The organism is Chthonomonas sp. (genome assembly GCA_016788425.1).
In the GTDB taxonomy this organism is placed as follows: Bacteria; Armatimonadota; Fimbriimonadia; order Fimbriimonadales; family Fimbriimonadaceae; genus JAEURQ01.
The window spans coordinates 54,058-111,547 of record JAEURQ010000004.1 but is presented as its reverse complement, the minus strand read 5'-3'; the positions used below and the strand labels follow the sequence as shown (position 1 = coordinate 111,547).

Genomic DNA, 57,490 nt, shown 5'->3' with positions numbered 1-57,490 from the left:
TCGGGGTTGGTGTTGCCGCGGTGCAGCAAGGTCACCCTGTGACCGTTCGAAAGCAAGGTTTTGACGATGGTGCGACCCACAAACTGGGTTCCGCCGAGCACAAGAAAGTCCATGCTTACAGTCTACGAGTTTTCACCGGGCCCGGTGCCGGAGCCTACAATCCGCCAAGGCGCGCGGCGATCTCTCGTTGCAGCTTTTTGGTGATGGTTTCGTCGAATCCGATCTCGCCGACCCGCTCGATCCATGGTTGAGCCTTGGTGGTCACTCGGGCGAGCATGGCTTCGGTGGCTTTGGCCGGCACGTGGTATCGCTCGCCGAACTTCACGAAGTCCGCGGCGCGAAGCTTGTTGCTCTTGCCATCGAGGTGCATCGACATTTCGGGTGGCAACGCATACGGCAACGTGCTGAGCACATCGTACGCCGGGCTCAAGCGCACAACGCCGTCGCGCCACAAAAGGCTCACGTTTTTAGCGTGCTGGTCGGCGTTGCCGATGATGTAGTTGAACAGCACTTGCTCCAGCAGACGCAACACTTCCGCGCGCGGCGCGGAGGCGAACTCCACCAGCGCGTCGGCCATGTGGCGTACGCTCACCTGATACTTGTCGCGAGGCGGCAAGTCGAGAATTTGGCACCCATCTTCTTGGTGCAACTTGCGCAAGGTGCGGCCGTCCTTGACTCGGTCAAAACGCGTCACCAACAGGCCCGGCTCGCGCTCGCGGTCGTGCACCAACTGCGCGGCGGCCACCTCCAGCCCGCACCCCTTGGCCATGCGCAAGAAGAAGTGCTCGTTGTAGACCAGGCGCGGATATCGGCGGGGGTTGAGCTTGAGAATTGCGCTGAGCTGATCGCTCATGCGCACGCCAAACGAGATTGTCGCCGCGGAGAGTTTTTCCTGTACGCCAGGCACACTAGCGTCGGCGTGCTCGCCCGCTCCGGCCTCAAACAGCTTCCAAAAGCTCACGTCGCGAGCCATCTGTTCGGGCACCAAAGGCTGGCGTGGTCCGCTGGCATCGGGGTCGAGCACCGCCACGTCGCCAATGGTGTCCCACCCCACGCGCAGCAAGAGCTCAAGCGCATCATCTTTTGCGCGCAAGGCATCGAGCAGCATCTGCAGCCGTGCTCCTTCGGGCAGAAGGTTGATCAAGAAGTTGGGGAATTCAGCGAAGCTCCGCGGCCCCTCGAAGTAAGGCAACTGCGCCGCCAAGGGCGGACCGGGAGTGAGGTACTCCAGGATAAGGCCATTGTCGTCGCGAGTGATCTCGGCGCGGGCGTCATCGCCCTGGTAGATGATGGCGTCAGGCACTGCGTTTGCCTCGCGAGAGCTGCAGATCGAGGCCCAGAACATTGGCGATTTTCACCAGCGTCTCCAAACGCAGGTTGGGGCGGCCGCGCTCGGCGGCAATCACCGACGGCTTGGAGCATCCCGCCAACAGGGCCACCTCGGCCTGGGTTATTCCCAGCCGACGGCGCTCCTCAACGAGCATTTTGGCAATCGATTCAATAGTCATTTAGTCCACGATCTTTTACATTATGGCACTTTTTTCCTCCTGGATCACAAAAAATCGCCAAATTATCAACGATCCTTTACTCACCGCCAAATCAGAGGACGAGCGGGGAAGGGAGCGAGACGCCGGAAGTACGGAGCGAGTATCTTCGCCGTCTCGGCGATTTCCAGAACCGGCGAGACGCCGGAAGTACGGAACGTATCTTCGCCGTCTCGGCGATTTCCAGAACCGGCGAGACGCCGGGAGTACGGAACGAGTATCTTCGCCGTCTCGGCGATTTCCAGAACCGGCGAGACGCCGGAAATACGGAACGTATCTTCGCCGTCTAGGCGAATTCCAGAACCGGCGTTGGTCAAGTAACGTTTACTTTTTGGCGTTTTTTTGATGAAAATGAGAGAAAAGTGGGCTAAAAGTAAGGACTCATTGACTAAATGAGGGCGGAAAATATGGGGTTTTGGCGTGACAAACGGTTGTCACGCATCCGTAACGGACCGCCCTTGGCCTTGTCACGGCCATCCTCGAAAATGATGTTTGTCAGCCCGCAACGGGCACGAAACCGTGAACATCATGAAAACTCTGAACACATCGATCGCCGTCCTCAGCTTTGCTGCTCTCTTCGCCACCAGCGCCTCGGCAAACCTCGGTCGCTATCGCGTCATAGACCTGGGCCAAATGGGCGGCGTCCACAACAGCGCCGTCGGAATCAATAACAACGGCCTCGTGGTTGGCAACATGACCGACGCTACCGGTCTGGTTCGCGCCTGGCAGTACAACCTCAACACCAAGCAGCTCATCGTGCTGCCCCGCCCGTCCGATTTCACCAACACCCGAGTACGGGATATCAACGACTCGGGTCGCATGGTCGGTTACGGCACCAAGGTGATGTCCCCCAGCAGCCGCAGCCGCGGTCTGTATTGGAGCGACCCCAGCATGCCCGTGCAAATCACACCGTTCGATGGCACGACCAACGCCGACAGCTACCTGATGGGCATCAACAACAACGGCAATTGCGTGGGCGCCGCCTCGGGCCGAGTCTACAGCGGCACGGCCACTTCGGTGCTCCAGGGCATGTCGTACTACGCCCCCAACAACGCCAAGACGTTCCGCGGAACCCTCGGCAACATCAACGGCACCTCGGCAAACACGTCGTTCATCAACGCCATCAACAGCACCGAAGTGTGCGTTGGCTACACCCGCACCACCAGCAGCGACAACGCCGGAATGCGCGACAACGGCTCAGGTGGCATGTTCAGCGTGGCCAACCCGTACAGTTCCTCCTCGTCCACGAGCGTCGAAGACATTAACGACTTCAACCGCATGGTCGGGACCTTTTGGCCGGCCACCGGCCAATCGCGCGCCTTTTACAAGGATAACTACGGAACGACGACCCTGATTCCGCAACTGAGCTACACGCAAAGCGGCGACTCGTCGGCGGCCCGATCGGTGAACAACCTTGGCTACATCGCGGGCAACAACGAAACCGGGACCACGCTCCGCGGCACCCTGTTCGACGGCACGACGCTCACCGACCTGAACGTGATCTCCGATGGCCAGATGTTCAACTACATCGGCTCGGCCAACGACATCAACGAAAAGATGTGCATTGCCGGCGATCTCGGCCCCAGCGGTACGTCGCGAGCTTGCGTCCTGCTCCCGGTGCAAAACATCCAAGTGCCTTGTACGTTTGAGGACACTCAGCTCTCCGGCTACGTCGAGTGGGACATTCTCAGCACCGCCGGCGCAGTTGTCGATAGCGGCTCGGACATCCCCGTAGGTGGCGTGCTCAGGGTAAGCACCATCCACAGCGGCATCGGCACGCTCCGCATCAAGCCGAGCCACTGGCTGCAACGCAACGTCGTGTTCAACGCCACCACCGTGTTCCAAACCATCAATACGGCTCCTACCACGTTCAAGAATGGCGACGTGAACAACGACAACGTCGTGGACATCGCCGACTACACCGGTCTTGCGGCGGCGTTCGACAGCGTCTACGGCGGTCCGAACTGGAACTTCATGGCCGACCTGAACGCGGACCAAATCGTGGATATCGCCGACTACGTGATCCTCGCTCGCAACTTCGACATGTTCGGCGACTAAGCCAACCGTCGATTAGGGGGGCGAGTCTTCGGGCTCGTCCCTTTTTTGCCGCGACACTTTTCACGCTTTGCCGTGACAAGCAGCCCTAACCCACCAAGGAGATTCCAACATGCAATACCATAGACAAGTGAGTTCGCCGCCACTATTGGAACGATGGCCCAACGCCGACGAGCGAAGTCTGCTTCGATCGTCGTTCGCCCGCCTCATTCCGCAAAGCGACCAAGCGGTGGTCGAGTTCTACGACCAGCTGTTCGCCCACCATCCCGACGTTCGCCCGCTGTTTCCCGCCGATCTAACTGACCTTCACGAGAAGTTCATGATGATGCTTGCGTGGTTCATTGAGTATCTCGATCGGCCCGACGAAGCGGCCGTGGAAGCTCAGAAACTCGGTCAGCGGCATCGCCACTACGGAGCCGCGGCCGGTCACTACGGCCCGGTCGGCGGAGTCTTGCTCGGCGTGCTCACCCAACACGCTGGTCTGAACGAGGCCGAAGTCGCGGCCTGGGGGAACCTCTACGGATTGATTTGCGAGTTGATGCTCGCCGGCGCGACCGGCAACTCCTGAAACAGCGCCAGCGCGCTCGCCGCGGTTGCGGGTTCTTTTGGCAAGGCGAACTCTCCCACCTGAGCTCGGACGCCGTCGCGATGGGTGATCTCCGAATCCACCAGCCGCAACCCGAGTTCCTGCGCAAGAGCTTCTTGCACGCCCAGCGCGTGAGCCGCCTTGGCTTGCTCGTTCCGAGCCATCCAGCACCGGGCGAGGATTGTCAATGCGGCGTTGAGGCCGCCCACGTCGCCCGCCTTCATCCAAAGATTTGCGCTATGAACCACCCAAGTTTCCGCCTCGGCGAACCGGCCCATATCGGCAAAAGCCCGGCTGAGCGAGAGCGATTGATCAGCCATTTGGAACGTGTTGTCGAGCCGCTCCCACCCGCGATAGCTCTCGCGAAAACTCGCTTCGGCACCCGCGGGTTGACCAAGTCCAATGAAAGCCCGCCCGCGCAACTCGTGGGCAAAACTGATCGCACCCGGCTCACGCAAGCGCTCGGCCATTGGTAAGAGCCGCTCCAGCTCGGTCAACATCCCGGCGAAGTCGTGCTCGCCATGCAGCACGCTCATGTACCGCAAACCCGCGTTGACCACTTGCGCTTCGTCACCCGCCACAAGGCTCTTCTCCACCGCGGCGCGGATATGCCGGGCCGCCTCGTCACCTTGATTCGCGAAGATGAACAGGATCCCCAGCGTGAGTTCGCATTCAGCCTCGATCTGCGGTAAGCCGGACGCTTGCGCCAATTTTAGAGCCTGTTCGGCTCGGTTGAGCGCCGCCTCAATCGAAACCGTGCGCCGTTCCAAACTCGCCAGCCTTGCGTGAGCGATCGCCTGACCCGCCGCCGAACCCTGCAGCGCAAACCCCGAAATCGCGCGCTCTAGCCACTCCGCGCACTCGGCTTCCCGACCTAAGGCCAAGCGAGCAATTCCGCCCGCGAAAGCGAGTTCCGGCTGAGCTGAGTTGTCAAGCGCATCCACCTGAGCCAGCACATAGCGGTAGCGACCCCGGGCCAAGTCTTGCCGCCACCACACGCCCAGTAGCTCGGCGGCCAACGGCGGTTCCACCTCCGCGCCGAGCCGCAACGCCTCGTGAACGTTGCTCGTCTCGGCGTCGAGCATGTCCAGGGTTTCAGCGGACATGGGTCCCCAGAGGCTAGGAAGGTGCCGCCGGACGGTCGCGATCATGGCGCGGATAAAGCCGGTGCTGGCGTGGTGGCGGTCCGCCTCGGCGAGCGAGGCACGAATCGAGATCCGCACCAACTCCAAGGTGCGCAGGCGGACCTGCGCCCCCTCGTCGAGGGTCACCAGCGATTGATCCACCAGAAAATCGAGATCATCCAACAGTTCTGGCTCGGGCAACACATCTTGCAACTGCTCCACCGTGGCTCCCGACGGAAACATCGTCAGCGCGAGGAGCACCGCTTGACGGCTCGCCGAGAGCGACTCGACGCTCCCGCCGATGAGCGCCGAAAGGTCGCGGTGCCGCTCGGGCAAATCGTCCAGGGCGGCGGCAATCGGCGTGGAGCCCAGCTCGCGCAGCACCATCGCCGGGCTGCGTAGTTTCAGGCGAGGCGCGATGAGTCGCAGCGCGAGCGGATAACCATCGAGGCGCTGCATCAGTTCCGTCAGTTCGGATTCGGTGGCGGGAGTCATCGCCAGATTCGGGCGGAGTCCGCGCCACAGGTCGAGCAACAAGTCGCGTCCCGCCGAGGTCGGATCGAGCGGTCCGATGCGGATTTGCTGCTCGCCCGCCAGCCCAAGCGGCACCCGCGAGGTCACTAAGAGTCGTAAGCCGGGGAGGGATTCCAGCAACCGGCGTACGATGGCGGCGAGGTCGGGCATGAGGTGCTCGGCGTTGTCGAGCACCAGGACAGTTGGCCTCGAACCGACACTCCGCACGAAGACATCCAAGGCGTCCACGTTGTCCGGGGCGAAGAGTTGCGCTTGGTACAACAAGGCCGCCGGAACCTGGTCCGCCGCCCCCAACTCGGCCAGCGGCACCCAACCCACGGCCCCGTCTCCGTCTGCCGCGGCATCCAATGCGAGATGCGTTTTGCCGATGCCACCCGGCCCCAATAGCGTCACCAGGCGGTGTCCCTCCGCCCAACGCTGGGCGATGAGTTCTCGTTCGCTCGCTCGCCCGAAGGTGCGCGACAAGTTCACGGGTCGCGGACGCCAGTTTCCGGCGGTTTCGGCGGGCCGGGCCACCGTTCGCGAGCCGAGCCCGGCCATCACGGCCTCGCTTTCCTCGGCGAGCGCCCGGTTTTGGTCGCGCAGCGCCCGCTTGAGCTGCTGAAACTCGCTCATGGCCTGGGTCATCGAACCGGTTTCGGCGAACGCTTGGACAAGCAGCATCCGGATCGTTTCGTCAAGCGGGTCGAGCGCGGCGAGCGGAGTGCAAAGCGCGACGACATCTTGCGGGCGACCATCCAAAAGGTATTGCGTGGCACCCTTGAGCACCGCCTCGCGGCGCATCGCGTGAGCTTGCGTTCGCTCGGCGAAGACCCAGGGCTCGGACCACGTGGCCAAAAAGTCCCCGGCGAGCATGCCGATCAGTTGGTCCACCGCCCGACCATAGGTTGGCGAATCCGCGGGAACGCGCAACAGATTCGCCAAATCGTCGCGATCGGAGGTGACCTCGGCCAGGCTCACAAACTCGCCATCGGCGATCAGCAAGTCGGCGTGGGCACCCAGGGCCTTGCGGGCGCGGGCGAGTTCTTGCCGCAACCGCAACCGGGTCGCATCGGGAAAATCGTCGGGCCAGAGCAAGTCGGCGAGCTCGGCGCGAGAGAGACGCTTGGACCGCGAGAGGCCGACCAGCGCGACCAGTTTCGCCGCGCGCTGCGTATCGAATCGGGTGATGCGTTCACCTCCCGCCTCCACCGAAAACTCTCCGAAATATGTAAGGCGCGCCTCCGCCATAGCCCTCTCGCGGACTATACCGCTTTCATGCGAACTGCACCAACATTTCCCCATCCAGTTCCGTCCTTTCTGAGAACTTCCCAGAATTCTTGGTAATATGGGGAACTAGGCCGATCATACGGCCCAAATGAGGTGTAGGTAGACATGAGAAATTGGATGAAACGACTCGTGCTGTTGGCCGTAGTGGTCAGCGCCGCGGCAAGTCAAGCGTCGTCGCGACAAGATGGCTCAATCCGAGTGGACCATACGGTGAACAGCCCGACAATGTCGGTGAAGTACGCCGGGATGAAGGCAGCTCTGATTGAGATCAAGGTGAACGGTCGGAGCCGAGGCTCCAAGGTCGTCAGCCCCGACAACAATCGCGGTGAGCTTGAATTCGCCCTTGATCTAGAATCGCTGGATGATGGCGACAACGCGGTTGAAGTGACGATCTACGATCAAGACGGCAAGGTCATCGGTCTGCAAAAGACCACGATCAAGGTCGATCACCAAACCCAAGGCGTCGTTTACCTGCAAGGCCTCAAGAGCGGCATGACCGTCGAAGGCACCGTCGAGCTCAAGCTCGGCGTCAACCGCGACTTCCGCGACCTGTACGTGAGCTTCTTCATCGACGACGAATGGAAGTCGCTGAAGAACAGCCAACCCTACAACTATTTCTGGGACACGACTCGCCAAAACAACGGCTGGCACCTGGTGCAGGCCTGGGTTGTGGACGAGAGCAACAATACGTTCAAGACCAAGAAGGTTAAGGTCTACGTGAACAACCCGGGTGGCCGCACGGATCGCATCGCGAACCCCGCCACGCAGGTGACCACGCAACCGACCAAGCCGGTCAACTTCGACCCGGCCAGCGCCAACGGCATGGCGACCACCAAGGTCAACAAGCCGACCGCCAAGCCGATCATGGCCGTGACCACGATGCGCGACCTGAAGTCGAACGGCAGCACGCCGATTCTGACCGAAGCCTCGGGCATTCGCCGCGGTTCGCTGGTGCCGATGAGCACCGCCGCTGGTCAAAAGAATCTCACGCCGACCGGCAAGCGCACGGTTTCCGCTCCGGTGGCCGTGCAAACCAAGCCGACCGTCGCGACGAAGCCGGTGGTCAACACCAAGCCGATTCTTCCGAACCCGGCGCAAGCCAAGCCGGTCGTCAAGCCAGTGGTGAAGCCGGTGATCAAGCCGAGCGCTCCGGTCAAGGGCACGATGAAGATTTCGTACGGCGTGAAGCTTCCCGAAGTCGGTTCGTTCAACCTGCTGCTCGACGGCAAGCCGATCGCGTTTGGCGCGGTCAAGCCGCGAGTCGTCAATGGCGTGCCCATCACCCCGTTCCGCTTCCTCTTTGAGCAAGCCGGCGGCAAGGTCAAGTGGACGCACGCGACCAAGGAAGTCAACGCCAGCAAGCCTGGTCAAGCGGTTTACTTCCAAATTGGCAACGGCACGGCTAAGGTCAACAAGCTTCCCGTGAAGCTGGAACTCAAGCCGTTCCTCGAAGCCAGCCGAGCCTTGGTTCCGCTCAGCTTCATCACCGAAGCCCTGAAGGTGGATGTGGACTACGACCCGGCAACCGGGCACGTGCTCATCACCGCCCCCAAGAAGTAAGGCCACCCTTACCCGCTCCTCAAAAAGCCTCTGAGAATTATTCTCAGGGGCTTTAACTTTTGTGCCAAGTATGGAACAACCCAACGGGGGGAACAGAGGATAGGGGTCCGCACATGTTCCAAAACATTCTTTCAAGAGAGGCGCTCTACGATGCGCTCAGTCAATCTGAGGGCTTCGATTCGCCCGAGGTCGCCTGGGGCTTAGGCTCCGAGCAGAGTCCCGCCCGCGAGGTCGTCAAGCTTTGGGATCCCACCGTGCGTGTGCTGGTCAATGCCATTGAGGCGAAGTCGCCTTATACTCGCGGCCACAGCGAGCGCGTCATGATTCTCGCCACCATCATGGGCCGAGAACTGGGCATGGACGCCCAACAGCTGGAAACCCTGGCCCGCGGATCGCTTCTGCACGACATCGGCAAAATCGGCATCCCCGACGTGATTCTGGAAAAGCCGGGCACGCTCTCCGAAGCCGAGTACACGGTCATCAAAATGCACCCCGTCATCGGCGACGTGATGCTGGCCAACGTGCCCGAAATGGCGAGCATTCGCGATATTGTGCGGCACCACCACGAAAAGCTCGATGGTTCGGGCTACCCCGATCAGCTCGCCGGCGAAGAGGTATCACGCGAGGCCCGCATCGTGGCGGTCGCCGACATTTGCGACGCGCTCCTTAGCAATCGGTCGTATCGATCGAGCATGAATACTCAACAAGCCGCCGAGATATTGCGCTACGAAGCGGCGGTTGGCAAACTTGACCCTGAGGTTGTGGAAATTCTTGCCAATATCTTTGAAAGAGTAGGGAGATCCAAGGTCGAACCAGCCAAGGTCGCCTAGGAAAATCGGAATGAATAACCAAGACGCTTTGGAAATGCGAAAACATGCTCGCTTCGAGCTGTTTGAATACGCCATGATCTACACCCATGAAGGGGCCGATCCGATTCGATCCGTGATCATCGATATCAGCCTTGGTGGCGCTCAGGTTCGCTCACGCACCAGCGTGACTTCCGGAGCCACCGTCGTGATTGACGTCGCGCAACCGGACGCCGTTGAGCCGTTCCTGGTCAACGCCGAGATTCGGTACAGCAACGCGATTCCGAACACCGATCTCTTCGCGGTGGGCTTCCGCTTTACTCCGCAAACCGCGCAAGAGCGCGAAAAGATTGCGCGCTACGTTCACGAGTTCTTCCGCCTGCAAGGCGAGTACTTGCTCGAAGAACGCAACGCCTAACCGTACTCAGCGGCCCCAACACCGCCTGCCCCGAGCGATTTCGCTCGGGGCATTTTGCGTTAGGCCTGCGAAAGTAGAGTTCTATCTAGTTGTTCGCCTATTTTGCTGCTCAAGTTGGGAATATGAGCCTCAATGAAGCAACATCATTGTAGTCTAGCGCAAAGAGAAGGTGAGGTCATTCTGATAGTTTTCTAGTACGGACCTAGGAATCGTTCACCGTTAAAGTGTATGAGGTGTTCAGGGGTATCAGCGGCCCAAACCTCTGTCTCCCAGGCAATTTCCGACAGATACTTCTTCATTGCGTCGCGAGTCAAGAATGTTGTCACATAAACGAGGCCGATTTTGCACCCCTTAAAGAGTTCTTTGAGCTCTTCGAGTCTCTTGGGATTGATCGGACCGTGTGATGTGACGGCCTCAATCAAAACAAGCCAGTCTTGCCCAGTGTGGTGGATAATCACGTCTGGCATCTTGCCGTGGGACTCTATCTCAACTCCAAGGTGTGCAAGGGCATCCTTGTCGTAGAAGGCATTCTTATCATCAGTATCCCCCACGTAAATGGGCCTGCCGCCAGGCGTGAATATGGGGGCGAAGTCCTCTAGTATTCTTACTACGAGCTCATTCTGGCCTCCTGGAGAGAGGGTCAATGTGACGCCCTTGGGAAGCTCGATAGGGATTCGTTGCCTCTCACGAGCTTGCTGGTATTTGGTTTGGAGAGCGGGTACTGCTGTCAAATACTGCTTGGCAAGCTCTGGCCATTTCTCACTGCCGAATTGCTGCAACAGAGCGAGTGCGCTTGATTCGATCACGTAAACGGTTTTGGGGCTGTTGGTTGGCCTTGCCGGATCATCCGGGTTTTCTAGGATGAAGGCGGCCTGCACGAACTGGTGTACCGTATGGCGTCGAACCGTTTCACGAGTGTTTGGAGCATAGTCTTTGCCGTACGCAGTTTTCATGAAATCCATCATGGGGGTGATGCCTATCGGGGTGGACGCCGCCTCATCCCACGACTTGTCGGGAGTAAGGTTTACCAAAGCAAGAAGGGTCAATGCTGACCGTTCGTTGATCTGAGCCCTCGGCATTCCAAGGTCCGTCAGGATCTGGATCGCCTCATCGATCCGCCTCTTTGCGTCTTGTGGGTTTTGTTCTGTTTCGTCTGCCATGAGTTCCTCGTCGAAAATTCTGTCAATCTCAGCTTGGTCGGGCCAAGCTCCGTTCACATGGTTCCCTAATCGGCTAAGTTCTTCGCGGGTCGGATAACGAAGAGAGCGAAGGTCGGTCGCATTTACCTGCGTATGTCCATTGAACTGACGGAAATGATCGTCTACCTGAGAAGAGTTCAGGAACAGAGCCAAGCCTTTGGCAATCGTTTCGTCAAGGCCGTGTCCATTCTCGTGGAAGAAGTTGAGGTGGTTTTCAAACGCGATCCTTTCTGAATCCACTGATTCTGGGCTGACGATGGCAGCCGTTACGCGCCTCTTCTCTTCCTTTGATGAAAAACGCTTGACAAGAACATAGTGCCCCTTCTCAAGAGTCTGGGAACGGGTGTCGTCAGCCAGCACGACCGCCTGGGGTTTGCGGATGGCCTTCGGCCAAGTAACGCGCCCGTCACTTAGGTTCGCAGGATAGATCAGGGGGATGGCACCTTCTTCGGGCTCCGCCCTCAGGTGATCCTTCACGCGAAAGTCAACGACTCGCCCGGTCGAAACGCTGATTCCCAGTTCACCGAGACTGGATGTGAGTGTCGCTGCTCTGGAAGCCGTCCGGGCCTCCAGTTCGTCTGCAGCCAGGTGAAAGAAAGCCTGGCGATCTCCTGGTCGTACGACCTCGTTGAAGGGCGCAAATCTTCTTAGCACATCACCCTCCGCACATTCGCTTGATGCGATTTGGACTGCGTAGCAATTTGGTGAATCGGTTCTCACTGCGTGGGTGATAATCGTTTCTTGAAGCACCGAGTCTTCTTGGAACGCTTTATTCCTGGATCCAAATAGGTGGAATCGCTCAAGCCTCATTCGCTCAAGGAAGAAATGGCGGAATGGCTTAAAGTAAGGGCCATTGCAAAAGCTTCTGGGAGTTATCGATACGAGTTCACCGCCCTCCTTCAGTACTCGAACCGATGCGGCGAGGAACGCGGCATAAAGGTTCACGACTTCTGGCCCAAACGATGCGGCCAAGCGTCGTGCGTCCGAATTCGCGGCAATCTTTCGATAAGGGGGATTTTGAATCACAAGGTCGAAATTTGGCTTTTCCGCGCAGTCGAATAGCCCCCCTCTCAAGCGATCGGCGGTATCGGCGATGAAGTCGCAAGCGCGAACCTCGGCTTTGAAGTCAATTCCGCGTGAGGCACAGAAAGACTCACATAGGAATATCGTCCGCTTCAAAAAACTGAGGAGGTCAACGTCCACCTCATAGGCCACCACATGGATTGCTCGTGGCGGATCCGGCCTTAGCACAAGTTCTTCGACGGCTGAAGTAAAGAGAGTTCCAATACCTGAGCCAGGATCAAGAATTCTGATGCTCTCGCCCATCGGCCCGATCATCGAAGCCATGAGCCTGGCAGTCGGAAGCGGCGTTAGAAACTGTCCAAACGATGATCGCCCGTCCGGGTCAAGCTTCCCGCTGGCTTCGATTCTTGAAGCGTCCACCATGGCGAGCAGACTGATGATTGGTACTGGGACGGTTTGACTCAGGTTTCCCTCCCGTCGAGTGCGGATTCCGATTCGTCACGGTTTTGGCGAGGAATCTGCGCGCCCTGCAACAGTAAGGCAGGAATGGCAAGTAGTGTTATGGCTAAGCCAGTCTCACAAAAAAGCATTGGTTCCATTATGACTGAAACTGCACCGAAGGCTGAGCAGAAAACTTTCTGAAGTCACGCGTCTCGACCCCTATAACTGAATCATAGCTGATTTCTCAGAGTTTCTCTCCTGAACTCTTAGGGAGGCAACAGGAGTCGTTTCTTTTCGCAGACAGATACTGGCGCGATGCAAGGCCTCACCTACGCGCAGGCATTTGAAATATATTGCGTTCGCAACTAAATGGAAATGTGTACAGTCAAGTAAAGATTCGTGGCCAGATCGCGACAATCTATGCCACAATTTTCGTAGGACAAGACAATCATGGCAATTACCCTCACCGATCGCGCAGCATCTGAACTCAAGGCTCTCATGGAAGAGCAAGGCCAGCAAAATGCGGCCCTGCGAGTTTGGGTCGCCGGGGGCGGCTGTAGCGGTCTGCAGTACGGCATGGCGCTGGACGACAACACGCCCGAAGAGGGCGATCAAATTTTCGCCGAAGCCGGAGTCAAGGTCATCATTGATCCGGGCAGCCTTGGTTACATGACCGGCTCGATTGTGGACTTTGTGGACGACGAGCACGGTGGAGGCTTTAAGATCGAAAACCCCAACGCGGTTCGCGGCTGCGGTTGCGGCAACTCGTTTGCCACCGAAGACGGCCAAGCCGCCGGTTGCGGTAGCGGCGGATGCGGCTCGGGCGGCTGCGGCAGCCACTAAAAGAAAAGAGCCCGGCTTCCCCAAAGGAAGCCGGGCTTTTTTATGTCCGACGGGACTAGAACTTCAGAATGTAGGCGCCGCTCAGGGTGCTGCGATTCTTCGTGTTAGCGGCGTTCTCCTTGGTGAACACCGATTGGTTCGAGCGGTCGCCCCGCAGTTCCAAGCGGAAGTGCGAGTTCGGCGACAGCTTGTAGCCAGCGGTCAGGGTCACGCTGGTCAGGTTTTGGGCCGTGCCCGTGCGTTGACCATCGCTATCGTTGAAGCTCTCGATGCGGAGCGCGCCCGTCATCTTGTCGTTGAACTTCTTGCTCACCCAGCCGCTAACGCCGGTCCACTTGGCGCTCGGGTTGCCACCCTTGCCCAGCGCGTTGCCGTACAGACCTTCGAACGCGAGGTCGGTCGTGTCATCGAGCTTGTGGGTCAGAATCACGTCGTAGGTGTAGGTGTCGCGCTTGAGGCCATCGGCAAATGCGATGCCCGCGGTTTGACCGTTCTTGCCTTCGCCGCCGCCCATAAAGTTAGCGGTCACCGTGGTCTTGTCCGAAAGGTTCTTCTTGGCTTGCAGACCGTACGAAAGTTGGCCGTTCGAGTCTTCGACTTCGTTCCAACCGCGCACGATGGCGGCGGTCAGGTCCATGTCGTTGGCCTTGAAGCCTGCCCGCAGACCGAAGTGGTACGTCGGCACCCCGAGGTTCGAAAGGAAGCCGTGGCTGTAGTTGGCATTTTCCGAGGGCTCAAGGTTTTCGTAGCCCACCCAGGTGACGAACTTACCGAAGTCCACGTTGACGGCCTTGCCAGCGTAGCTCACGAACGCTTGTTGGAACACCTTATAGCGATCGGTTCCGCCGGGTTCAGACGCGTTGGTGAGGTCCTGCATCTTGCCGACGCCCAGGTCGACCGAGGCGCTAAACGGCGTCTTCTTCGGCGTGTAGCGAATCTTGGCCAGCGCGGTGTTGAGCGTCAGCTTGTTCTTGCGGGTGTCCAGAAAACGCAGGTTGGCATCGCCAGGACCTTCGTTAAAGTCGCGGAGGTAGTACACATCGACGGTTCCGGTCACCTTGATCGGGTTTTCGTCGGCGGCAAACACAAAGCTGGCGGCCCCTAAGAGCGAGGTGACGAGAAGTCCTCGAGTTGTCATCGATTTCATGCTTAATTATCCTTCCCGGCATAAATACCGTAACCACAATAATGGCAAATCTCAGACGGTTCTTTAGGTTTGTAGGGTGCAAAACCTCAAGTAGGTGGCTAGTGTACAATTCCATTGATGCCGTACGTCGTGACTGAAGCCTGCGTTGGAGTGAAGGACAAGTCCTGCATGACTGTCTGCCCTGTGGACTGCATTTACGAAGGCGACGACATGGTTTACATCAACCCGGACGAGTGCATTGACTGCGGTCTCTGCGAGCCGGAATGCCCGGTTTCCGCCATTTTCGTGGACACCGATGTGCCGCCGAACTGGAAGGATTACATCGAAAAGAACGGCAGCGAGTCGCGCCGAATTTCAGGCGGCTAGCTGGTTCGCAAACAGGCGCATCCACTTGGCCTGACCGATGCGGTCGGGAAAAGTCAGCCGCGCACCCGCGCGAAATTCGAACCCGTCGGGGTCCGTCGCCAGGCAGTAGCGCACGTCCGCTTGCACCTCAATCACGCCTTCGGGTGAGGTCACATAAATCTGTAGCTTGTCGCCCTTCTCCAGCTTGGCGCTGGTCAGAAAGCCGATGCCCTCAATGCTGATATCCACGGCCGAAGCCTCGCCGCGCATGTTGTCGAGGTGAATGTCGCACGGATAAAACGGCACCACCATGCGCACGGCCTCAGTCGCTGGGCTCACGCTGACGTTGCTGAGATCGAAAATCGTCCGGTTCTGGATGAGCTGACGGAAGTTACCGTCGGCCCTGAGGTCGTAACGGGCGCCGAAAATCTCGATCTTAAAGGGTTGACCGGCCTCCAATTCCGCCGCGGTGCCGAGGTCGGAAATCAGCTGCGACTTGGTGACATCCACGACCCAACCGCCGAGCACCAGCTCGCCGAACGTTGAAATCGCTTTCATCCGGGTGTTCCGGAAGATGCCTGTGCCCGCCATATGTTGCAATTATTGGTCACCGGAGGCAAAGTCTCAACGGTGACATTTGATAAAATTGGAGCAATGGAGCCAACTGGTCAGTATTCCCACTTCGAAAACCAATTCATCATGGAGTGGGGTCGCATGAGTTCGAGTTGGGGCATCAACCGCACGATGGCCCAGATTCATGCGCTGCTCCTGGTCACGGGTCGGCCGCACAGCATGGACGAGATCATCGACCGGTTGGGCATCAGTCGCGGCAATGCCAGCATGAGCCTCCGCGACCTGATGGATTGGGGCGTGGTCAACCGCTTTCGGCAACCCGGCGATCGAAAGGACACCTACCTTGCCGACAACGACATGTGGAGCATGTTCGCCAAGGTGATTCGCGAGCGCAAGCGCCGCGAGATTGACCCCACCCAGACCGCCATCCGCGAGATGCTGGCGCACCTCGGCGAAACCCCCGCCGGCGAAGAGCGCGACCTGGTCCGCTCGCGATTTGAGGGCCTGATTCAGATTTTCGAATTCATCGACATCATTTACGACAACGCGTTTCGCACCGACGAGCAACTGCAAGAAGCGATCAGCTTCATCCGCCAAAATGCCAAAGGCTGAGGTCTATTCGATTGGCTACGCCAACGACACGTTCGAGCCGTTTCTGGCGCGCGTGCTGGCGCTGCCAGAGATTTCGCACCTGGTGGATATCCGCACCAACCCCTATAGCCGGTATCAGGAGGATTTTCGCGGGGAGACCTTCGCTCACCGGGTGGATGCGACCGGGCTCAAATACATCTTCATGGGCGATCGGCTCGGCGGCAAACCGACCAACGAAACCGTGTTGACCGAGGGCGAAATGGACCCGCTCAAGCTCATGGAGTGGCCGTTTTTTCAGGCCGGAATTGAGCGCATCATCGCCGCTCAAGAATCGGGCAAGACCCTGTGCATGATGTGCGGTTGCGGAAACCCGATCCACTGTCATCGCGGCTCGGTGCTGAGCGAAGTCTTGCTAGAGCGCGGCGTGGATGTGTTGCACGCGATGGTGAGCGGCGACCTGGTGCCGCATTCAATCGCGCGCCGCGACCTGCCGCCGCGCCAAATGAACCTGTTTACGTAACATGCCACGCATCGTCATCGCCCTGGGAAGCAACCTCAACCATCCTGCCCAGCAGGTGCGTCGGGCGGCGGCGGCGTTGCGGCAACCCTTCCCTTCGCTGTGCCTGTCGCCGCTGGTTTCGAGCGCGCCGATGTACGTCGCTGACCAGCCGGCGTTCGTGAATGCGGTGGCCATCGCCGAAACCGACCTCGCCCCGCAAGAGGTGTTTGGCGTGCTGAAAACCGCCGAGCACTACCTGGGTCGCACCGAGACCTTCCGCAACGGGCCACGCCAAATTGACCTCGATTTGATCCTGTATGGCTGCCTGCGCTATCGCACCGAGTTTAGCGATGGGAGCGATCTCATCGTGCCGCATCCGCGCGTCGCGGAGCGTCTCTTTGTTATGCAACCATGGTTAAGCTTGGATCCGGCGGCGAACCTGCCCGGCGGAATCAGCGTCCTTGCATTGCATGACGCGTTGGGCGAACCGCCCCTGGCGGAGGTGGACCATGCAGGAATTTGAGTACGAGGGCAAAGATCAGCGCAGTCAGCGCCAGTTCGGCACTCAACTCGCGGTGAGCGCCAACGAGGCGATTCAGATTCTGCGCAAGCGCGGCATCAACGTCAACAGTATTCGCGTCGCCGGATCGCACGGCACTCCGCTACCGCGCCACCAGGCCGCGCCGCCAACGCCGGTCACCTTAGACCCGAGCCCCCTGGTGGTCCAGCCAACCAGTTGGCTCCCACGCACGCCGTGGTCCTCGAAGCGGCATTACTTTCTGTTCAACATGCTCGCGGTGAGCGCGAAGGCCGGCGTGAACATGCACCAGAGCCTGCAGACCGCAAGCAACACCACCGCGTTCAAACCGTGGGAAACCTCCATGGTTCGACGATGGGCGGAGGATACGGAGCAGGGCATGGCGCTGCATGAGACCATGGCCAAGGCCGTGCCGCCGATCAGCCGGGCGACGGTGGGAATGGTTCGCGTGGGCGAGGTGAGCGGCTCGGTTCCCGATGCCATGGCGGGGATCGCCGAGCATCACCACAACAACATCCGCTACGACCGGACGTTCTGGATTTTTCGGTTCTTTCTCTACTACGGTTCGCTCAGTATTCCCTTGGCGATTGTCTTGATGAAGGGGTTTACCGATGCGTACGCCGCTTACGAAAAAGCGGGCGAGGGCAACGTTGCGGCCATGATTTCCGGTGCCATAGTCAAGAACTTAGCTTGGCCGTTCGGCCCCATTATCCTCGCTTGGTGGCTACTCCTCTTCCTTGGTGCCCGGTTGCTGATGCGGCCCCAGTTTGAGAAGTTTCGCCACTGGTTTGGCTACTATCACCCGTACATGCGGGGGCGCGCGCAGCAAGAAGGGATCACGGCTTTCACCTGGGCCCTTGGCCGATTAAGCCGAGCCGGAATTGCGCCATTTAGTGCATGGAATCTGGCCGCCGAAGCCGTCCCCAATGCAATCGTCCGCGAGAAATTGCTCGATATGAGCCGAGCGAGTGGAGAGCGAACCAAGCTTTCTGATCTAGTCCGTTCCTCCGGACTGTTCGAACCTGAGTACGTCAGCGTGATTGAGAACGCCGAGTACACGGGCACCTTGCCCGATTCGCTCGAGTACCTTCGACAAGTGACGAACGATGAGCTTGGTCGTAGAACCATGCAGAGCAAAGGAATCTGGGCGGTAAGCACCATATTGTTTGGCACAATCATTTCGCTCCTCATCGTGGTCGTCATGGCCTACTACTGGTACCGTGTTTTTTACGGTCAAGTCCTTGCGGGGCTGGACGCCACGATCATTCTGCCGAGAATCTAACGTTGTCGCATGCCAATTTTTGAGTATCAAGCCACCGACGCCGCCGGAGCCCTGCAACGGGGCACCCAAGTTGGCGCATCCATGGATGCCGCCGCGAAAGAACTCGCCGGGCGCGGACTGCAGGTGACGAGCCTGAGCCTGACGGGGCAAGACCTCGATCTGACGCCGCGCCCACCGCAGCCCGAAGCCAGCAGTCACGTGATGGACGAGTACGTCACTCACGAAAACACGCCCCGCGCCGAGACCGAGCGCCTGATGGAGCGCCGCTCCTACTGGGCGACCGACGTGGTTGGCACCACCGTCGGCAAGGTCGCGCTCCCGGCCATCGCATTCTTCTTCCGCCAATTCGCGGTGATGATCAACGCCGGGGTGAGCCCCACGCAGGCGCTCAACACGCTCGCCGGGCAAACGCAAAGCCCCAAACTCGGCCGGATTCTGCGCGAGTTGAGCCAACACGCGCTCGAAGGACGCCCCATGAGCTTTGGCATGCAGCGCTACCCGGAGGTCTTTTCACCGCTCGTGCTCAGTTTGGTGCGGGTGGGCGAACGCTCGGGCACGATGGTCGAGGCGTGCAACCTCGTCGCCACGTACACCGAGCGCGAGATCGCGATCCGCAACCTCGTGCGGCGGGTGACCATCTATCCCAAGATCGTCATTGCGCTCAGCATCGTGATTCTTTCGGCGGCGAGCGCGATCATCAGTTCGCTCGGCAAAAAGAGCCAGCTCAGCGCGCCGCTCATGACCATGAGCACGTGGATTTGGTTGGGCCCGCTCCTCATTGGGCTGTTCTTGTTCTACCGAGTTGGTCTGGCGAACGCGCGGATTCGATACAACTACGAAGGTTTCCTGCTTGCCATCCCGTACATCGGAGGCACCGTGAAGCAGTTTGCGATGGCCAAGTTTGGCCGCGCGCTGGGCACTCTCTACGCGGCCGGCGTGCCGATTCACGAGGCGTTCCGTCTGAGCGCCGACGCGTGCGGCAACGAATATTTGCGCAGCCGGATGATGCCCGCGATTCGCGGAATTGAGGGCGGCGCGACGCTCCACAGCACGATGCTCGCTACCAATGCATTCAATCCGATCGTCTTGGATATGGTGGCCACCGGCGAACAAACCGGCAGCCTCAACCAAATGCTGGAGAAGGTCGCGGAGTACTACGAGGGCGAATCCGAAACGCGTTCGGTTAAGATGGGCTATATCCTTGGCGCGGTTGCCCTTCTTGGGGTGGGCGTGTACATAGGCTACATTTATATTCAAAACATGATGTCAATCGTTGGCGGCGGCTTGCAATCGGCCCTGAAGGAGACGGGTAACTGAACCACTATCAGGCACTCGGGCTTCAGGCGGGCGCGACCGAAGATGAGATTCGGTCGGCCTATCGCGCCATGGCCAAGCGACATCACCCGGACGTGGACAAAACGCCCGGCGCGACCGACCGCTTTGTGCGTATTCAAACCGCGTACGAGGTGCTGAGCGACACGACGCAGCGCTTGGCTTACGACCGCACGATTCCGATTCCGGCGGCCAAACCCGCCGCCCCGACCACCGATCGCGTACGCACGGCAAGCTACGGCGGTCGCACGGTCGAGGACCCCAACCAAGCGCCGCGGGTGGACGCCGGACGCTGGATCAACGACATCAAGCGGCTGCAGGAATACATGCGCCATGGGCGACTGCCCGAAGCCGAGCGCCTGGCCAAGTCGCTGATCGACGCCGAGCCGCGCCTGCCCGAGCCCAACGCGATCATGGGCGACATCATGCTCGCCCGCGGTAACCGTCCGCGCGCGGCCGAGTTTTACAGCTACGCCAGCCAAAACGACCCCGGCAATCGCGAGTACATGGACAAGTACGAGATGGCGCTCGCGGCGGTCAAAACGGTAGACGTGAGCACCGGTCGCCAGGGCGAAAAGGTCACCCGCACGGTGTACGTGGAGCAGGTGTTTGCGCCCGGTCCCATCGCCGTCGCCATCGGCTGCATCGCCGCCGCCGCGGCCTACGTTTGCCTGAGTTCGCACCCGGCTATGTTGCCCAAATTGCCGCTCATCAGCACCTGGAGCGCGGGCCTATTGGGCATGCTCGCCGTGATGGGCTTTGCGCTCGGCGCGGGACTCTCGATGTCGAAACTGGTGGATCAGTTTGCGCTGCACGCGGGCAGTGGCGCGGCCAAGTTTGCGCCGGGCGCGATTCTCGGGTTCATAGCACTCCTCAACTTTTGGGTCGCCGCGCTCATTTACAGCGTGGGCGGCTCCATCAACAAGGCGTTCCATCAATCCACGACGCGGTTTATTGTCGGCGTGGGCTTGTGTACGCTCCTTGCGACGGGCGCGGCATCGGTCACCAAGGATATTGATCCGCTGCAAACTTTTCTTTGGGGCGGAAACATCATCTACCTGGCCGGCCTCGGCGGATGGCTCATCGCCGATACGTTCCGGCAGGGCTAACCCCAGTACAATAAGGCGGTGAACAAAACCGTTTTGGGGGTCATCGTCGCCATCGCCGTGGTCTGCACGGGCGGCACCTGGATGATGTCCGTCGGCCTGCGCTCGGCCAAAAAGGTCAGCGACGAAGCTTTCAAGTTTGTCAACCAGGAGATTCCGCCGATTCTGCAAAGTTGGGACGCCAAGCGTGTGACGCCGATTGCACACCCGGAGCTCATACGGAACAACCCGGAACCCCAAACCCAAAAGGTGTTCAACGAGCTCAAGGCCAAGCTCGGCGACTTTAAGAGCATCGGTTCTTGGCGAACGCTCGGGTTCAATCCGAACTTTCAGGTGGATGGCAAGAAGACGATCGCCGCGAATCTTGAAGGCGAGGCAAGTTTTAGCAAAGGCACCGCCTATGTGGAAGTCACGCTGATTCGGCCCGGCAAAACCTGGCAACTCGCGAAGCTGTTCGTTCGCGATGTCGCGGGCATGCGTACCTCTGACAAGTGAGCGCCGAGTTCGCCCGCGAGTACTGGTCGCTCCGCTCGCCTGAGTGGGATGGCCGCACGCTGACTAGCGGCGCGTGGCAGGGCCACGTATGGCAGCACGACCTCACGTTCAACGGGCCGCGCTCCGATACCCTGATTCTGCACGTCACCGGCGGAGTGCCGAACGAGGTGGACGAATCGCTGGCCAATCAGTTGGCCGAGCGAAGCGGGCTCGGGGTGGCCACCCTGTACGGAATCCCCAACCAGCCGCTGTTTGATCGCACCGAGGACGATCTGATCGCGTACACCTTCGACCAGTTCCTCAGCAGCGGCGACCCGACTTGGCCCCTGCTTTTGCCCATGACCCGCGCCGCGCTCGCCGCTATGGACGTGCTGCCCGCTGAACGATTTATTGTCACCGGGAGCAGTAAGCGAGGTTGGACCACGTGGCTCGCAGGCGGCAGTGGCGACTCGCGCATTGTGGGGCTCGTTCCGCGGGTGTTCGACAACCTCAACCTTATCGCCCAGCTGCGCCATCAAATGGAGTTGTGGGGTGAGTACAGCCCGATGATCCAGCCGTACATCGACCACAACCTGCAAGATCGAGTCGGCTCGCCTCGCGGCCAAGAACTGGCCCGGATGGTGGACCCGCTCACCTACGCAGGCGCGATCACTTGCCCGGTGTACGCGATGCACGGCCTCAACGACCCCTATTGGACGGTGGACGCGCACACGCTTTATTGGGACCAGTTGGCGATGCCGCGCGCGATGTTCGGGGTGCCCAACACGCCGCACAATCACGGCGATAGCATTCTTGCTCACCCGAGCATCGCCGCCTTTTGCCGGCTCGTGGCCCAGGGCAAGTCCTTGCCGACCGAAAACCCCGACCGCCAGGAAATCTGGCGAGCGACGGGGCATCAGAATCGGTTCGCCGAGAGCGAGTGGACACTCAACGGCTCGACGCAAAACAACGTCGCCGAAGTAACGCTCAGTTACTTCGGCGACCTCATCACCACCTCGGCGGTACGGATTCTGGGTTAGCCCTTGTGGCCAACCGCGGCGACCGGCTTGGTCTTCGCCGTGTACTTGGCGGCATCCTTTTGCATCTTCGGCAGGCAGCCGGCGCAGCAGATGTAGTAGCGCACACCCTTCACGTCTACATAGGCAAACGCGTCCTTGGGGCTGGCCATCTTGTCACCGGCGACCGGGCAAGTCAGAACTTCCTTGGCCGGGAGAGCGGCAAACTTTTCGGGCTTGGCCTTGAACGTATCCAGGTTTGCCTTGCTATCGAACGAGTAGCGAATGCCCTTGTAGTCGGTCGTGAAGCCCGCGCCGGTATCCACCTTTTTGCCGGTCACCGGGTCGAAAAGGAAGCGGCCAAACGTGGCCGTGCCCTTCGCATTTTGGGCAACAAACTTGGCCGGGTTCTTGGCGAACTGACCGTCGCAACCTTCGCAGCAGAAGTGGAAGACAGCGCCCGCGTAGACCACCGACGGGCCTTCGAGGTTGGCGTTGCCCTTGGTCATGACGGAGCAGTGCAGCGGTTCAACGGTTTGTTGAGGAGTGGCGAAAGCGAGCGTTGCAATGAGAGTTGTAATCATGGTGTTTCCGAGAGATTACCGCCCCCAACTCCACATGAGCGCGGGTCGCTTGCCGCCGATGAGATAAACCCCCACCGACTGCGCGCCCAGGCCCACCGTAAAGAAGGGGTGGCGTTCGTGTCCATCGTCTTGAATGCCCAGCGTGTACCGCGAGTTCCAGGTCTTTTTGATCCCCCAGAGCCCGTGTCCGTGCGCTTCATTTGAGCGCAACCCGATGCCTACATAGGCATTGATGCTGTTGAAATTCTTCTCTGCCGTAACGAAGTAGCCCGGATTGCCGGTCGAGATGCCTTGCATGCCGACCCCGACTCGCAGCAGCGGCACCCGCGCGGTTTCGCGGTTGAGGGCATAGTTGCCGAGCGCGCGGAACGCGCCTTGTTGCCACAGGTACGCCACGCCCAAATGCAGGCGCGAGGAGGGCGAGTACCAAACAAAGGTCTCACCTTTGGTCGCAGTGAACGGCGCGTACACCGTGCTTGTACGCAACATCGGAATCTTTGTGGTCGCCGGACCGGCGCCAAAACCTCCGGCGGTTCACAACGGGCAGCCGCCACTGGATTGAGCAAATCCGGTGGCCGCCGCTACCCCAAGAGCAAGGAGAAGAGTGGTCTTCACGCGTCTAGCATAACCTATTTCGGGTAGCGTTTCGATTGTGCAGGAAGTCACCGGGTTTGCCGAATCGCTTGAATCTCAGTTAGGTCGCGTCATCGTGGGTCAACAGGCCGTCATTCGCCAGTTGCTCGTCGCGATTTTGTGCAACGGCCACGCGCTGCTGGAAGGCGTGCCGGGTGTCGCCAAAACGCTCATGGTGCGCTCGCTGGCGCACTGCCTTTCGCTCGAGTTTACGCGGGTTCAGTTTACGCCCGACCTCATGCCGAGCGACGTGGTGGGGACCACCGTGTTCAACCCGAAGACGGTTGACTTTGAACTCAAGAAAGGGCCGATTTTCACGAACATCTTGCTCGCCGACGAAATCAATCGGACTCCGCCGAAGACTCAGGCCGCGCTGTTGGAAGCGATGGAAGAACGCCAGGTGACGATTGACGGCGAGACGCACCCGCTGGGCGATCAGTTCCTGGTCTTCGCGACCCAAAACCCGATCGAGTTCGAGGGCACGTACCCGCTTCCCGAGGCGCAGCAAGACCGCTTCTTGCTCAAGATTCTGCTGAGCTACCCCGGCGCCGAGGCGGAGACGGAAGTCTTGCGCCGCGTACACGGCGGGTTCCGCGCTCAGAACTTGGATGAGGTTGGCCTGCAAGCCGTGGCGAACCCGGACAAGCTCCGCGAGCTTCGCGCCAAGGTGAACAGCGTGCGGGTTGAGGACAACATTTTTGGCTACATCTACGGTCTGGTCGCCGCGACCCGCAACTCGCCGGACATCGCCGTCGGTGCCTCGCCGCGCGCCGGCATCGCATTGTTGCTGTGCGCCAAAGCAGCGGCGGCGTTGCAGGGCCGCGACTACGTGATTCCGGATGACGTGAAATCGTTCGCGCCGCCCGTGTTGCGTCACCGCATTTTGGTGCGGCCTGAGGTGGAGATCGAAGGCATCACGCCCGATCGCGTCTTGCAGGGGATTATTGACGGTCAGGCCGTTCCCCGGTAGTTTCGCCGTCTCGGCGGTCTCGTAGTCGTCCCGACCGTATCTCCGCCGTCCCGGCGGTCACGTAGTCGTCCGGACCGTATCTCCGCCGTCTCGGCGGTCACGTGGTCGTCTCGGCGGTCACGTAGTCGTCCGGACCGTATCTCCGCCGTCTCCGCGGTCCCGTAGTCGTCCGGACCGTATCTCCGCCGTCTCGGCGGTCTCGTAGTCGTCCGGATCCTATCTCCGCCGTCTCGGCGGTCCCGTAGTCGTCTGGACCGTATCTCCGCCGTCCCGACCGTATCTCCGCCGTCCCGACCGTATCTCCGCCGTCTCGGAGGTCACTTGGTCGTCTGGACCGTATCTCCGCCGTCCCGGCGGTCTCGTAGTCAAGCCGCAGGGAACCGCCGAGACGGCGAAGATACTCAAGCGCGACGCGAAAGCAGGTGGCCGAAAGCCGCAGGGAATCGCCGAAACGACGAAGATACTCAAGCGCGACGCGAAAGCAGGTGGCCAAACGCCGCAGGGAATCGCCGAGACGGCGAAGATACTCAAGCGCGACGTGAGAGCAGGTGGCCGAACGCCGCAGGGAAATCGCCGAGACGGCGAAGATACTCAAGCCCGACGCGAAAGCAGGTGACCGAAAGCCGCAGGGGAATCGCCGAGACGGCGATGATACTCAAGCGCGACGCGAAAGCAGGTGGCCGAAAGCCGCAGGGGAATCGCCGAGACGGCGAAGATACTCAAGCACCTACCTCGCTTGGTCGTGGAGGCGTCGAGGCGACTCATGCCACTTCTTGCCCTTGAGTCGTTGGCGCGGTGCCGCGCGGCACGCCTCGCTGCAACAGCGCCCGGTTGATTCCTCACACTCCGGGCAAAGGATCATGCGCAGGTTGCACTCGACGTTCGCGCAGTTGACGTAGTTGGCGCTCGCCGCGCCGCATTGGCGACAGGCGGTGAGCGGCTGCGAGCGCTCGCCCGCCGACACCTGCACGCGCTCGTCGAACACCACGTTCACCCCGACGAACCCCTCGCCGGCGGTAGCCGGGTCTTGGCCGTACTTTACGATCCCGCCGTCGAGTTGAAACACGTTCTCAAATCCGTTGGCGAGCATCCATGCGGTGAGCTTTTCGCACCGGATACCGCCCGTGCAATAGGTGAGAATCTGCTTCCCCGCGAACTCGTCGCGATGCGCCTGAAGCCACTCGGGCAGCTCGCGAAAGTTCTGAATCGGCGGACAGATCGCGTTCGCGAAATGGCCGAGTTCGCTTTCGTAGGCGTTGCGACCGTCGAGAATCACGGCGTCTTCGCGGGCCATCATGTCGCGCCAAGTCTCGGCGTCGAGGTGGAGGGCGGTCGGGCCCGAAGCGTCGGCACCCAACGTGATGATTTCGGGCCGGACCCGCACGTGCATCGCTTTAAACGCGTGCCCCTCGGCCGGATCGACCTTGAACTCCATGTCGCCGAACCCGGGTTCCGCGCGGAGCGCGGTTTGGTAAGCCTCGCAATCGGCCACCAACCCGCTGACCGTGCCGTTGATGCCTTCCGGCGCGATGAGGATGCGGCCGCGCAAATTAAGCTTCTCGCACAACTCCCGGTGCCGACGAGCAAATCCTTCCGGATCGGCCACCTCGGTAAACCAGTAGTACAGCAAAACCTGAAAAGCCATGCGAGCTTTCATTTTACTCGCCCGAGTTTTGAGGCCAGATATGGAACGATAGCCATGGCGAGACTGTTAAGTTTGGGGTGCTGCCGATTCCTCACAGGTAAACTTGGGGAAAACGAGCGGCGATTTTTCGCAATCTCGAAGGAAATTTATGAGTAAAGATTTGGTTTTGGTCACGGGTGCCGGGGGCTTCATTGGCGGTCACCTCGTTAGGACCTTGTTGGACGAAGGATTTAAGGTTCGCGCCGTGGATATTAAGCCGTTCCACCGCTGGTACCAACTGCACGATGGCGTCGAAAATATCGAAGGCGATTGTAGCAAGCTGGATGTCTGCATGGCCATCACCAAGGATGTCGCCGACGTTTACAATCTGAGCGCCGACATGGGCGGCATGGGCTTTATCGAAAACAATAAGGCGCTGTGCATGCTCACGGTTCTCATCAACACGCACCTGCTCATGGGCGCGAAGGAGAACGGCTGCAAGCGATTCTTCTTTGCCAGCTCGGCCTGTGTGTACGCCGGCTACAAGCAAAAGGACCCCAACATCACCGGCCTCGCCGAAGAAGATGCCTACCCCGCGGATGCCGAAGACGGCTACGGCTGGGAAAAGCTGTTCAGCGAGCGCATGTGCCGCCACTTTATGGAAGACTTCGGTCTGCACTGCCGCGTGGCCCGATTCCACAACGTGTACGGCCCGCAAGGCACCTATGCCGGTGGCCGCGAAAAGGCTCCGGCTGCCATGTGCCGCAAGGTCGTGGACGCGATTACCTCGGGCAAGTCCGACATCGAAATTTGGGGCGACGGCCACCAAACGCGCTCGTTCATGTATATCGACGACTGCACCAAGGGCATTCGCATGATCATGGACAGCAACATCGAGTATCCGATTAACCTCGGCTCGGCGGAAAAGGTGTCCATCAACGAGCTGCTCAGCGTCGTTGAAGACATCGCCGACGTGAAGCTGAACCGCAACTACAAGCTCGACGCGCCGAAGGGTGTGAACGGTCGCAACTCGATCAACACACTCATCCAAAAGGAACTCGGCTGGGAGCCCTCGATTCCGCTGCGCGACGGCATGGAAAAGACGTACGTGTGGATTAAGGATCAGATGGATCGCGGGATCAACCCCGACAAGTTCGACTGAGCCCGTTGACTCAAAGCAAAGTGGGGGATCGCCGAATGGCGATCCCCCACTTTTTTGTGCGTGTCCCGAGCTTAGAACTTGAAGCCGACGCTCAGGTTGGCGCGGTTGACGTCGCCGCCGCGCACCTTGCTCACAAGGAAGTAGCTGAGCTCAAAGAACTCGCCCGACTTGCCGTTCATGCCGAGCATCAGCTTAGCGCCCATGCGAGTCATGGTCTTGCTGGTGCCCGCCGGAAGCCCGTCGCCAGTAGCGCGGGTCGGCCGTCCTTCGTTGTTGTTGTTGTTGTTGTTGTTGGCCGCCGTACGAAGTCGCGTGCTGAACGCGCCGACGCCAAAGCCGCCGTAGAACCCGCCCGATTGGCCGAGCATAATGCGCGTGCCGTAGGTCAGACCGATGGCGTTGATGCGGTTGCCATTGCCGGCGACATCAATGAAGTCGAGGTCCACGCCCGGCGTGCCGCGACCCGGCGCGATCATGCACGGGATTCCCGGGCGGTAGGTGAGCCCGACCGCAAAGTGCGAGTCGCGCGTGAAGTTGTTGGTGCCCTTGTTGGTGAAGGTGCCGAGCCCGACGCGAGCGGCGAGCGGCTTAGCCTTGGCTTCGGCCACGCAAGGATCCATTTGGGCGAATGCGCCCGTCGCGCAAGCCGCGACAATGAGGATTGAGAAGGATTTCATAGCTGTTTAGCGGGCGCAAGTGCGCCCAGCGCAAGGGTTATAACACGCCACGCGCAAAAATGGGGAGCCTTTTCGGGCTCCCCCCTGGAGTTTGAGAGAGATTGGGACGCGGCCTACGCGCTGACCAGTTCCGGACGGGCACGCCAGGCACGGGTTTGATCCCACACGAGGCGGGCGATGTCCACGATATCCTGCGATGCATCGGCGTGCGGCGCGTGCAACACATAGGGCTTGCGCACGCGGGTTGCATGCGCGGCTTGCGCATCGGCCCGCACGTGCCCCAGGTAGTACAGGTCGCGACCCAGGAAGTTCTTACTCACCGTGTTGAGGTGATTGAACAACGCCAACGCTTCTTCCGCCGAAGTCGCCATGTTGACCACGACGCGGATAATCGCCTCGGGATTGCGCTTCCACGCGACCTTGGCCGCCGCGTAAGCGTCGGTCACCGCCGTCGGATCGGGAGTTGTCACAAGCACGATCTCATCGGCTTGCTTGAGAAACGCCACTACGCGGTTTTCGAGGCCGGCCGCCGTGTCGTAGAGCAGCACGTCGGTGCTCGCCGAGAGCTCCTGAATCTGATCAAAGAACTGACCAAGGCGCTTGGGACCGGCCGTCATGAGCTTACTCACGGCGCTTCCGCCGACGGCGACTCGAATTCCGGCCGGGCCGCGCGTCAAGGAATCGGTGAGCGAAACGTCGCCATCCACCACATCCTTGAGCGTGTAGTCGGCCTTCAGTCCGATTGCCACGTCGACATTGGCGAGTTGCAAGTCCGCATCGAACAGCACCACGTTTTGTCCGAACTGCGAGAGCGCGATGGCGAGATTCGCCGAGAACGTTGTCTTGCCGACGCCGCCCTTGCCGCTTGTGATTGCGATGGACTTCATGCTGCGAGTCCTCGCGAATTCAGAAACGCGTACGATTGGTCGAGCGCGGCGATCAGCGAGTCGCGATCGCTTGCTTCCGGCTTTTTGCGGCGCACTTCTTGCACTTCCACCACGGCCTTGCGCGGCACGTCGAGGCCGTAATAGTAGGCAATCGCGTCGTGCAATTCGCTGGCGGTGGCCATGGCCGGCACAATCCGAAGCCGCAGCGTCGTGCTCAGCTGGTCGAGCGTATCGAGTTCCAGCGGATCGGCGATCACGCAAACCAGCGCGCCGTTGTCCATTTTCACCGGCAACACGAGGCTATGCAGCGCGTTGTACGCCGGAATCTGGTTGAGCGCGTCCGGATGCGGATGCACCTCGTCCAGATGAACCACCGGCAGTCGGTACTGCGCGGCCAAACATTTGGTCACTTGCGTCTCGGTTGCCAATCCCATCGCCACCAGCAACTCGCCCAATCGGGCGCCGCTGCGGCGTTGGGCGGCCAAGACGCGGTCAATTTGGTCGGCGCTAACAATGCCCTCGCCCACCAGCATTTCCCCTAATCGTTGATATTCCCTCACTACCCTTTGCGGGAGTCATGAAAACTCCCTTCCTCCGCAAAAGATGTTCCATTCACCGGCAAGTTTGACCCTAGTAAGTTTGCCAACATGACGGGGAGTGAACCTTCAAATGAGCTAGAATTTTCTTAATGTCCGCCCGCGACACCATTCTCCAAAGCCTTGCCCAGTCCCCCGCTCGCGGAGCCGCATTGCGCCGCGAGGCGATGACCGCGCTGAGCGGTTTGCCCGACTACGAATGGTCGGGAATCTACCGCCTGGAAGGCGACACGCTGGTGCTGGATGAGTACGTCGGCGACGCCACCGACCACACCCACATTCCGGTCGGGCGCGGCGTCTGCGGAACCGCGGTCGCCGAAAACGCTAACCAGGTGATTGAGGATGTGCGGCAGCTTGAGAACTACCTTTCGTGCAGCACTAAAACGCGATCGGAGATTGTTGTGCTGATCCGTCGCGGCGGCGAGGAGATTCTCGGGCAGATTGACATTGACGGGCATGTCGTGGGCACGTTTGGCCCCGACGACGAAGAATTCCTAGAGCGCGTCGCCGCCATCCTCGCGGAGCGATGGGGCGCCTAACCCCGCGCTGGCTCACGGTCGGCACCCCAGAATATCGCGCCGCCGTGCAGTTGCGACGCGAAGTGTTGCGATTGCCGATTCAGCTGGACTTTGCGCCCGGTGACCTGGACCAAGACGCCCGCGAAGAGATGCTGAGCCTGTGGCAAGGGCAGCTGATTGTGGCCGCGTTGCACATCGCGCATCTGCCCTCGGGCGTGGCCAAGATTCGCCAGGTGGCGGTGGACAGCGCGTTCCGCGGCACCGGACTCGGACGCGAGATTATGCTTTTGGCCGAGCAACACCTGCGCGATAACGGCACCACTAAGGTGGAACTCAACGCCCGCGATGTCGTGATGCCGTTTTACGATGCCCTTGGCTACACGGTGGTGGGCGAGGGCTTTACCGAGGTGGGCATTCCCCACCACAAAATGACGAAACAACTATGACCACTCAGCAACTCATCGAAGCCTATTTGGACGCCTTTAACCGGCACGACGCGGAGGCGATGTTCGCCCTGCTCAGCCCGGAGATTGTCCACGACATCAACGAGGGCCTGAGCGAAACTGGCATCGCGGCGTTCCGCGCGTTTAAGGCGCACATGGACACCTGCTACCGGGAGCAGTTGCGCGAAACCGTGATCATGGCGAACGGCGATCGTGGCTGCCTCGACTTCATTTGCGACGGAACCTACTTGCAAGCCGATGCCGGATTGCCGCCGGCGCACGGCCAAACCTACAGCATCGCGGGCTGCGCAATCTTCCATTGTGCGGCGGGCAAGATCGTGCGCATCGTGAGTTACTACAACTTGCGCGAGTGGATCCGTCAAGTTTCGTGAACCGAACTGAGCGAATCCGGTAAACTTGCACCGTACATCGCGACCCTGCGAAGGGTCGCCCCGTAGAAGCAGAGAAGCAATGGCTACGACCACATATCCGAATTACAGCCCCGGCCTTGAAGGCGTCGTGGGCGGCATTACGACGATCAGCGAGATCGTTAGCGAAACCAGTTCGCTGATCTACCGCGGCATCAACGTCCACGACCTGGCCTCGCAAGGCTCCTTTGAGGAAACCGCTTACCTGCTCCTTAAGGGCAAGCTGCCGAACCAAGCCGAACTGGACGAATTTAAGAAGACCCTGGGCACCGAGCGCGAAGTTCCGCAAGAGGTCTACACCGCTCTGAAGCAACTGCCCAAGGATTGCCACCCGATGGACATCGCCAAGGTGGGCTTTGCGGTTTATGCTCCGTTTGACCCCGACTATGCCAAGCCGGCCACCGACCAAGAAGCCAACCTCCGTAAGGCGGTCCGCATTTTGGCCAAGGCTAGCACCATCGTGGGCAATGGTCACCGCATCCGCCAAGGTCTCGAGCCGATTAAGCCGAACCCGGATCATACGATTGCTCAAAACTTCCTGCACCTAATGACCGGCAACGCCCCCGATGCGGAAACCGCGCACGTGCTGGATAGCTCGCTGACGCTTTACGCCGAGCACGGATTCAACGCCTCGACGTTTGCTTGCCGCGTGACGGTGGCGACGCTCAGCGACATGTACAGCGGCATCGTCAGCGGCATTGGCACCCTCAAGGGCCCGCTTCACGGCGGCGCCAACGAAGAGGCCATGAAGATGATTCTTGAGATTGGTGAGCCAAGCAAGGCCGAAGCGTGGATTCGCGACGCTCTCGCCACCAAGAAGAAGATCATGGGCTTTGGTCACCGCGAATACAAAAAGCGTGACCCGCGCGCGATTTACATGACGAAGGTCGCGAAGGAGCTTTGCCAAAAGAGCGGCCAAACCAAGTGGGCCGAAATCGCCGACACGCTTGAGCATGTGATGGAGACCGAGAAGAACATCTTCCCGAACGTGGACTTCCCCGCCGCTTACGCCTACTACGTGCTGGACATTCCGATTGACCTTTACACCCCGATTTTCGTGGTGGCGCGGGTTTCGGGTTGGAGCGCCCATGCGCTGGAGCAGCTGGCCAACAACCGCCTGATCCGTCCGAACTGCATCTACGAGGGCCCGCACAACGTGGCCTACACGCCCATCGCCAGCCGCTAAGGCTTTCGGTAAGGGCTCATTTCAGCCGCTCCCCTTGTTGGGGGGCGGCTTTTGTTTTGGAAGGTGGGCGGGAGATTGTTGACAATTACTGCTCACTTGGATGTGCTCTGGCTGAGTAAGAGCCAACAGAGGGTGATCCGCTGGAAGTCTGCTGATGCCGAGCTTTGGAAGTATGCTCTCTCCAAGAGTTTACGATTCTAGTCAGGCGGAGCAAACTTTGAAGATTCAAGGGTAGAAGATGAGGTCAGTTACTGAGAACCTCGCGAAAGGCAGTAGGGCCCTAGTCGTCGCCACTCTAGTTTCCCTAACGGGGTGTAAAGAGATCAGCTCGAACGAGCCGCAACCGGACGCGAAGCAGCTGGGTTGGGATTCGGTTATCCTCACCAAAGAGCAGCTCGCTGCACCCAAGGGCTGGGAACCTAACGTGTTGATTCGAAGGCGTATTCACCATCGGGTTCGAGGTAAAGCGGCCTTCGCGGCGATTGCGAGCGATGTTGTTGGTGGTTCGGCCGACCAGTCATGGAGAACCCTTTCGACTCGTTTAGGTCGCGAGGATGTTGAGTCCCTTGTTGACGCGTTAGCCGCAAGCCGTCACTGTCAAGGAAGATCTGAACCAAATGATGCAGCTGATGAGCCCTATTACATCGTCTTCCTCGACAAGACTGAGAAGCCAATTGAGCATTTCCGAATGGGTGCCTTTGCTGACCTGGATGGGCCCGAACTAGCAGCCTTCAAGAGAGAACACTTTGTAGAACCTGACAACGTATGGAAACTCAGGTGGACAAAAGTGGATTGGCAGTTTGATGAGCCACCCATGTCGAACCCCAAGACGATCCGAGTGTCTAACCCAGCTGAACTTAGAAAGATTAAGCAAGCGCTCAGGCGGCAAAGACTCTCCGGCTACGATGGATGGTATCACGAGAGGAAGGAGAAATCTATTCTTTTGATCCATGACGATCAAGGAAGGTCATTTCCATTCCCACTAGGAATGTGGCAGGATGTCAAAGGGGAGTATCCTGAAAACCGCTGGAAGCCTCCCATGCACGATCTGATAAGAAATTACTTCGCTAAAGCGCAAGGGAATTTTGCGGGTGGAAAGTAGAGTTGATCAGTTGCCTCTAAACAACCTTTGTATATACACGTCACAATGACCCCGCTCTTTATCATTCAGATTCTGACTTTCACTTATCCGCCACCCATCCCAGATGGTCCGAATGACCTTCTCGGCGTCACTTCAACTAGGTATTCGCTTGAGGCATCTAAGGCCATTGATGAGAAGCAACATCCCTTCTCGCGTTCATTTCTAGACTCTATTCAAGAAGCGAGATCATCAACGGATGGTTCCAGAGCCTACGTTCTGAGGCGTAACAACATAAGTTGGGTTTTGGATGAGTGCTCCTCAGGGAGCATTCCGTGGCGAAGCATTTCCGTGCCCATAACTAGTCTCGAACAAGTCAGCTTTGATGGAACGGTCGTTTTCGGCAAGGCCGCAAACTCAAGCAACATGCAAGTTGCCGTATCTACGAGCTCGGGGAAGTCTTGCGCAGTTCCGAAAGGGAGACTGATCTCGACTTCTTCGGGCACATATGTTTGGCCGAACTCATCTGACGGCAACGCATTCCACCTCTCGAAAGAAAGCGCCCCTCGATTCGCTCGGTACGTTAGAAAACAAGATCTGCTGGCGCGACTGCGCCAAGAGTACGGCATGCCGAAACTGTCCCATAAGTTCATCATCGCGCACCCCGAACTGGTTGGAGGGCACGGCCAAGCAGTGTTCTCCGAAAAGCAGAGCAGCGGAATTGGTATGGTCTACTATGTTCAGGGCGCGATCCGTCACCCAATCGGTTCTCCGCCGGAGGGAACAACACCCTACGCAATTATGCTTCCGGAGACAGGGCATGCGCTGATTTCTCGAGCGGGTGAGAAGATCCAGGAAATCAAGGTCATTGCGGGTAAGGTTAAAGAGCGGATGCATTGGATCGGGCTCGGAGGAAAATTTGGCAGAAGCTGGGTAATGTTTAGATGATTCGTTCGTAGCAGCCCCCGTACAAGGTCGTTCGGACTGCCTTGTTATCAATGCCTCTCCATGGCGTGTTAAGTAAATCTAACTCACCGTGGGTGCTAGACGTAGAAGACCTTCATGATCTCGCTTTTCTGCTCCCTTCTCGTGGCTGGCGGTCCGCAAACCTATTGCATCGCGGACTCCTCGCAGGTGTCAATTGTCCGTGAGCATGGTGAAGGATACTCCTTGATCACGAGGAAGAATCTGAACTATAAAGACAAGGAAGCGGTGGTGGCAGCGACCTGGACGAAGCAAGCATACTTTGTCCTTCTTAGCAGTCCCAATCGTCAGAGTTTTCAAGTCGCACGGTACAACCTAAGAAACAAAACATGGAAGCAAGTGCCTCTCGCCGGTACAGCTGGGGACTTTAGCACATTGAGCACTGTTGACAATCAGTGCCTGGTCATCGGAAAGAAATTCGCGACGATTAGCGAATCTCTGAAATTCTCCAAACCAGTTGATCTTACATTAGACTCGACTTTCACGCGAGTAAATCAGAACAACCGATCGGAGGTGTGGGTCACAAACGCAACTGGCTTCAAAGAAGCGATGGTGAACATTAGACTCACTCGCATTCGTTCCTCCGCAGGAACGCTAACCCGCTCAACGTTTGATCTAATGGACATGCCCTTATGGGCGGGGAGCTATAGAGGCAAACCGACCTATACCGACGGCATAAACATCTATTGTTACAATAGCAAGGAATGGGAAACTTTCCCGCTGGCATCTAGAAAGAACGACATCATCTCAGAAATACACATAGGGTCAACTGGGTCTGTCGTGGTAGTGGGCCGTGAGAACGTAATGTGGCAAAAGTCGTTAAACGAGTCGTTAGGTTCCAAGCTCTTCGCTCATGATGGCAAGCAGGTCTCAGTGCAGATGTTCGGGCAGGAGTGCATTCTGATCAATCACACGGGTACCTGGGCCGAGATTTACAAGCTGAATATGACTTCGGGTGTCTTGGAAAAATCGACGCTGAAGGTTGGATCTGAACCTCCAACTTTTGTCACCGCGCTGGATGGCTAGTTCCTCTGCGCGACGATCGTCTAAACTAGCTTCATGAGCTCCACGAGGCGGGTCTCCCTACAGGGCGGGTCGCTACTTCAGAGGGGTCTTGAGGACCCTCAATGATTCGATGGGTCTATAAATCATCCGTATTGACCTATGATTCTCACTAGTATTATCGCCTTCGGGCTCATTGCACCGGCCAAGTTCAAGACCGATGTCGTGTACTTCATAGGGTATGGGGTGAATCTCTGCCGAGGAACCGTCACAATCGACCTTAGGACATCGACCTCTAGTCTGAAAACTACGGCATCCGTCAAGTTGCCTCGGATAAGCGCAGTGAATAGTCACTCCGACCAATTTCTTTCGCTCGTTGATGGTAGTAGTCTATCAATCTTGCGGATCAAACCGCTGAAGTCAGTGATCCGATTATCGCTTACGCATCCTCTAGAGTCCGATTGTGTCCAATGGTACCGAGATGGCGCACGGGCGCTGATTCGAGCGAACGGCAAATTCATGATGTTCGACGGGAATTCTGGAAAGCTTAAGGTTATCCGGGCACATAAACCTGGCGAGTCTGTTGCGGTAAAGAATCCGTGGCGTCCTGGCTTAGTTAATGGCAAAGGCATTTATCTTGTCCACGAGACAAAGTGGTACGAAGAAAAACCTGCTCATGTTCCAATCAGCGGCGGCTCAACTTTGGGCGGCTCCTATTCATCAGTGATCACAACCTGGGTGGGGCCAAAGAAAAAGTATTCTTATGAATTAGGAACAGCGGATACATCCTCGCCAACGAACAAGGATGGCACTTGGATTATGTTGAGCGCTGATGGTTTTTTCGTCGTGGACAACATTCGCAAATCTTATCAAGAGGTTCAAGGTTCAAAGCTGGATATTCAGGGGATGTGTATGCCATATCCATGGAGGGTTTCACCTTGATTTCGCCTTCAACTTGGGCTACTGCGCTGGACGGCTAGTTCCCCAGCGCGACGATCGTCTAAACTACCTTCATGAGCCTCACGAGTTTGAACCCGTTCTGGTTGTTGAGCTCGTTGCGCCCGAGTCTACTGACCTCTATCAGAGTCGGACAATCAGTTGCCAGCGAAATGCGTAAACCAATGATAGTTTCCCTACTCCTCCTCACTGTAGCCAAACAACACTTGCTCTTGCAGTTCGACGACCGAGCGTGTCTGTTTGAGTTATCCACAGGCCAGCCGGCCGGAAGGCTCGTGCGGCAAGTAGAACTAGAGCCCTATGGCCACCCGATTACGAACTATTCGAATTCAAAAATATTCTTCCAGCACCGGGAACTGCTAGACTCCGAGACGTTCCCACATAAGCGGCTCGAGATGAACGCTGATCTTAGCGGAGCTCCGCGAGAAGTCACGTATCCCTTCGACTCTTCCATCGTAGTAGACGGGGAAAGTGGCGTTGTGAAACAGTACGGGTCGAATCAAAGGTGGCGACTCCCGGAAGGGTGGGATGTTGTTGGCAGACTTAGTGAGTCCAGATTGCTCTTATCGAACAAGAGGCGGGAGTTATTCACGATTGGCGATCAAAATCTTAAACCAAACGCGGTAGTAGCGCCGTACCCAGATGCGAGATACAAAGTTCTGGTCTATCAATCTAAAAGGTATGATCTCTATTCGACGGAAACCCGAGATTGGCTTCTCGTTCGGAAGGATAGCACGGTCATTCTTTCGAAAGAAGGCGCCTGCGAAATTCCGAACGGAATCTGGATGATGAATCAAGTCCTCGGCGTCAACACGTGGACGGCGACTTCAGTATCCACCTTAAGATTCAGGAACTTAGACCCCCAGCGCAAACAGGTTTTTCTTAACACCACTAACCAGAAAGGAAGATCGTCCCAGAGTTGGGAGCTCCCAGATTGCTCGGGAGATGTACGTTTTGCACTCCTCCTTGGAACCCCGAACTCGTTTACAAAATATTAGGCCACAAATGTCATCCGTGAGTTCGAATCTTAACGCACCAATTGAGGTCCGGTACCTCACAAAAGAGCCGCTCCCAAAACTCGGGGAGCGGCTTTCTTTCTGGTTGCGCGGGCTTAGCGCTTACGGCGGCGGAGCAACATGGCCCCGGCCACGGCAAACACTCCCAACGAGCTAGGCTCGGGGGCGAGGATAATGCCGCCACTCCACTGAAGCGACGTAACATCTACCGCGCTCGTCGCGAAGCTCGACTGGATCACGTTTTCGGCGGAGTAATAGCTAATCCGAGTTTGTGCAGGGTTGGTCGCATCATCGCCCACAACGTAGTAGCCTGTATGAGCAGGCATAATCGACAGTCTAGCGGCGCTCGAGAAGAGCGAGGAGTTGTTCAGAGCTGTGGTGGATGTAGTCACCGAGAAGGTGGTCAGGTTCACGCTGAGGGTCAGCAGCTGATTGATTCCAGTTGGATTTTGATACACGATTCGGTACGAGTAAGAGTTGCCAACAACCATTCCTTGGCCCGTGCCAAAGGTGTTTACGTTGAACACGGAGGCGGCAAGCAGTGGGGTGGAAACGCCACCCACCATATTCGTGAAGCGACGAGCCTGCAGATCGCCTGATCCCACCGTGCCCAGCACAAAAAAGTCATTGTAAGAGTAGGCGAGCATCCCTACACTCGTAACCAGTGCCGTGCCGACACTTGTATGAGAAGCTAGACTGGCATCGTAGCGGAACACACTGTTGCTAAACACTTCCAGCAGCCCATCTCCCGAGGAGAGGCCGGTGGTCAGCACGTTCGGGATATTGCGCTGAGCTTCAGCGGCACCGGTGTTTGGGTCGTAGACTGTCGTCCCCGTTGCGCCAGTGTGAGCGACCCGGGTGGGGGTCATCACGGAAACATAGCGACGTGCCGCCCCCACCAGACCGACCGGTCCAAAGGAGCCCAGCGAAACGCCGGTCACCGGATCCAGGCGGACAACGCGGCCGGTGTTTTGATCCGGCAAGAGCATAAGGTCAAACGAGGCACTGGCCACTCCAGCCAAACCTAAGAAACACAAACCCGCGACAATACGCATGATGTTCTTGTTATATCAGACCACAAGCCGGAATGCCGCACAATTCTGTGTGGTCTGGCAATTTTCTGGGCTTATCGCCGACGGCGGCGGAGCATCATCGCCCCGGCCACGGCGAACACTCCCAGCGAGCTGGGCTCAGGCGCCAAGATGATGCCCGCTCCCCAGGTGGTCGTAGGCACATCAACCGCCGTGGTCGTAAAGTTGGCCAGCGGCATGCCTTGTTCACCGTAGTAGATTATCCGCGTGACGGCCGCGTTGGACGCGTCGTCGCCAATGACGTAGTAACCAGCGTGGGCGGGCACCACGCTTAGCTTGGAGGTCGCGAGAAACTGGTTGCTCAACTGAAAGGTATTCAAGCTCGTCGTTACTGCGAAACTGGTGAGGTTCACGGTGACTTGCATCAGTCGCAGTTGGTTGGCCGCATTAAGGCAAACCGTATGTTGGCGAAAAGTGTTCCCAGTGAACTTCCCTTGCGAGGCACCGAAACTTGTCGGATTAATCGCACTGGCCAGGAGCATCGTGGTCGTGGCGCCAGGCACCATGCCAGTGACTCGTCGAGCGACCAGGTCACCCGAAGCGTTAACGCCTTGAGCTATGAAGTCGTTGTAGCCAATGGGCATCAGCCCGTTGTTGGTGGTGAGCCCGGTGTCCACGCTGGTGCGAGCGAGGAAGAGGTCATACCGATAGACCGAAGTGTTAAATGCTTCCAGCAGCCCGGCGCCGTCCATTGTCGCTCTGGTAAAGGTATCCGCAATGGTCCCGGTCTGGGTCGCCTCGCCGTTGTTGGGGTTGTAAATCACCGTGCCCCCGCTACCGGTGTAAGCCACACGATTCGGGTCAATCACCGAGGCGTAGCGCCCCGCGAAGCCCACCGACCCACTCGGCCCAAAAGAACCCAGAGCAACCTGGTTGACGGGATCGAATCGGACGATGCGCCCGGTGGCGGTGTCCGGCAGGAACATCACATCGAATGAGGCGTGGGCCAGCCCGACCGATCCTAAGAGACACAATGCAGCGACAGTTCGCATAACCCACTAGTTATATCAAAACATCCGCTCAAAATCGCGAGAAATTGTAGCTAATTTCGAAATCCAAGCTATTCGCCCGGTATGCCCCGGTAGAAATGCCAGGGTCAAGGTTCTTGGTGTTCCTAAACGTGTAGGTCGCGTTGAAACTCAGGTCCTGCCAAATTCGATATTGGTAGGTCAGCGCGTTGCTCCACTCGTCCTGACCCAGGTAACCCGTGGTGCGCGAGCGCCGAATATCCAAGATCAGATTCTGACGAGGGTTGAGGCCGTAGACCGCGGTGCCCGAAATGGCGAGCCCATCTTGGCTAAAGGTGGTCGCGCCGCCCGCCAAAAAGCTGCTAAAGCCAAGCTGCCATCGCAGGCGGCTCTTGGGCGGCGCCGCCGTAAGGTAGCCCGCAATGCTGGTGGAGCGCGATGTCGGCACCGCCGAACCCAAAAAGCGTGTCTGACTCTGGTCGAGCGAGAGGCTCCATAGGTAACCGCGCAACGAATCCACGCTCACGCCCAGGCTGTAGCTGTCGGTATCCGAGTTCGAACTCACGCTACCCGTGGCGCGGCGCTGTTGCAGGGAGGCATTGAGCGACACGCGATCGGTCGGCGAATAGCTGGCGACGTTGGTCCAACTTCGCAGGTTGGTAATGCCGGTGCCAAACAGGCTGCTGGAGCCGTTGCTAAAGCCGTTGCCATCGTAGCCAATGCCGAATCCGTTGGTGAAACTGCCGAGCGTTGCGAGGGCCCCGCCGTCGCTCACCACGTAGGCCGAACTCAACGAGAGCCGCGAGTTGGGGCGGTAGGTGGCCGCGATATCGTAGTCGCGACCGGTGCCCGATTGATCGCCCGCGTGGACCCGCAGCAGGCTCGCCGAAGCGCGCAATCCCAGGCGAGAATCGCCGAAGTATGTGGTGCGGAGCTTGAGGCCTCGCAACAGCAGGCTTTGGCTGGTGGTGCTGGTGAGCGGTTGACGACCCGCCTGATTCTCGACGCCTAGGCCCCATTCGAACTTCGCCTGTCGCCGATTGACAAAGAGCGCGGTGCGCGCCAGGTTGCTCGCGCCGAGGGTGGTTCGCGACTTCACGTCGGTGCGCTCGGCCGTCCAGTAGCTGGCGGAATCCTGATCGTAACGCGCCGTGAGCCCGGCGCTGGTGCTCCGATTGCCGAACGCGTTGCCCACCGAATTGTAACTTGTAATCGCCGAGTTGCGGGTTGTCGCGCCCAGCTTCAGGCGCGAGGTCGGACGGTATTCCATCGTGGATTGATAGCCGTCTTCGTTGCGGTTGAAGCCTACGGACTCCACGGCAACAAAGCCGTTGGGCACGCGCCGCCAACTGGTGGTGAGATCAAACTTGCTACCCCGCAAGGTCAGCGAGGCCCCCCGCGCGGTGCCGTTGCTCGGGGTGGCCGAGTTACTCAACCGGCCCGTTGCAGTGGAGAGTGTCACTCCGCCGGTCAGGTCCTTGCCGCGGATCGTGCTCGTGTACTGCAGGCCAAGGTTCGCGCGGTCGCCGTTGGCCGTGCTTCGCGCCTTGGGCGTGTAGAGCACCGCGACCTCGCTGCTGGAAGCGATGAACCGCGTAAAGTAGAAAATCGCCGGATTGGTCGTGTCGAACACGAAATCCACGCCCAGGGTTTGCACCACGCCATCAAGCCGGATGACGATCTGCGTGCCCGGCTGCGGCTCAAACTGCAGCGTGTAGGGAGTGCTCGCCGGGCCAAAGCCTTGGAACTTCTCCAGGCGGGAACTCAAACGCCCGGCTCCGCGGGCATCTTGCCGCAACGCGGTGACCGAAACCCGTTGGCCGTCGCCGAGATCATAACCCGCGCCGACGCCACTGACGCGGCCGCGCCGATCGTTAAACCCAAACGCCTCGTAGCTGGCGACGATCACGCTGGTGAGTGGGGCGACACGCCCGACGAGCGTAATGGACCCAACTTCGTAGTTGATCGCGTAATCCTCGCCGGGGCGAAGGTCCACTCCGTCGAGTTGAATCTTTTCGCTACCCGGCACCAACTGGCTGGCCTGCAAGTAGTACGGGCCGGCCGAGTTGTTGCCGCTGACGCTCACTGTGCGCGCGCTGCCCGTGGCTTCGCTACTCACGGCGCGGGCCGAAAAATTGCCCTTGCGGTAGCCGACGCTCACCCCACGCAGCGACTTGTTGAGCGTAGCAAACTGGTTGCCGGTGATGAGGCTGCCGGGCAGGTCGCCGGCGTTGACAATGAGGCCGTTCTTCTCGTAGTCCAGGCTAAAGCGTTGCCCCTGGGGGTCTTGAAACCGGTCGTCTTGGATGTTCGCCCGGAAGTTCACCACGCCCAACACCTTGCGCCCGGTGAGCTGAATCTGGCCGATGTTGGTCACGCGCCGCGAACCCTGCCCAAAGTAGTTGACCGTGTTAAAGGCCGAGCGGTCGCCATCAATCCCGTGGAAGTGCAATCCGACGCTGCGGTAGCCGCTTACCTCGATCTTCTTGATCTCCTTTTTGACCGCCTTGACCCACGCCGGGTCAGACGAGTGAGCCAGAGTCGTGGTGAAGATTAAGGCGAAAAGGAGGGAGCGCTTCAAAGATTTTCGAGGAGCAGGCTGATGTTTTGCTGCGCCGCTTCCCTTTGTTGGACGCATCTCGCGGCGAACGACTTCATCACAATCTCCTTGTTCTTTTGGAACTGCAGGAAGTTTTCGAAGAGTCGCTGCGGCGTGAGGTCTTTCACGTTAGCGGCCGGGAGGTCAACCAACTGCGCAAACGCGTTGACCTTCGGGTCGTAGCTCACCATGAACGACGGCACGCCCACGGTGGAGGCGAGAATCCCGGCATGCAGGCGCATCGCGATGAGCGAGTCCATGCGCATGATGCGCTGCTGCACGGTCATCGGCGTCGGCATGCGGCGCACGCTGGGCACCTTGCCGCCCATTGCCTTATCAATCTCAACGATGAGCGGCCCATCTTCCTTTTGGTCGAGCTCGACCAGCACGGGCAGGAACTTGGCTTGGAAAAGGAGCCGAGCAAGTTCGCCGAACAGCTTCACCACGTGGTCGCCCTTGCCATGCGGACGCGGGGCTAGACCGACCGTTTTCAGATCACCGAGTTGGAAGTCCACCACCTCGCCCGCTTCGGGGCTCGGCAATAGCCAGGCCAGATCGCCGGTGAGTTTGACCGTGCCGCGCACGCCCAGACCCTTGAGCGTCGCCGCCGACTGCGGATCGCGCACGGCGATGGCGGTGCAGGCGCTGAACGCCTTGGTGGCGATGGACTTGCCGCACATGGTTTTGAGCGGACCCACGCCTTGCCCCAGCATGATGACCTTTTTGCCCGCCGCGCGAGCCTTCTTGATAAGCATGCCGTAGTAGGCCGCGCTGCGCACGCTGGTGACATCCTGGAAGATGCTTCCGCCGGCAAAAACGAGGGCGTCCACCGCCTGAATCTCTCGATCAAAAATCTTGAGATCGCGACGGCTAAACGAGGGCACGCCGTACAGACGGTGCGTTTCCTCGGGGCGACCCGACATGACGCGCACATCCACGCCGCTGCCCGAAAGCCCCTGCAACAACCCCAAAAGAATGGCGTCGTCGCCGTGGTTGCCTTCGCCAAAATAGCCCGTCGCTAAGATTCGTTTCGCCATGCAATCGTTCTCTTCATTGTGGCCAACCCGCGAATAACGGCCCAGCCCAGGATCCCAAATAGTGCGCCCAGCACCAACCCGACGCCGATGCGGGTGAGCCCAATGATCAGCGGCGTGTGAAGGTGGCAAAGCGTGTTGACAATGCTTGTTTGGCCGATCGCCCCGACGGCCAAAAGGAGCGCGCCCAGCGATTGGTCACGCTCGGATTCGCGGTTTTCCAAAAATAGCCCGATCATGAGCGCGGGGTGCCCCAGCAGGAACTCCTTGGTGCGGGGCCGGACGATCAAAAATTGCTCCAGCAGGCTGCGGAACTTGAGTTCCAACCCGCTGACGCCACCGGGCGCGTCGTTCCCTGAGCGCATGGCCATGAACGCCAGCACCACAAACCCGAACAAACCCATGATGAGTTGCCCGATTTTCAGGGGCTGCTGGCCGAGTTCTTTCAGCGAAATGCGGCCCACCAAGAGCCACAGGAAAATGGCGACGAGCGGCAGCATCAGTGCCGCCAGCACGCCCGAGAACACCTCAATTTTTAGCAGCGTGTCGAGCGAGTTGAGCAACCCGCTCACGCAGAGTCCGCCTACCAGACTGGTGAACGAGAGCAGGAAGAACCGCGCGACTGGATGCCAGCGGCAACCGCGCGTCCACAGCACGTAACCGATCACGGGGAAGATCATCGCGCCGATGAGCGCGCCGAACTTCGGGCTGAGCATGGTGACCACGGCGAGGAGCGCGCCGATGATCGCCGCCATGGGCGTTGCGGCGATCGCCATCGCCAGCCAAACCGCGGCAATCGCGATACCGATGCGAATAACCAGCCCGGACCAAGCCGGGACTTCGGGAATCGAGTAGGGCCGGGGTTCGCCCACCACCGCGCCTTCTTTGATGAGCGCGCGGGTCAATGCCTTCAGGTCGTCGCCGAGCCGCACGATCGGCTTGTCGGCGCTTGTGTTAATCGGGCGCACCAGGAGCAGGCGCATGCCCCGCTCGCGGCTCGCCTTGACAAAGCGTTCGATGAAATCGGCCGGGCCAAGCTTATCAACCTCCGCCGATTGGATCGGGTGGAGCCGCACGACGTAGCGCTTGGCCGCCTCGGCGAGCTTGGCGTCGCCCGCGATTTTGCTGAATTCGGGCGTGGCGTACATCATCCCGGTTTCTTCCAACGCCTCCGCCGTGCGATTTATCGAATCGCGGAACCCGAGCACCTGTTCGCCGAGCGGCAAATAGTAGTTCGCGCCATAGCCGTGGGCGGACACTAGAGTGCGCTTGATGCGCTTGGGCGTCATTCCGGGCGCATTGATGAGGCGAGCGACAATGCCGAGCCCCGCCTTTTTGACCGTTTGCGCGGCAAGGGGATCGAGCCCTAGGGGAAGGGATTGCAAGGTGTCGAGCGCGAGGCCGCGACCATCGAGCACGGAATCGCGGTCGAAGTGCTGCCGCACCGGCCGCGACTGGCCGTACTTCACCTTCAGGGCGGTGGTGATGCGGGCGAGCCCGCGCCAGTTGCCAAGATACAAATTCTGTTCGGGATCGAAGCGCACAAGGCCACGGCCAAAGAGTTCGCTGCCCACGTCTTCGCTCAGCGCAACGTGGGTGAGGCCCTGCTGCTTAAGACTCGCCAGGGCTTGCCCCTCTGAGATGCCCTGCGCGGAAGCGAGGTCGCTCACTACCGACCATTCGAGGACGATACCCGTGGATTTGTTGCCTTCTTCCACGGCCACTCGGGCTCGCAGCGAGGCTCCGGCGCCCACCAAAATGAGCAACACGGCGATGGCCAGCAACCAGCCGGGGAGCTTACGCAACTCGCTGCTCTCCCGCGTTGAGGTTGGCCAAGATTCGTTGCTTTCCACCGAGAATCAGGACGGACAGCATGCCCGCAAGAAATCCACCAACGTGGGCCCAGTTGGCCACGCCGTCCTGGGGCACCAAAATTTGGTAGAGAAACCAGAGGCCAAGCAGAATCCACGCGGCGACATCAAAGGTCACCACGAGAATCGCGACCGTGATGACGTTCGCGGGATACAGCAAGAAATAGCAACCGAGAATGCCGCCGATTGCGCCCGACGCGCCCAGCAGCGGAGTCGAGGAGTGAGGCATCACCAGCACGTGCGCGAGGCACGCAAACACACCCCAAAACAGGTAGAGCAACATGAATTTGAAGCTGCCAAACGCCTCTTCGACCTCACCGCCAAACGTGCCCAGAAAGATCATGTTGCTGAGCAAGTGCAGGAAGTTGCCGTGCAGAAACAGGCTCGTGAACAGGGTGCCTAACGCGGGCGGATAGCCGTTGCCTTTGACGGCGCGCACGACCTCGGATGGTCGCATGGCGAGGTCGGCAAACGAAACGCTCGGCCCAAATAGCCCGCCTCCGCGATCCCAAAGATAGATGAACACGTTGAGCCCCAGCAGGGTGTACGTGACATACGGGATCACGCGGCTCGGCTCGTTCGCGCGCTCAGCAATCATGCCGGGGCAAGTCTACCGGACTCAACGGTCAAGGAATACGCCGACCTGACTCTCCGGAGCCGCTTGACGATACGCCCAGTTCGTGCTGCGCTTGCCATTGCCGGCATACGGCGCGGCCACCGGATAGCTATCCTCGCCGCCGGCATCCCAAAACACACCGAAACTGAGCGCGCGTTCGCGCAGCGTGCCCTTGGGCGCTTCGCTGGATTGACCGAGGCAAATGCCGGTCGCGCTGTAAAAATCATCGCCACCCTCGTCGGTGAACACCCCGATGCCGTTGGCGTTCGCCGCGCCCAAACTCAGCGAGCCGGCGTTGTACCGATCGTTCTGCAACCCGTCGTCGTGCAGCACGCCGACGCTAAAATCGTGGCCCGCGCCCATCGCCATGTTCATGGGGCCGGTGTACACGTCCGCGCCCTGCATGTCGCGCAGCACGCCGACTGCAAAGTGCGCCGCCGAGCCCTGCACGTACCACTGGCCCGAATAACTGTCGTCGCCTTCTACGTCCAGCAGTCCGCCCAATCCCGACCAGTAGCCCGCGCCCTGACCGAACACGCCACACGAGTAGCGATCGTTGCCGCCGAGATCAAACAGCAGGCCGACGCCTCCGGGCTGCGACATGCCATCGAGGTAATCGGCGCGCCGACCCACGCCGGTGCCCTGCGCAAAGCTCACGTTGTGCAGCGCCGATTGCGCGCTCGGGAAGTCGATGATCTTGTCCTCGGCCACGTACTGGTCGCGACCGGCGCGATCGATCACGCACCCCACGCCGCGCGTGCCGCCAAAACCTTGAATTCGGGTGAACCCGTAGTACACGTCGTCCCCCGCCGCATCTTCCACCAAACCGAACCCGCCAATCGCGCCGCCAATCGCGTTTTTGTAACCGTAATAGCGGTCCGAACCTCGTCGGTCGAAAATGGCCGCGCCGCCCGCGATGGCGAATCCGAGCCCTGTTTCGTGGCTGGCGTACAGGTCGTCGCCCGCGCCATCAGAGATAAAGGCAAACCCAAACGCGGCTCCCGCCGGTCCGAGCCCGCTGCGAATGCGGCGCTTGCCAAACTTGCCCATCTCAGTGCTGATCAGTTCGGGGTCGCTCACGTAGCGGTCGTCGCCGACCGCATCCACCACCACACTCGCCCAATTGGTGGGGCTGCTGTTGCGCGGCAGGTCCACATAAACATCGTTGCCGCCGGTGTCAATCGCGAGCGCGAGGTCGCCCTCGTAGCGATCATTCGATCCGCCACTCAGAATCACGGTGCCCCACGCGGTCATAAAAATCACGCGATATTTTTGCGTCGGCGAGACCGTACCAAGCAGGTTTTGCGCCTCGACGGTGGCTTCGGCGAGATCGCTCCCCGCGGCGAACAACGGTCGTAGGTCCAGGGCGCGCAGCGTCCGTTCGTTGCGGGCGGCTTCCGCCGGATCGTCGCTCTCCAAACCGGTCGCGATCATCGAGCGGAAGGTTTGCGGCGTCCCGGCGAGGCTCCCGACCGCGAGATTCCGTAGAACGACGGCGTCGGCCATCGTGCGAAGCACGATGCTGGCGGCTTGCTGCGCGCCCTCCGGCACCGTACTCAGATCAGGCACTTCGCCCACCAGTTGGCCATCGGCTTTGAACTTGGTGAGGAGCGTTTTGAGGTACCCCTTTTGCGAGGTTTCCTTCATCACCCGCTTGATCGGACTTTCCAGCAAATTACGGCGAGTGGCGATGCCGAGCGTCCGCGCCATCATGCTCACGGTGTCGGCGGGCGAACCGGCGGTGGCGTCTACGCTGCGACGCGCGCTATCAAGCATAAAGCCCGCCTGCCACGGATTCGTCCACGCGGCGTTTACTAATTGGGCGACACCGCTGCGATCGTTAAAGTGACCCACCATGAGCGGATCAAAGCGAGCGGTGGTCGTCTCCAGCCCGGCGAGGCCCAACACCGTATTGAAATCGTTGTCTAAACTGTTACCCATGGCGGGCACTACGAGCCAGGTCAAACTTGCGGCAAGGAGGCTGTTGCGGATCATCGCTCTGCCTATCATCTTGGCGCAAATGGCCCACGCTCAGTTGCCGCCGATTACCGAAGCGCCCCCAAAAATTCAGTTCGAACCCTGGATCGCGGGCCGCGCCAACGACATTTCGCGAAGTTTCTCGGCGAGTTTCCCCAGCGCCGTGGTGACCGCCACGCCGGAGAACAACACCGTGTACGTGGAGGCCAGTTTGCCCGCCGACCAGCTGAACCCGGTGCCGACGGTGATTATTCTTCACTATTGGGGTGCGACCGACTACTTGGTGGAGCGGCGCATGGTGGCCCAACTCAACCGGCGCGGCATTGGCTGCGTGCTGATGACCCTACCGTTCCACATGCGGCGGTCACCGCGCGGAGTTTCCAGCGGTCAACTCGCCGTGCGTCCCGACCCCGCCGCCTTGCGCGAGACGATGGTGCAGGCCACGCAAGACGTACGCCGCACGATTGATTGGATGGAAACGCATCCCGAATTCCGGCGCGGCGCGATCGGCATCTCGGGCACAAGTCTCGGCGCGATTGTGGCGGCCTCGGCAAGCGCCGTGGAACCGCGCATTGGCCCGCAGTGCTACCTTATTGGCGGCGTGGACCTCGCCCACATCGTATGGCGATCCAGCCGCGTGGTCGCGGTGCGCGACGAACTCCGGCGACAAGGCTACACCGAGGATGGGCTGCGCCGCGAACTCGCGAGCGTGGAGCCCGAGCCGCTGCTGAAAGCAAGCGCGCCGCGTCCGGCGCTGGTGGTCAGAGCCCAGTTCGACACGATTATCCCGGGCCAGTCGGCGGATCGCCTGATTGCCGCGCTGAGCAACCCCGCCGTCGAGCGCATGGATACGGGCCACTTCGGTGGCGTTCTCATCGCACGGCCCATCCTGCGGTCGCAAACCGAGTTTTTCGCGAGCGCGTTCGCCGGAGTCGGATATCGCCCGCGGAACCTGCGCGCGCCCACGCTGCGCTTTGGCGCGAGCCTCACTCCGAACCAAGGGCTCGAAGTGTTTGGCGGTGTGAACCTGCTCGGTGACCCCGCCGGAGCCAACCTGAGCCTCCAGCTGTCGCCGCGCAACATCTCGCTGTACCCCAACTTCCAGCTGAGTAAGAGCGTGAGCATCGGCGTGGCGGTGGGGCCGAAGCAACCCGTGCGCCCCCGCCTCAGCTGGAGCTTCGTGCTTTGAACGACGATCTGCGCGCGGCCCGCGACAATCTGCGACACACCTATGTCGAACTCGCGCGAAACGTGCCCGGCACAAGCGTGCATCAGCGCGGCCAGTTCACGCAAACCGTCTCCACCGCGCCGCTCACGATTTGCAATATGGTGATTGACTGCCAGATTCCGGAGGCCGACGTCGCGCAGGTCGTCGCGGATTTCCGGTTGGCATCGGGGCGAAGCAAGGCGTTTCGCGTGTTTCAGGCTTCGGGCGACCAGCCCGAAGACTTGGGGCTGTGGCTCATGGCTGAGGGCTTCACGCTGGAATACTCGCTCGCCCTGATGACCCGCCCCGCCGACCCCGACGATGTGCCCGCCGCGATGCGGCTGGTGGAGACCGACGCCGAGCGTCGCACCGTGATTGACTTTATGGTCGGCACGTTCTTCAGTCGCCGCGACCCGGCTCTAAGGCGGTTTGTCATGGAAGCCAACTTGCGCTCGCCGTTTGAGCTATGGGTGTGTGGCTCGCCGGGCAGCCCGCCGGAAGGCGCGGTGATGCTCGTAGATCGCCCCGAATCGCTCGGCATGTATAACCTCTGCGTCGCGCCGCGACGTCGCCGCGAGGGTGTGGGTTCGGGAATCCTGCACTTTTGCCAGGCTCAGGCCTCCGCCCGAGGCAAGATTTTCACCTTCCAAGCCGACAGCCGCATGGTGGTTTGGTATCGCGAACGAGGAGGAATTGAAATAGGTTCGGTAAAAATCTATACAAATCCCCACAAAATGCGTTAATATAAACAAGGTAGCGGCATGAGGGAGCGAGCATTTACCTTAATTGAGCTCATTGTGGTGATCATGGTCATCGCGATTTTGAGCGCTCTATTGTTCCCCGTGTTCCAGCGCGCCCGTGCTCAGGGTACGCACGCCGTTTGCGCCACCCAATTGAAGCAACTTGGCTTGGCAACGGGCCTCTACGCCAGTGAGTACGACGATGGCCTAATGCCAGCGCAGTACCGCTCCGACACCGACCAAACCCCGGTTTACGACCGCCGCTGGCCGCAGCTTTTGCTTCCCTACACGCGCAATTTCAAGATGTTCCGCTGTCCGAGCGACACCTTTAAGCATCCGGACACCAGCCTGAACGACCCCTCCTCGCTGATGCGAGATGCCGACGCTTTGGCATATCGCTGGGCGGAGCGCACTAACTACGGCTACAACGCCTTGAATCTTTCGCCCGCCTACTACAGCGGTTCCGAGTGGTACGTCGCGCCGGTGCAACAATCGCAGGTGACCAACCCCAGCGGCACGATTTTGTTCGCTGAGACGGCGTGGGAAATTTCTGGTGGTCGCACGACTGGCGGAGGCAACTACATTGTGTTGCCGCCCTGCCGATTCTCTTTTGAAGGAGGCGCGAGCCTTGATACCCTTGGTTCGGTCTCGCCGGTTTACAACCAAGCGAGCCTTTCACCGGGCTGGAGCCTCGATTTTCACGATAAGAAGCTTGTTTATGGCGGCGCTTGGGCATTCCACGGCGGCACCATGAACCAGGCGATGCTCGATGGCGCGGTGGTTCGCCGCTCGCTCCCGGCGAGCACAGTGGGTTGCGACATGAAGCCCCGCTGGCAAGGCAGAATTATTGATCGCGGCGCCTACCTCTGGGACGCAAACTAAAAGAACGTGGTATAACGTCTTTGCGTTGGGGGCAGATGCCCGAGTGGCCAATGGGAACAGACTGTAAATCTGTCGGCGAGAGCCTACGCAGGTTCGAATCCTGCTCTGCCCACCATCTTATTCCTCCCCAAGCATTTGCTCGACGGTCCGCGGCCAGTCATCCTTCAGCAGACGGCTGAGGCCGCGATCCGCGAGAATCCGATCTTCGTTTTGACAGCGGGCGCAGTAGTTCGTCTCGTTCTCGGCGTACACAATGCGCTGGATCGGCACCCCGCACACCGGACATGGCTTGCCGAACTTGCCGTGCGTGGCGAAGTCGGGCCGGAACGCGGTGACCTGGCTCGGCTTCGGAAACTCCTTGATTTCATTTTGGAGCCGTTCGGTCCACATTTCTAAAGTTTGCTTCGCCGCCTCATGTAATCTCTGGATTTCCTCTGGTTTGAGCGCTTGCGTTAGGCGCATGGGACTGAGCTTGGCGTGGAACAGAATCTCATCCGAGAACGCGTTGCCGATGCCATCGAACCACGAAGGGTTGGCCAGCGCACGCTTGAGCGTGCGATTCTCTTGCTGCAGAATAGTTTGGAACCGTTCGGTTTTCATTGCGCGAACGTCTTCGCCGCCGCGACCCAATCGCTCCGCGCTGGCTCGATCGGGGAGGATGTGCAGCGAGCTACGCTTCTTTTTAGATGCTTCGGCCACCGAAAGAACTCCGTTAGGAAACTCAATTCCCCAGAGAATATCGCGCGCCTTGGGGCGGGCGAGCTTCTCGCCTTCGCGCCACACAAACCGGCCCGAGATCATGAGGTGGACAATAAGAGTCCGACCGGATTCAAATTCGAAAACCAGGCGTTTGCCGACGCGGAACACGTCGCGTACGGTGTCGCCGATAAGGTCGCGCGGGGCCACCTCCACCGAGCGAAGGACGAACATGGACCACACGCCGATGTTGGTGACCGACTGCCCCACCAGCCGCTCGCGCAGGCGAACCTGGTAGAGCGTGATATCGGGCAGCTCGGGCATGGCGGGCGGTTGTCTACACCGGGAGTTCGGCTCGACGCTCGATCACACGGCGCTCGCTATGATCCAGAACCTTCTTGCGGAAGCGCAGCATCTTCGGCGTCACCTCGAGCAGCTCGTCATCGCGAAGCCAGCCGAGAGCTTGCTCCAGCGAAAAGTCGCGGTGCTGATCCAAAACCGTGGTCGAATCGGCGTTGGCCGAGCGCATGTTGGTGGCCGCCTTTTGCTTGGTGATGTTCACCACCATATCCTCATCGCGCGAGCACGCGCCGATGATCATGCCGCCGTACACCTCGGTGCTGACTTCGTAGAACATCGTCCCGCGCTCCTGCACATCTTCGTAGGCGTAGCGGGTGATTTTGCCCGGATCCTTGGCGATGAGCGCGCCTTGCGAGCGGCTTTCGACTTCGCCCTTGTACGGGTGATAGCCATCGAAAATCGAGTTGGCAATGCCCAGACCGCGGGTCATGGTGAGGTAGTTCGAGCGGAACCCGATGAGGCCGCGCGTGGGAATGTGATATTCCACACGGGTGGTGCCGTTTTCTTGGCTGGCCATGTCGCGCAGTTCGCCGCGTCGGCGGGCCAGGTCTTCCATGACGGTACCGAGCGAATCGTCCGGCATTTCCAACGCCACCACTTCGTAGGGCTCGGTAAGGTCGCCTTGCTCGTCGCGCTTAAAGATAACCTGCGGGCGGCTAATCTGCATTTCGTAACCCTCGCGGCGCATGGTTTCAATCAGGATCGCCAGCTGCAGTTCGCCGCGCGCGGAAACCTTCACCGTATCGGCCGCGGAACCCTTGTCCAGCTTAATGCTCACGCTGACCGCCTCTTCCTTTTCGATGCGCTCCTTGATCTTGTGGATGGTCAGGAACTTGCCGCCATCTTTGCCGGCCAGCGGCGAGTTGTTGGCGTAAAAGTTCATGGTCAGGGTGCTCGGCTCGACCTTGATGCTCGGCAGCGGCGGCGTGGTATCCGGCACGCTGATGGTGTCGCTGATGAGCACGTCGCTGAGGCCACTAAGCATGACGATTTCGCCGGCTTCCACCTGCTCCACTTCCTTCAGTTGGATGCCTTCGTAGATCCAAAGCTTGGTGACGTTGAAGCCGATTCGCTTATCGGAGCCCTCGCGTTGGTGCTCCATGCGATCCCCTACCTTGATCTTGCCGCGGATGACCTTGCCACCGAACATGCGACCGAGGTACTCGCTGTAATCGAGGTTGTTGACTTGCAGCAAAAATGGGGCGTCGAGGTCAGCTTCGGGCGGGGCGATCGCGTTGACGATCATCTCGAACAGCTCGCGCATATCGGTTTCTTTCCCGTTCGGTTCCGAACGGGCAAAGCCGGACGCGCCGCTGGTGTAGAGGTGCGGGAAAAACAGGTCGTCTTCGTTGGCGCCGAGATCGATAAACAGGTCGAGAGTTTTGTCGTAGGCCTCCAGCGGGCGGGCGCCTTCGCGGTCCACCTTGTTGACGCAGACCACCGGCTTGAGCTTGTTATCGAACGCCTTGCGCAGGACAAATCGGGTTTGCGGTTTGGGGCCCTCGTTGGCGTCGACGATGAGCAGCACGCCATCCACCATGCTGAGCACACGCTCGACTTCGCCGCCGAAATCGGCGTGGCCGGGGGTGTCAACGATGTTGATTTTCACGCCCTTGTAGCGCACGCTGGCGACCTTGGAAAGAATGGTGATGCCCTTTTCGCGCTCCAAATCGTTGGAGTCCATCACGCGTTCGGCGACGTGTTGGTTTTCGCGGAACAGACCGGCTTGACGGAAAATGGCGTCTACCAGGGTCGTTTTTCCGTGGTCGACGTGCGCGATAATGCCGATGTTGCGAATGGCGGGGGGCATAGACAGAATTATACCTGTTCGCCCGCTCAACCCCGGTTAAATCTTTGGTCGCGGGTTCGGAGGTGGGGTTGCGAAGCGCCCCCGTCTGCCCACTTGCCACGCCCGCGCGACTACGCTTGCGCTAGTCGCTTTGCCCAGACGGGGGCTAAGGCTGCCGCGGCCGATTGGAATCATCAATGCCAAGCTCGGCGCGCAGTCTCTTCACAACCTTTTGGGAGAAAAGCGGCTTGCGGCTCCAATCTCGAACTTCCTGATACGACCTAGCCTCGCAGTGGAGACCATAAGTCTCCGGGCTGACCTTCCCTACACACAACAAAAATTCGCCGTAATAGTCACTATCGTTCTCCCAATACTTTACGGTGTACCGTATCTTGGCTTGAATTGCCAACGTTTCGCCGTCGGAGTTGCCCCCGATCGCTACGCCATTAAAGAGTCCACCGTTTCGCGGATCGGCCACGATTTCAGCGGCGGCAGCGAGGCCCGCCATGGCGTAATCATCCAGACTCGCCATGATCTCATCCAGTGAAGCATTCTTGAGTGAGTGTCCTTTCCGTATACCGAGCGCATACATGCCGTTCCACTTAGGCAGAATTTCCAACTTTTGGAGCTCTTCACGCACGTAAGATCGAGACTCTTCGTTCCACTCCAAGTAAAGAAACTGCTTTAGCTTTCTTTGACGAGATTTGCCGCTCCCCATGACTGCCTTCCAGTGTACCGGTCACTCGCTTTGCCCAGACGGGGGCTGGGGCTGCCGCGGGAAAGGCAGCTAGGGAGTGAGTGCTAGTTCCGATGTGAAGGATAGCAATTCGCTTATCCCGTACTTGTAAGTCCGTACAAGCTATGAATGACCTTGAGGATGCGGCCATCCGACTTGTTCAGAAAAACCTCGAACGTGCCGCCCACCCAAACTTTTCTGTCGCCGTTGGGGAGCACCTCGGGTGGTGGCAGGCTTCCTGAAACCATCCAGACCCCTTTCTCCAGCTCCGCCTGATGCGGCTTCTGCTTTTCGACAAGGCCTTTTCCAAACACGTTTTCCGCCACCGCCACACCGATCGCAATGGCGGTTCGCTCGTTCGGGACGTAGCCGTCTTTCGGCGGGCGATCGGGCTCGGCCATGACCATGGCGCCGCCACACAACAAGCCCATCGCAAAAACTAGAGTTTTAGTCGTCATCAGATTCTTCCTATTGCAATCCTACTCAAGGCCCTTCGGTTCCGATCCACCCTCGCCTCCTCGAATGGGAGGTAGGACCGGTTTCGCTCTAGAAAACCATCCCCCATATGTTTTCGGAAGATCCCTTGGGAAGGGTCGTAGTGTTCTGAACGGATCCTTTTGGTCCCAAAACTCTTTTTCATCAAGACCAACTAAATGGCGCCCATTGTAGGCTGCGTTGATGTGATAGTATGCATGACCCAAATCATACCGGAGGCCATCTTCATCAGTATCACCCTCCTCAAGTCTAGTAACAATGTCTTGCAGCTGTTCAATCGCTTCGTTCAAATTTGCCACGATCCACCACTTTGTCATCGCCTCTAGTCCCTCATACCTTCACCCATGGAGTCGTGTTGCCCAAGCACTCCCAGATGCGAGCGAGGCTTGACGCGCGTGCACAAGAATCCTTTGGTGCCGACATAAAATCCGATGATCAGGGAAACAAGCAAAAGCGCGTCACCGAAAACCATGGCGCCCCCCAGGGGCCCGAGGGGCCAGATGCAGAGGAGTAGCCATTGGCAACATCCGATGGCGATGGCAATCGCGGACCAGACAGATCGACAATGCTTCGCGATGCAAGCTCGGGCAACGAGGAAGATCAACAAACATGTGAACGAAACCAACAGAAAGGCGCCGATCGCAATGAATGGCAGCACGTATTGTCCGTCCATCAAATCTACCATCGCTCTTGACGGTAACTGCTCCATGTAACTGCTCATCGTTTACACCTCCTTTGTCAGGAGTCTATTAAATCTAGCTGCCGTGATCATATCATTTTCTTCTGAAGTAGGCTCGCGTTTGGATAAAGATAGCACAATAGGATATGACGAAAGCACCGAAGCCGTGCGCAAGCATCGCTCCCTCAGTGGGCAAGTTCCACAGCCAAAAACTGACAGCAACTCCAAGACAGACGCAAACAAACTTCAAGGCTCTTGGCCTAGCCAACCAGATATTGATGAGGAGCGTAGCGCCAACAATCCCGGTAATTCCAATCTGCGATGGGCTCATCTGCTCTCCGTGTGGACCAGAACGACGCTCCACGTCCACGCCCAAAGCAAACCCCACATATATGTAAGAACTGCATCCGGCATTACAAAAGCTGGCAAGACGGAAAGGGCGTGCCCGAAGAGCAGTTGCATATTCGCTTTGTCACCACGCACCAACTTTCTAGCGATAAGAAAACTGCTTACGAAAATTGAAACGACAAATACGGCAGGAAATATAAACTTCACAGTGCTACTATTCCAAGAACTTGGAAGACGAAATGTTTGGAGGGCGGCTTCGGCGGCCATCCCGTCAGCTGTTGATCACAATAAGGGGGTGACATATTAAGTTCCGAGATATAGAAACTCCGGCATCGTGCCGGCAATAGGTACTCCGAGCATCATGCCCGCGAACGGTCCACATAAAATGCGAAGGCCTACTCGCGCCCAATTGAAAATGGTTCATGTCATGATACACCAAAAGCAAGTAGCAACAATGCACCAGAACCCGACGCATGTCGAAATGTTTCCAGGGATTCTGGCCCACCATTGGGAGCAAAGGAAGGATTTACCTGGCTTCTCCACGATACCAACGCACACAAGCTCAGGAAGAATGACGAGTAGGATAACGCAACCATTCCACTCGCAAGAAGCCAATTCTTAGCACGAGACCCAGATCTCCCTTCGGAGGAACCCACGAGCAAGTAAGGGACTGCACCCAGAAACAGCACTGCAGTGCTCAATATCATCTTATCTAACCTCTTCAGGATTCTTAGCTGGTTCAATAACAAGTTTGGCTAGAGAACAATGAGGAAAGGTTAGCACGGCATAAGAGAGCATCACCGAAAACAAAATCAAAACCAACAGATTAACCAATGACTGATCAAGATGAGAATTCCGTTTCGAGAAGAAGTCCACGCAAACAAATGTGACAACTGCAACTAAGAAGAAGTATAGCACTTGCCTTTTCCGAATGACTAAATCTGGAAAAAATTCAGAAACATCAAGCCCGACTCTATTTGCATTACTCTTTGAATTTGCTTCGACATGTTGAACGACTCTTGAAACGTACCATCGCACGAGCAAACTGCCCAAGCCAATGAAGATAAGGAAATTTGTGGAGGGCCAGTAAATATGGTCTGACAAAACGGACGTTGCAATCCCTGAATGAATCATGATCTTGTTGAGTTCGACATGTTGCGCTTTGACCTGATCATGAATATCCGTAGGCTCAACTCATTATAGCAACCGCGCTCTAGCAGAACAAGTTCCTGGAGAGCTTTTTATATCTCTCTTATATGCGCCGCCCCCGTCTGCCCACTTGCCACGCCCGCGCGACTACGCTTGCGCTAGTCGCTTTGCCCAGACGGGGGCTGAGGCTGCCGCGAGATAGGAGGCTGGGGCAACGTTTGGGGTCGCTTTGGAAAGCACTCACCGTCACGTTCTATGCAACCCACTCGAAAAGACCCTTAGATGAGCAATGGAACAGGCAGCCAGATACAGGGCAAAGACCCCATCGAGCCAGTGCAACCCAAGTCCGGGAGGATCTGGCGCGAGTAAGAAGGCGACTGCGCCGATACCCACAAACGCAAGCGCCTTCTTCGCACGGCGTGCTGTGATCGGGTCTTGCACCCTTGCTGCCCGCGAGAGTTTAGTCAGATAAACTAAGTTAATCAAACCGCCCACTGCCAGCGCAGATATCGCCAATAACTCTATTGCACTGGATTCGAAAATGCTAATAAATGCGCGGGGTCCGAGAGTTATGCCGTACATGGTGTGCTAACTAAACTTGCACGGATGAAGAGCAATTCGAATATGGCAAAAATGACGTTAGCCACCACTTATCCCCGAACTCACTTTTGACCTTCAACCAGTCCTTCATGAGCCTTTCATAGTGGACGAGCTTTTTGCGCCTCGCAATGCTCAACGAGATAGGTACAGTTTTTCGCTGTGATTCCGGTGGCGGGCCATATACGCTCAACGTATAGAGCAAGTCACGATACTTTTTAGGATTCTGCTTCAAGTACTCATTCACTGCGGCGTAGCTGCCGCATACAGCAACTCGAACCTCCTCGTCCCAATACTCGGCAATCGCACCATCGGATGTCATCTGAAAGAAACAATTGAATGCTTCAGTACTCTGATATTTAACCGTAAGAAATTTAACCGAAGCCATAATCGCCTCGACTTTGCGGTCCGAATCTTCTCCCCCTCTGAATGAACTGCTGTTTAAGTCAAAATGAGGTCGAAGGGCTGTAAGATACTCCTTTATGTGCTTCAGTCTTCCCTTTTCACCTTGCACCCGTGAAAATCGGTACACCACTGTGCTGAACTGGTTCTGTTTCGGCGGTGCCTTCATGGATTTGATTTGGTCAAAGCGCTGTTCGATGAACA

The 57,490-nt window shown here is 58.8% G+C and carries 54 protein-coding genes and 1 tRNA gene (2 of these 55 running past the window's edge); 29 read left to right on the top strand and 26 right to left on the bottom strand.

What is annotated here, in order from left to right; all coding sequences use genetic code 11:
- From JNJ45_10350 to JNJ45_10335, 4 genes are all read right to left on the bottom strand, one after another.
- A protein-coding gene (locus JNJ45_10350; GenBank protein MBL8049068.1) for an NAD-dependent epimerase/dehydratase family protein crosses the window boundary here: on the bottom strand, window positions 1-113 show its 5' portion. It extends 790 nt beyond the left edge of the window; the window shows 113 of its 903 coding nt (coding positions 1-113); the start codon lies at window positions 111-113; its stop codon lies off the left edge, out of view.
- 41 nt (window positions 114-154) lie between these two features.
- Window positions 155-1,303 (bottom strand): HipA domain-containing protein, encoded by a 1,149-nt coding sequence (locus JNJ45_10345; GenBank protein MBL8049067.1) that lies wholly within the window; start codon window positions 1,301-1,303, stop codon window positions 155-157.
- Window positions 1,296-1,508: a helix-turn-helix transcriptional regulator gene (locus tag JNJ45_10340; GenBank protein MBL8049066.1), complete on the bottom strand. Its 213-nt coding sequence runs from the start codon at window positions 1,506-1,508 to the stop codon at window positions 1,296-1,298. The genes JNJ45_10345 and JNJ45_10340 overlap by 8 nt, the downstream gene beginning before the upstream one ends.
- Before the next feature lie 80 nt (window positions 1,509-1,588).
- Window positions 1,589-1,861, bottom strand: a complete 273-nt coding sequence (locus JNJ45_10335; GenBank protein MBL8049065.1) for a hypothetical protein — start codon at window positions 1,859-1,861, stop codon at window positions 1,589-1,591.
- 175 nt (window positions 1,862-2,036) lie between these two features.
- Between JNJ45_10335 and JNJ45_10330 the strand changes: the two genes are divergently transcribed.
- Entirely contained in the window at window positions 2,037-3,602 is a 1,566-nt protein-coding gene (locus JNJ45_10330; protein MBL8049064.1) for a DUF3466 family protein, read from the top strand.
- Window positions 3,603-3,729: 127 nt separating this feature from the next.
- The gene (locus tag JNJ45_10325) at window positions 3,730-4,167 is read left to right on the top strand and encodes a hypothetical protein (GenBank protein ID MBL8049063.1); all 438 of its coding nucleotides are present in this window, start codon (window positions 3,730-3,732) and stop codon (window positions 4,165-4,167) included.
- Here JNJ45_10325 and JNJ45_10320 read toward each other — a convergent pair.
- Complete coding sequence (locus JNJ45_10320; GenBank protein ID MBL8049062.1) at window positions 4,116-7,073, bottom strand: hypothetical protein; 2,958 nt, start codon at window positions 7,071-7,073, stop codon at window positions 4,116-4,118. The two genes, JNJ45_10325 and JNJ45_10320, sit on opposite strands and share 52 nt — an antisense overlap.
- 156 nt (window positions 7,074-7,229) lie before the next feature.
- Between JNJ45_10320 and JNJ45_10315 the strand changes: the two genes are divergently transcribed.
- The 3 genes from JNJ45_10315 to JNJ45_10305 all read left to right on the top strand — a co-directional run bounded on the left by JNJ45_10315 (window position 7,230) and on the right by JNJ45_10305 (window position 9,896).
- A complete protein-coding gene (locus JNJ45_10315; GenBank protein ID MBL8049061.1) occupies window positions 7,230-8,672 on the top strand; it encodes a hypothetical protein in 1,443 nt (480 codons plus the stop codon).
- Window positions 8,673-8,785: 113 nt separating this feature from the next.
- A complete protein-coding gene (locus JNJ45_10310; protein ID MBL8049060.1) occupies window positions 8,786-9,502 on the top strand; it encodes an HD-GYP domain-containing protein in 717 nt (238 codons plus the stop codon).
- Window positions 9,503-9,536: 34 nt separating this feature from the next.
- A complete protein-coding gene (locus JNJ45_10305; protein ID MBL8049059.1) occupies window positions 9,537-9,896 on the top strand; it encodes a PilZ domain-containing protein in 360 nt (119 codons plus the stop codon).
- 191 nt (window positions 9,897-10,087) lie between these two features.
- Here the strand turns inward: JNJ45_10305 and JNJ45_10300 are convergent, their stop codons facing one another.
- The gene (locus tag JNJ45_10300; protein MBL8049058.1) at window positions 10,088-12,541 is read right to left on the bottom strand and encodes an Eco57I restriction-modification methylase domain-containing protein; all 2,454 of its coding nucleotides are present in this window, start codon (window positions 12,539-12,541) and stop codon (window positions 10,088-10,090) included.
- A gap of 468 nt (window positions 12,542-13,009) precedes the next feature.
- Between JNJ45_10300 and JNJ45_10295 the strand changes: the two genes are divergently transcribed.
- Window positions 13,010-13,402, top strand: a complete 393-nt coding sequence (locus tag JNJ45_10295) for an iron-sulfur cluster assembly accessory protein (GenBank protein ID MBL8049057.1) — start codon at window positions 13,010-13,012, stop codon at window positions 13,400-13,402.
- Between the two features lie 55 nt (window positions 13,403-13,457).
- Here the strand turns inward: JNJ45_10295 and JNJ45_10290 are convergent, their stop codons facing one another.
- Window positions 13,458-14,540, bottom strand: coding sequence for a porin (locus tag JNJ45_10290; GenBank protein ID MBL8049056.1), 1,083 nt, complete (start codon window positions 14,538-14,540; stop codon window positions 13,458-13,460).
- Between the two features lie 126 nt (window positions 14,541-14,666).
- Between JNJ45_10290 and JNJ45_10285 the strand changes: the two genes are divergently transcribed.
- Complete coding sequence (locus JNJ45_10285; protein MBL8049055.1) at window positions 14,667-14,915, top strand: 4Fe-4S binding protein; 249 nt, start codon at window positions 14,667-14,669, stop codon at window positions 14,913-14,915.
- On the opposite strand, the gene JNJ45_10280 is transcribed toward JNJ45_10285, so the two are convergent.
- Entirely contained in the window at window positions 14,904-15,452 is a 549-nt protein-coding gene (locus JNJ45_10280) for a PilZ domain-containing protein (protein ID MBL8049054.1), read from the bottom strand. The two genes, JNJ45_10285 and JNJ45_10280, sit on opposite strands and share 12 nt — an antisense overlap.
- A 96-nt stretch (window positions 15,453-15,548) precedes the next feature.
- Between JNJ45_10280 and JNJ45_10275 the strand changes: the two genes are divergently transcribed.
- The 8 genes from JNJ45_10275 to JNJ45_10240 are packed head-to-tail and all read left to right on the top strand — an operon-like array spanning window position 15,549 to window position 22,329.
- Window positions 15,549-16,079 (top strand): MarR family transcriptional regulator, encoded by a 531-nt coding sequence (locus tag JNJ45_10275; protein ID MBL8049053.1) that lies wholly within the window; start codon window positions 15,549-15,551, stop codon window positions 16,077-16,079.
- Window positions 16,066-16,578, top strand: a complete 513-nt coding sequence (locus tag JNJ45_10270; protein MBL8049052.1) for a DUF488 domain-containing protein — start codon at window positions 16,066-16,068, stop codon at window positions 16,576-16,578. The genes JNJ45_10275 and JNJ45_10270 overlap by 14 nt, the downstream gene beginning before the upstream one ends.
- A gap of 1 nt (window position 16,579) precedes the next feature.
- A complete protein-coding gene (gene folK, locus JNJ45_10265) occupies window positions 16,580-17,080 on the top strand; it encodes a 2-amino-4-hydroxy-6-hydroxymethyldihydropteridine diphosphokinase (GenBank protein MBL8049051.1) in 501 nt (166 codons plus the stop codon).
- Complete coding sequence (locus JNJ45_10260; GenBank protein ID MBL8049050.1) at window positions 17,067-18,377, top strand: type II secretion system F family protein; 1,311 nt, start codon at window positions 17,067-17,069, stop codon at window positions 18,375-18,377. Before folK ends, JNJ45_10260 begins: the two co-directional genes overlap by 14 nt.
- 9 nt (window positions 18,378-18,386) lie before the next feature.
- The gene (locus JNJ45_10255) at window positions 18,387-19,694 is read left to right on the top strand and encodes a type II secretion system F family protein (GenBank protein MBL8049049.1); all 1,308 of its coding nucleotides are present in this window, start codon (window positions 18,387-18,389) and stop codon (window positions 19,692-19,694) included.
- A complete protein-coding gene (locus tag JNJ45_10250; GenBank protein MBL8049048.1) occupies window positions 19,691-20,818 on the top strand; it encodes a DnaJ domain-containing protein in 1,128 nt (375 codons plus the stop codon). Before JNJ45_10255 ends, JNJ45_10250 begins: the two co-directional genes overlap by 4 nt.
- 18 nt (window positions 20,819-20,836) lie before the next feature.
- On the top strand, window positions 20,837-21,310 hold the full coding sequence (locus JNJ45_10245; protein ID MBL8049047.1) for a hypothetical protein: 474 nt from the start codon (window positions 20,837-20,839) through the stop codon (window positions 21,308-21,310).
- Window positions 21,307-22,329 carry a hypothetical protein gene (locus JNJ45_10240; protein MBL8049046.1) on the top strand — a complete coding sequence of 341 codons (1,023 nt, stop codon included), beginning with the start codon at window positions 21,307-21,309 and terminating at the stop codon, window positions 22,327-22,329. The genes JNJ45_10245 and JNJ45_10240 overlap by 4 nt, the downstream gene beginning before the upstream one ends.
- Here the strand turns inward: JNJ45_10240 and JNJ45_10235 are convergent.
- Window positions 22,326-22,889 (bottom strand): YHS domain-containing protein, encoded by a 564-nt coding sequence (locus tag JNJ45_10235; protein ID MBL8049045.1) that lies wholly within the window; start codon window positions 22,887-22,889, stop codon window positions 22,326-22,328. The genes JNJ45_10240 and JNJ45_10235 overlap by 4 nt on opposite strands.
- A 15-nt stretch (window positions 22,890-22,904) precedes the next feature.
- Window positions 22,905-23,378 (bottom strand): hypothetical protein, encoded by a 474-nt coding sequence (locus JNJ45_10230; GenBank protein MBL8049044.1) that lies wholly within the window; start codon window positions 23,376-23,378, stop codon window positions 22,905-22,907.
- Window positions 23,379-23,541: 163 nt separating this feature from the next.
- On the opposite strand from JNJ45_10230, the gene JNJ45_10225 reads away from it, so the two are divergent.
- Window positions 23,542-24,492 carry a MoxR family ATPase gene (locus JNJ45_10225; protein MBL8049043.1) on the top strand — a complete coding sequence of 317 codons (951 nt, stop codon included), beginning with the start codon at window positions 23,542-23,544 and terminating at the stop codon, window positions 24,490-24,492.
- Window positions 24,493-25,219: 727 nt separating this feature from the next.
- Here the strand turns inward: JNJ45_10225 and JNJ45_10220 are convergent.
- The gene (locus JNJ45_10220; protein MBL8049042.1) at window positions 25,220-26,137 is read right to left on the bottom strand and encodes a rhodanese-related sulfurtransferase; all 918 of its coding nucleotides are present in this window, start codon (window positions 26,135-26,137) and stop codon (window positions 25,220-25,222) included.
- Window positions 26,138-26,285: 148 nt separating this feature from the next.
- Between JNJ45_10220 and JNJ45_10215 the strand changes: the two genes are divergently transcribed.
- On the top strand, window positions 26,286-27,278 hold the full coding sequence (locus JNJ45_10215; protein ID MBL8049041.1) for an NAD-dependent epimerase/dehydratase family protein: 993 nt from the start codon (window positions 26,286-26,288) through the stop codon (window positions 27,276-27,278).
- Between the two features lie 71 nt (window positions 27,279-27,349).
- Here JNJ45_10215 and JNJ45_10210 read toward each other — a convergent pair whose 3' ends face one another.
- The 3 genes from JNJ45_10210 to JNJ45_10200 all read right to left on the bottom strand — a co-directional run bounded on the left by JNJ45_10210 (window position 27,350) and on the right by JNJ45_10200 (window position 29,375).
- Window positions 27,350-27,955 (bottom strand): outer membrane beta-barrel protein, encoded by a 606-nt coding sequence (locus JNJ45_10210; GenBank protein MBL8049040.1) that lies wholly within the window; start codon window positions 27,953-27,955, stop codon window positions 27,350-27,352.
- Between the two features lie 113 nt (window positions 27,956-28,068).
- Complete coding sequence (locus JNJ45_10205) at window positions 28,069-28,842, bottom strand: MinD/ParA family protein (GenBank protein ID MBL8049039.1); 774 nt, start codon at window positions 28,840-28,842, stop codon at window positions 28,069-28,071.
- On the bottom strand, window positions 28,839-29,375 hold the full coding sequence (locus JNJ45_10200) for a hypothetical protein (protein ID MBL8049038.1): 537 nt from the start codon (window positions 29,373-29,375) through the stop codon (window positions 28,839-28,841). The genes JNJ45_10205 and JNJ45_10200 overlap by 4 nt, the downstream gene beginning before the upstream one ends.
- A gap of 155 nt (window positions 29,376-29,530) precedes the next feature.
- On the opposite strand from JNJ45_10200, the gene JNJ45_10195 reads away from it, so the two are divergent.
- The 8 genes from JNJ45_10195 (at window position 29,531) to JNJ45_10160 (ending at window position 36,019) form a co-directional block, all read left to right on the top strand.
- Entirely contained in the window at window positions 29,531-29,977 is a 447-nt protein-coding gene (locus JNJ45_10195; GenBank protein ID MBL8049037.1) for a GAF domain-containing protein, read from the top strand.
- Entirely contained in the window at window positions 29,965-30,402 is a 438-nt protein-coding gene (locus tag JNJ45_10190; protein MBL8049036.1) for a GNAT family N-acetyltransferase, read from the top strand. The genes JNJ45_10195 and JNJ45_10190 overlap by 13 nt, the downstream gene beginning before the upstream one ends.
- Window positions 30,399-30,791: a nuclear transport factor 2 family protein gene (locus tag JNJ45_10185; GenBank protein MBL8049035.1), complete on the top strand. Its 393-nt coding sequence runs from the start codon at window positions 30,399-30,401 to the stop codon at window positions 30,789-30,791. The genes JNJ45_10190 and JNJ45_10185 overlap by 4 nt, the downstream gene beginning before the upstream one ends.
- Before the next feature lie 79 nt (window positions 30,792-30,870).
- Window positions 30,871-32,013: a citrate synthase gene (locus JNJ45_10180; protein MBL8049034.1), complete on the top strand. Its 1,143-nt coding sequence runs from the start codon at window positions 30,871-30,873 to the stop codon at window positions 32,011-32,013.
- A gap of 238 nt (window positions 32,014-32,251) precedes the next feature.
- Window positions 32,252-33,115: a hypothetical protein gene (locus tag JNJ45_10175; protein MBL8049033.1), complete on the top strand. Its 864-nt coding sequence runs from the start codon at window positions 32,252-32,254 to the stop codon at window positions 33,113-33,115.
- Window positions 33,116-33,160: 45 nt separating this feature from the next.
- Window positions 33,161-34,039 carry a hypothetical protein gene (locus tag JNJ45_10170; GenBank protein ID MBL8049032.1) on the top strand — a complete coding sequence of 293 codons (879 nt, stop codon included), beginning with the start codon at window positions 33,161-33,163 and terminating at the stop codon, window positions 34,037-34,039.
- Window positions 34,040-34,153: 114 nt separating this feature from the next.
- A complete protein-coding gene (locus JNJ45_10165; protein ID MBL8049031.1) occupies window positions 34,154-35,101 on the top strand; it encodes a hypothetical protein in 948 nt (315 codons plus the stop codon).
- A gap of 495 nt (window positions 35,102-35,596) precedes the next feature.
- A complete protein-coding gene (locus JNJ45_10160; protein MBL8049030.1) occupies window positions 35,597-36,019 on the top strand; it encodes a hypothetical protein in 423 nt (140 codons plus the stop codon).
- Between the two features lie 1,126 nt (window positions 36,020-37,145).
- Here the strand turns inward: JNJ45_10160 and JNJ45_10155 are convergent.
- The 7 genes from JNJ45_10155 to JNJ45_10125 all read right to left on the bottom strand — a co-directional run bounded on the left by JNJ45_10155 (window position 37,146) and on the right by JNJ45_10125 (window position 47,170).
- Window positions 37,146-38,105, bottom strand: coding sequence for a PEP-CTERM sorting domain-containing protein (locus tag JNJ45_10155; protein MBL8049029.1), 960 nt, complete (start codon window positions 38,103-38,105; stop codon window positions 37,146-37,148).
- A gap of 71 nt (window positions 38,106-38,176) precedes the next feature.
- The gene (locus JNJ45_10150; GenBank protein ID MBL8049028.1) at window positions 38,177-39,133 is read right to left on the bottom strand and encodes a PEP-CTERM sorting domain-containing protein; all 957 of its coding nucleotides are present in this window, start codon (window positions 39,131-39,133) and stop codon (window positions 38,177-38,179) included.
- Between the two features lie 28 nt (window positions 39,134-39,161).
- A complete protein-coding gene (locus JNJ45_10145; GenBank protein ID MBL8049027.1) occupies window positions 39,162-41,690 on the bottom strand; it encodes a hypothetical protein in 2,529 nt (842 codons plus the stop codon).
- Complete coding sequence (csaB, locus tag JNJ45_10140) at window positions 41,687-42,745, bottom strand: polysaccharide pyruvyl transferase CsaB (protein ID MBL8049026.1); 1,059 nt, start codon at window positions 42,743-42,745, stop codon at window positions 41,687-41,689. The genes JNJ45_10145 and csaB overlap by 4 nt, the downstream gene beginning before the upstream one ends.
- A complete protein-coding gene (locus tag JNJ45_10135; protein MBL8049025.1) occupies window positions 42,727-44,547 on the bottom strand; it encodes a hypothetical protein in 1,821 nt (606 codons plus the stop codon). Before JNJ45_10135 ends, csaB begins: the two co-directional genes overlap by 19 nt.
- Window positions 44,540-45,211 (bottom strand): rhomboid family intramembrane serine protease, encoded by a 672-nt coding sequence (locus JNJ45_10130; GenBank protein MBL8049024.1) that lies wholly within the window; start codon window positions 45,209-45,211, stop codon window positions 44,540-44,542. Before JNJ45_10130 ends, JNJ45_10135 begins: the two co-directional genes overlap by 8 nt.
- A gap of 21 nt (window positions 45,212-45,232) precedes the next feature.
- Window positions 45,233-47,170 carry a hypothetical protein gene (locus JNJ45_10125; GenBank protein MBL8049023.1) on the bottom strand — a complete coding sequence of 646 codons (1,938 nt, stop codon included), beginning with the start codon at window positions 47,168-47,170 and terminating at the stop codon, window positions 45,233-45,235.
- Here JNJ45_10125 and JNJ45_10120 point away from each other — a divergent pair.
- The 4 genes from JNJ45_10120 (at window position 47,169) to JNJ45_10105 (ending at window position 50,150) form a co-directional block, all read left to right on the top strand.
- A complete protein-coding gene (locus JNJ45_10120; protein ID MBL8049022.1) occupies window positions 47,169-48,395 on the top strand; it encodes an alpha/beta hydrolase family protein in 1,227 nt (408 codons plus the stop codon). The genes JNJ45_10125 and JNJ45_10120 overlap by 2 nt on opposite strands.
- Window positions 48,392-49,156, top strand: coding sequence for a GNAT family N-acetyltransferase (locus JNJ45_10115; protein MBL8049021.1), 765 nt, complete (start codon window positions 48,392-48,394; stop codon window positions 49,154-49,156). Before JNJ45_10120 ends, JNJ45_10115 begins: the two co-directional genes overlap by 4 nt.
- A gap of 18 nt (window positions 49,157-49,174) precedes the next feature.
- Window positions 49,175-50,035, top strand: coding sequence for a prepilin-type N-terminal cleavage/methylation domain-containing protein (locus tag JNJ45_10110; protein ID MBL8049020.1), 861 nt, complete (start codon window positions 49,175-49,177; stop codon window positions 50,033-50,035).
- 29 nt (window positions 50,036-50,064) lie between these two features.
- Window positions 50,065-50,150, top strand: a tRNA-Tyr gene (locus JNJ45_10105).
- Between the two features lie 2 nt (window positions 50,151-50,152).
- Here JNJ45_10105 and JNJ45_10100 read toward each other — a convergent pair.
- From JNJ45_10100 to JNJ45_10080, 5 genes are all read right to left on the bottom strand, one after another.
- A complete protein-coding gene (locus JNJ45_10100; protein ID MBL8049019.1) occupies window positions 50,153-51,055 on the bottom strand; it encodes a hypothetical protein in 903 nt (300 codons plus the stop codon).
- A 13-nt stretch (window positions 51,056-51,068) separates the two neighbouring features.
- Window positions 51,069-52,901: a translational GTPase TypA gene (gene typA / locus JNJ45_10095; protein MBL8049018.1), complete on the bottom strand. Its 1,833-nt coding sequence runs from the start codon at window positions 52,899-52,901 to the stop codon at window positions 51,069-51,071.
- Window positions 52,902-53,046: 145 nt separating this feature from the next.
- Window positions 53,047-53,598, bottom strand: coding sequence for a hypothetical protein (locus JNJ45_10090; protein ID MBL8049017.1), 552 nt, complete (start codon window positions 53,596-53,598; stop codon window positions 53,047-53,049).
- A gap of 113 nt (window positions 53,599-53,711) precedes the next feature.
- Complete coding sequence (locus tag JNJ45_10085; protein MBL8049016.1) at window positions 53,712-54,074, bottom strand: hypothetical protein; 363 nt, start codon at window positions 54,072-54,074, stop codon at window positions 53,712-53,714.
- Window positions 54,075-56,879: 2,805 nt separating this feature from the next.
- Window positions 56,880-57,490 carry the 3' portion of a hypothetical protein gene (locus tag JNJ45_10080; GenBank protein MBL8049015.1) on the bottom strand. Its footprint extends 70 nt past the window's final position, so 611 of the gene's 681 nt are visible here — the last part of the coding sequence; its start codon lies beyond the right edge, outside the window; it ends in the stop codon at window positions 56,880-56,882.

Coding starts and splice junctions, on each gene's coding strand:
- JNJ45_10170 (MBL8049032.1), top strand. CDS start 33,161: ATGACCCCGCTCTTTATCATTCAGATTCTGACTTTCACTTATCCGCCA.
- JNJ45_10310 (MBL8049060.1), top strand. CDS start 8,786: ATGTTCCAAAACATTCTTTCAAGAGAGGCGCTCTACGATGCGCTCAGT.
- JNJ45_10090 (MBL8049017.1), bottom strand. CDS start 53,598: ATGGGGAGCGGCAAATCTCGTCAAAGAAAGCTAAAGCAGTTTCTTTAC.
- JNJ45_10110 (MBL8049020.1), top strand. CDS start 49,175: ATGAGGGAGCGAGCATTTACCTTAATTGAGCTCATTGTGGTGATCATG.
- JNJ45_10185 (MBL8049035.1), top strand. CDS start 30,399: ATGACCACTCAGCAACTCATCGAAGCCTATTTGGACGCCTTTAACCGG.
- JNJ45_10255 (MBL8049049.1), top strand. CDS start 18,387: ATGCCAATTTTTGAGTATCAAGCCACCGACGCCGCCGGAGCCCTGCAA.
- JNJ45_10230 (MBL8049044.1), bottom strand. CDS start 23,378: ATGTTGCGTACAAGCACGGTGTACGCGCCGTTCACTGCGACCAAAGGT.
- JNJ45_10260 (MBL8049050.1), top strand. CDS start 17,067: ATGCAGGAATTTGAGTACGAGGGCAAAGATCAGCGCAGTCAGCGCCAG.
- JNJ45_10340 (MBL8049066.1), bottom strand. CDS start 1,508: ATGACTATTGAATCGATTGCCAAAATGCTCGTTGAGGAGCGCCGTCGG.
- JNJ45_10150 (MBL8049028.1), bottom strand. CDS start 39,133: ATGCGAACTGTCGCTGCATTGTGTCTCTTAGGATCGGTCGGGCTGGCC.
- JNJ45_10130 (MBL8049024.1), bottom strand. CDS start 45,211: ATGATTGCTGAGCGCGCGAACGAGCCGAGCCGCGTGATCCCGTATGTC.
- JNJ45_10210 (MBL8049040.1), bottom strand. CDS start 27,955: ATGAAATCCTTCTCAATCCTCATTGTCGCGGCTTGCGCGACGGGCGCA.
- JNJ45_10205 (MBL8049039.1), bottom strand. CDS start 28,842: ATGAAGTCCATCGCAATCACAAGCGGCAAGGGCGGCGTCGGCAAGACA.
- JNJ45_10180 (MBL8049034.1), top strand. CDS start 30,871: ATGGCTACGACCACATATCCGAATTACAGCCCCGGCCTTGAAGGCGTC.
- JNJ45_10295 (MBL8049057.1), top strand. CDS start 13,010: ATGGCAATTACCCTCACCGATCGCGCAGCATCTGAACTCAAGGCTCTC.
- JNJ45_10300 (MBL8049058.1), bottom strand. CDS start 12,541: ATGGTGGACGCTTCAAGAATCGAAGCCAGCGGGAAGCTTGACCCGGAC.
- JNJ45_10220 (MBL8049042.1), bottom strand. CDS start 26,137: ATGGCTTTTCAGGTTTTGCTGTACTACTGGTTTACCGAGGTGGCCGAT.
- JNJ45_10190 (MBL8049036.1), top strand. CDS start 29,965: ATGGGGCGCCTAACCCCGCGCTGGCTCACGGTCGGCACCCCAGAATAT.
- folK (MBL8049051.1), top strand. CDS start 16,580: ATGCCACGCATCGTCATCGCCCTGGGAAGCAACCTCAACCATCCTGCC.
- JNJ45_10305 (MBL8049059.1), top strand. CDS start 9,537: ATGCGAAAACATGCTCGCTTCGAGCTGTTTGAATACGCCATGATCTAC.
- JNJ45_10165 (MBL8049031.1), top strand. CDS start 34,154: ATGATCTCGCTTTTCTGCTCCCTTCTCGTGGCTGGCGGTCCGCAAACC.
- JNJ45_10215 (MBL8049041.1), top strand. CDS start 26,286: ATGAGTAAAGATTTGGTTTTGGTCACGGGTGCCGGGGGCTTCATTGGC.
- JNJ45_10160 (MBL8049030.1), top strand. CDS start 35,597: ATGATGTTCGACGGGAATTCTGGAAAGCTTAAGGTTATCCGGGCACAT.
- JNJ45_10235 (MBL8049045.1), bottom strand. CDS start 22,889: ATGATTACAACTCTCATTGCAACGCTCGCTTTCGCCACTCCTCAACAA.
- JNJ45_10155 (MBL8049029.1), bottom strand. CDS start 38,105: ATGCGTATTGTCGCGGGTTTGTGTTTCTTAGGTTTGGCTGGAGTGGCC.
- JNJ45_10120 (MBL8049022.1), top strand. CDS start 47,169: ATGGCGGGCACTACGAGCCAGGTCAAACTTGCGGCAAGGAGGCTGTTG.
- JNJ45_10285 (MBL8049055.1), top strand. CDS start 14,667: ATGCCGTACGTCGTGACTGAAGCCTGCGTTGGAGTGAAGGACAAGTCC.
- typA (MBL8049018.1), bottom strand. CDS start 52,901: ATGCCCCCCGCCATTCGCAACATCGGCATTATCGCGCACGTCGACCAC.
- JNJ45_10270 (MBL8049052.1), top strand. CDS start 16,066: ATGCCAAAGGCTGAGGTCTATTCGATTGGCTACGCCAACGACACGTTC.
- JNJ45_10195 (MBL8049037.1), top strand. CDS start 29,531: ATGTCCGCCCGCGACACCATTCTCCAAAGCCTTGCCCAGTCCCCCGCT.
- JNJ45_10085 (MBL8049016.1), bottom strand. CDS start 54,074: ATGACGACTAAAACTCTAGTTTTTGCGATGGGCTTGTTGTGTGGCGGC.
- JNJ45_10275 (MBL8049053.1), top strand. CDS start 15,549: ATGGAGCCAACTGGTCAGTATTCCCACTTCGAAAACCAATTCATCATG.
- JNJ45_10315 (MBL8049061.1), top strand. CDS start 7,230: ATGAAACGACTCGTGCTGTTGGCCGTAGTGGTCAGCGCCGCGGCAAGT.
- JNJ45_10290 (MBL8049056.1), bottom strand. CDS start 14,540: ATGACAACTCGAGGACTTCTCGTCACCTCGCTCTTAGGGGCCGCCAGC.
- JNJ45_10125 (MBL8049023.1), bottom strand. CDS start 47,170: ATGGGTAACAGTTTAGACAACGATTTCAATACGGTGTTGGGCCTCGCC.
- JNJ45_10200 (MBL8049038.1), bottom strand. CDS start 29,375: ATGCTGGTGGGCGAGGGCATTGTTAGCGCCGACCAAATTGACCGCGTC.
- JNJ45_10175 (MBL8049033.1), top strand. CDS start 32,252: ATGAGGTCAGTTACTGAGAACCTCGCGAAAGGCAGTAGGGCCCTAGTC.
- csaB (MBL8049026.1), bottom strand. CDS start 42,745: ATGGCGAAACGAATCTTAGCGACGGGCTATTTTGGCGAAGGCAACCAC.
- JNJ45_10320 (MBL8049062.1), bottom strand. CDS start 7,073: ATGGCGGAGGCGCGCCTTACATATTTCGGAGAGTTTTCGGTGGAGGCG.
- JNJ45_10100 (MBL8049019.1), bottom strand. CDS start 51,055: ATGCCCGAGCTGCCCGATATCACGCTCTACCAGGTTCGCCTGCGCGAG.
- JNJ45_10280 (MBL8049054.1), bottom strand. CDS start 15,452: ATGAAAGCGATTTCAACGTTCGGCGAGCTGGTGCTCGGCGGTTGGGTC.